51 protein-coding genes and 3 tRNA genes (1 of these 54 only partly in view) are annotated in these 56912 nt (G+C 61.1%); 43 read left to right on the top strand and 11 right to left on the bottom strand.

Features of this window, described 5'->3' with window-relative positions; all coding sequences use genetic code 11:
- Window positions 1-437, top strand: the 3' portion of a protein-coding gene (locus tag QN222_RS17320) for an Lrp/AsnC family transcriptional regulator (RefSeq protein WP_180940741.1). 37 nt of this gene lie to the left of the window's left edge; only the last 437 of its 474 coding nucleotides appear in the window; its start codon lies off the left edge, out of view; it ends in the stop codon at window positions 435-437.
- A gap of 71 nt (window positions 438-508) precedes the next feature.
- Here QN222_RS17320 and rpsI read toward each other — a convergent pair whose 3' ends face one another.
- From rpsI to QN222_RS17305, 3 genes are all read right to left on the bottom strand, one after another.
- Window positions 509-976 (bottom strand): 30S ribosomal protein S9, encoded by a 468-nt coding sequence (rpsI, locus tag QN222_RS17315; protein WP_136504255.1) that lies wholly within the window; start codon window positions 974-976, stop codon window positions 509-511.
- A 2-nt stretch (window positions 977-978) separates the two neighbouring features.
- Complete coding sequence (gene rplM, locus QN222_RS17310; protein WP_064240798.1) at window positions 979-1443, bottom strand: 50S ribosomal protein L13; 465 nt, start codon at window positions 1441-1443, stop codon at window positions 979-981.
- 224 nt (window positions 1444-1667) lie between these two features.
- The gene (locus QN222_RS17305) at window positions 1668-2099 is read right to left on the bottom strand and encodes a PaaI family thioesterase (RefSeq protein ID WP_283964474.1); all 432 of its coding nucleotides are present in this window, start codon (window positions 2097-2099) and stop codon (window positions 1668-1670) included.
- Between the two features lie 182 nt (window positions 2100-2281).
- On the opposite strand from QN222_RS17305, the gene QN222_RS17300 reads away from it, so the two are divergent.
- Entirely contained in the window at window positions 2282-3103 is an 822-nt protein-coding gene (locus QN222_RS17300) for an enoyl-CoA hydratase (protein WP_283964475.1), read from the top strand.
- A gap of 2 nt (window positions 3104-3105) precedes the next feature.
- Here QN222_RS17300 and QN222_RS17295 read toward each other — a convergent pair whose 3' ends face one another.
- A complete protein-coding gene (locus QN222_RS17295; protein WP_283964476.1) occupies window positions 3106-3942 on the bottom strand; it encodes an EamA family transporter in 837 nt (278 codons plus the stop codon).
- A gap of 198 nt (window positions 3943-4140) precedes the next feature.
- On the opposite strand from QN222_RS17295, the gene QN222_RS17290 reads away from it, so the two are divergent.
- The 3 genes from QN222_RS17290 to QN222_RS17280 all read left to right on the top strand — a co-directional run bounded on the left by QN222_RS17290 (window position 4141) and on the right by QN222_RS17280 (window position 6333).
- Window positions 4141-4569 (top strand): CoA-binding protein, encoded by a 429-nt coding sequence (locus QN222_RS17290; protein ID WP_283964477.1) that lies wholly within the window; start codon window positions 4141-4143, stop codon window positions 4567-4569.
- A gap of 120 nt (window positions 4570-4689) precedes the next feature.
- Window positions 4690-5973: an O-acetylhomoserine aminocarboxypropyltransferase gene (locus QN222_RS17285; RefSeq protein WP_283964478.1), complete on the top strand. Its 1284-nt coding sequence runs from the start codon at window positions 4690-4692 to the stop codon at window positions 5971-5973.
- 15 nt (window positions 5974-5988) lie between these two features.
- On the top strand, window positions 5989-6333 hold the full coding sequence (locus tag QN222_RS17280) for a cupin domain-containing protein (protein WP_283964479.1): 345 nt from the start codon (window positions 5989-5991) through the stop codon (window positions 6331-6333).
- A gap of 29 nt (window positions 6334-6362) precedes the next feature.
- On the opposite strand, the gene QN222_RS17275 is transcribed toward QN222_RS17280, so the two are convergent.
- The gene (locus tag QN222_RS17275; RefSeq protein WP_283964480.1) at window positions 6363-6821 is read right to left on the bottom strand and encodes a MarR family winged helix-turn-helix transcriptional regulator; all 459 of its coding nucleotides are present in this window, start codon (window positions 6819-6821) and stop codon (window positions 6363-6365) included.
- A gap of 215 nt (window positions 6822-7036) precedes the next feature.
- On the opposite strand from QN222_RS17275, the gene QN222_RS17270 reads away from it, so the two are divergent.
- A complete protein-coding gene (locus QN222_RS17270; protein ID WP_284005509.1) occupies window positions 7037-7852 on the top strand; it encodes an SDR family oxidoreductase in 816 nt (271 codons plus the stop codon).
- A 42-nt stretch (window positions 7853-7894) separates the two neighbouring features.
- On the opposite strand, the gene QN222_RS17265 is transcribed toward QN222_RS17270, so the two are convergent.
- Complete coding sequence (locus tag QN222_RS17265; protein WP_283964482.1) at window positions 7895-9142, bottom strand: cytochrome P450; 1248 nt, start codon at window positions 9140-9142, stop codon at window positions 7895-7897.
- A gap of 215 nt (window positions 9143-9357) precedes the next feature.
- Here QN222_RS17265 and QN222_RS17260 point away from each other — a divergent pair, with 215 nt between their 5' ends.
- From QN222_RS17260 to QN222_RS17230, 7 genes are all read left to right on the top strand, one after another.
- Window positions 9358-10215: an endonuclease/exonuclease/phosphatase family protein gene (locus tag QN222_RS17260; RefSeq protein WP_283964483.1), complete on the top strand. Its 858-nt coding sequence runs from the start codon at window positions 9358-9360 to the stop codon at window positions 10213-10215.
- 20 nt (window positions 10216-10235) lie between these two features.
- On the top strand, window positions 10236-11795 hold the full coding sequence (locus QN222_RS17255; protein ID WP_283964484.1) for a phospholipase D family protein: 1560 nt from the start codon (window positions 10236-10238) through the stop codon (window positions 11793-11795).
- 252 nt (window positions 11796-12047) lie between these two features.
- On the top strand, window positions 12048-12680 hold the full coding sequence (gene clpP / locus QN222_RS17250) for an ATP-dependent Clp endopeptidase proteolytic subunit ClpP (RefSeq protein WP_180940759.1): 633 nt from the start codon (window positions 12048-12050) through the stop codon (window positions 12678-12680).
- Between the two features lie 290 nt (window positions 12681-12970).
- Window positions 12971-14248 carry an ATP-dependent Clp protease ATP-binding subunit ClpX gene (gene clpX, locus QN222_RS17245; RefSeq protein ID WP_136504267.1) on the top strand — a complete coding sequence of 426 codons (1278 nt, stop codon included), beginning with the start codon at window positions 12971-12973 and terminating at the stop codon, window positions 14246-14248.
- Window positions 14249-14621: 373 nt separating this feature from the next.
- Window positions 14622-17042, top strand: a complete 2421-nt coding sequence (gene lon / locus QN222_RS17240) for an endopeptidase La (RefSeq protein WP_283964485.1) — start codon at window positions 14622-14624, stop codon at window positions 17040-17042.
- A 222-nt stretch (window positions 17043-17264) separates the two neighbouring features.
- A complete protein-coding gene (gene hupB / locus QN222_RS17235) occupies window positions 17265-17537 on the top strand; it encodes a DNA-binding protein HupB (RefSeq protein WP_180940763.1) in 273 nt (90 codons plus the stop codon).
- A gap of 320 nt (window positions 17538-17857) precedes the next feature.
- Complete coding sequence (locus tag QN222_RS17230) at window positions 17858-20053, top strand: esterase-like activity of phytase family protein (RefSeq protein ID WP_283964486.1); 2196 nt, start codon at window positions 17858-17860, stop codon at window positions 20051-20053.
- Window positions 20054-20139: 86 nt separating this feature from the next.
- Here the strand turns inward: QN222_RS17230 and QN222_RS17225 are convergent, their stop codons facing one another.
- Entirely contained in the window at window positions 20140-20613 is a 474-nt protein-coding gene (locus QN222_RS17225) for a MarR family transcriptional regulator (RefSeq protein ID WP_283964487.1), read from the bottom strand.
- A 305-nt stretch (window positions 20614-20918) separates the two neighbouring features.
- On the opposite strand from QN222_RS17225, the gene QN222_RS17220 reads away from it, so the two are divergent.
- From QN222_RS17220 to QN222_RS17210, 3 genes are all read left to right on the top strand, one after another.
- Window positions 20919-22193, top strand: a complete 1275-nt coding sequence (locus QN222_RS17220; protein WP_283964488.1) for an exonuclease SbcCD subunit D — start codon at window positions 20919-20921, stop codon at window positions 22191-22193.
- Window positions 22193-25702, top strand: coding sequence for an AAA family ATPase (locus QN222_RS17215; RefSeq protein ID WP_284005508.1), 3510 nt, complete (start codon window positions 22193-22195; stop codon window positions 25700-25702). The genes QN222_RS17220 and QN222_RS17215 overlap by 1 nt, the downstream gene beginning before the upstream one ends.
- A gap of 113 nt (window positions 25703-25815) precedes the next feature.
- Window positions 25816-26214 carry a cupin domain-containing protein gene (locus QN222_RS17210; RefSeq protein WP_283963098.1) on the top strand — a complete coding sequence of 133 codons (399 nt, stop codon included), beginning with the start codon at window positions 25816-25818 and terminating at the stop codon, window positions 26212-26214.
- A gap of 66 nt (window positions 26215-26280) precedes the next feature.
- Here the strand turns inward: QN222_RS17210 and QN222_RS17205 are convergent.
- Window positions 26281-26356, bottom strand: a tRNA-Val gene (locus QN222_RS17205).
- A 452-nt stretch (window positions 26357-26808) separates the two neighbouring features.
- On the opposite strand from QN222_RS17205, the gene QN222_RS17200 reads away from it, so the two are divergent.
- From QN222_RS17200 to QN222_RS17095, 22 genes are all read left to right on the top strand, one after another.
- Window positions 26809-26885: transfer RNA gene (locus QN222_RS17200), tRNA-Asp, on the top strand.
- A 72-nt stretch (window positions 26886-26957) separates the two neighbouring features.
- A tRNA-Asp gene (locus QN222_RS17195) sits at window positions 26958-27034 on the top strand.
- A gap of 308 nt (window positions 27035-27342) precedes the next feature.
- Window positions 27343-27708, top strand: a complete 366-nt coding sequence (locus tag QN222_RS17190) for an NADH-quinone oxidoreductase subunit A (RefSeq protein ID WP_283963097.1) — start codon at window positions 27343-27345, stop codon at window positions 27706-27708.
- On the top strand, window positions 27699-28277 hold the full coding sequence (locus QN222_RS17185; protein WP_180940769.1) for an NADH-quinone oxidoreductase subunit B family protein: 579 nt from the start codon (window positions 27699-27701) through the stop codon (window positions 28275-28277). Before QN222_RS17190 ends, QN222_RS17185 begins: the two co-directional genes overlap by 10 nt.
- An 18-nt stretch (window positions 28278-28295) precedes the next feature.
- Window positions 28296-28901, top strand: a complete 606-nt coding sequence (locus QN222_RS17180; protein WP_283963096.1) for an NADH-quinone oxidoreductase subunit C — start codon at window positions 28296-28298, stop codon at window positions 28899-28901.
- Window positions 28902-28958: 57 nt separating this feature from the next.
- Window positions 28959-30149 (top strand): NADH-quinone oxidoreductase subunit D, encoded by a 1191-nt coding sequence (locus tag QN222_RS17175; protein WP_283963095.1) that lies wholly within the window; start codon window positions 28959-28961, stop codon window positions 30147-30149.
- Window positions 30149-30403 carry a hypothetical protein gene (locus QN222_RS17170; RefSeq protein ID WP_283963094.1) on the top strand — a complete coding sequence of 85 codons (255 nt, stop codon included), beginning with the start codon at window positions 30149-30151 and terminating at the stop codon, window positions 30401-30403. Before QN222_RS17175 ends, QN222_RS17170 begins: the two co-directional genes overlap by 1 nt.
- Window positions 30404-30419: 16 nt before the next feature.
- On the top strand, window positions 30420-31559 hold the full coding sequence (locus tag QN222_RS17165) for an NADH-quinone oxidoreductase subunit E (protein WP_283963093.1): 1140 nt from the start codon (window positions 30420-30422) through the stop codon (window positions 31557-31559).
- An 11-nt stretch (window positions 31560-31570) separates the two neighbouring features.
- Window positions 31571-32875, top strand: coding sequence for an NADH-quinone oxidoreductase subunit NuoF (nuoF, locus tag QN222_RS17160; protein ID WP_283963092.1), 1305 nt, complete (start codon window positions 31571-31573; stop codon window positions 32873-32875).
- Between the two features lie 6 nt (window positions 32876-32881).
- A complete protein-coding gene (locus QN222_RS17155; protein WP_283963091.1) occupies window positions 32882-33520 on the top strand; it encodes an NADH:ubiquinone oxidoreductase in 639 nt (212 codons plus the stop codon).
- Window positions 33521-33634: 114 nt separating this feature from the next.
- Window positions 33635-35716 carry an NADH-quinone oxidoreductase subunit NuoG gene (gene nuoG / locus QN222_RS17150; RefSeq protein WP_283963090.1) on the top strand — a complete coding sequence of 694 codons (2082 nt, stop codon included), beginning with the start codon at window positions 33635-33637 and terminating at the stop codon, window positions 35714-35716.
- Window positions 35717-35736: 20 nt separating this feature from the next.
- Window positions 35737-36780: an NADH-quinone oxidoreductase subunit NuoH gene (gene nuoH, locus QN222_RS17145; protein WP_283963089.1), complete on the top strand. Its 1044-nt coding sequence runs from the start codon at window positions 35737-35739 to the stop codon at window positions 36778-36780.
- A 64-nt stretch (window positions 36781-36844) separates the two neighbouring features.
- A complete protein-coding gene (gene nuoI, locus QN222_RS17140) occupies window positions 36845-37336 on the top strand; it encodes an NADH-quinone oxidoreductase subunit NuoI (protein ID WP_026612510.1) in 492 nt (163 codons plus the stop codon).
- 144 nt (window positions 37337-37480) lie between these two features.
- Window positions 37481-38095, top strand: coding sequence for an NADH-quinone oxidoreductase subunit J (locus QN222_RS17135; protein ID WP_283963100.1), 615 nt, complete (start codon window positions 37481-37483; stop codon window positions 38093-38095).
- A gap of 28 nt (window positions 38096-38123) precedes the next feature.
- Entirely contained in the window at window positions 38124-38432 is a 309-nt protein-coding gene (nuoK, locus tag QN222_RS17130) for an NADH-quinone oxidoreductase subunit NuoK (RefSeq protein WP_180940777.1), read from the top strand.
- A gap of 7 nt (window positions 38433-38439) precedes the next feature.
- Window positions 38440-40434 carry an NADH-quinone oxidoreductase subunit L gene (gene nuoL / locus QN222_RS17125; RefSeq protein WP_283963088.1) on the top strand — a complete coding sequence of 665 codons (1995 nt, stop codon included), beginning with the start codon at window positions 38440-38442 and terminating at the stop codon, window positions 40432-40434.
- Window positions 40434-41945: an NADH-quinone oxidoreductase subunit M gene (locus tag QN222_RS17120; RefSeq protein WP_283963087.1), complete on the top strand. Its 1512-nt coding sequence runs from the start codon at window positions 40434-40436 to the stop codon at window positions 41943-41945. The genes nuoL and QN222_RS17120 overlap by 1 nt, the downstream gene beginning before the upstream one ends.
- A 19-nt stretch (window positions 41946-41964) precedes the next feature.
- Window positions 41965-43410: an NADH-quinone oxidoreductase subunit NuoN gene (nuoN, locus tag QN222_RS17115; RefSeq protein WP_180940780.1), complete on the top strand. Its 1446-nt coding sequence runs from the start codon at window positions 41965-41967 to the stop codon at window positions 43408-43410.
- Window positions 43407-44174, top strand: coding sequence for a biotin--[acetyl-CoA-carboxylase] ligase (locus tag QN222_RS17110; RefSeq protein ID WP_283963086.1), 768 nt, complete (start codon window positions 43407-43409; stop codon window positions 44172-44174). Before nuoN ends, QN222_RS17110 begins: the two co-directional genes overlap by 4 nt.
- Before the next feature lie 25 nt (window positions 44175-44199).
- On the top strand, window positions 44200-45867 hold the full coding sequence (locus QN222_RS17105; protein WP_283963085.1) for a ribonuclease J: 1668 nt from the start codon (window positions 44200-44202) through the stop codon (window positions 45865-45867).
- A 73-nt stretch (window positions 45868-45940) separates the two neighbouring features.
- Window positions 45941-46345 carry a methylmalonyl-CoA epimerase gene (gene mce / locus QN222_RS17100; protein WP_283963084.1) on the top strand — a complete coding sequence of 135 codons (405 nt, stop codon included), beginning with the start codon at window positions 45941-45943 and terminating at the stop codon, window positions 46343-46345.
- A gap of 123 nt (window positions 46346-46468) precedes the next feature.
- Entirely contained in the window at window positions 46469-46738 is a 270-nt protein-coding gene (locus QN222_RS17095) for a DUF1467 family protein (protein ID WP_283963083.1), read from the top strand.
- Window positions 46739-46820: 82 nt separating this feature from the next.
- Here QN222_RS17095 and QN222_RS17090 read toward each other — a convergent pair whose 3' ends face one another.
- Window positions 46821-47177: a hypothetical protein gene (locus QN222_RS17090; protein ID WP_283963082.1), complete on the bottom strand. Its 357-nt coding sequence runs from the start codon at window positions 47175-47177 to the stop codon at window positions 46821-46823.
- A gap of 372 nt (window positions 47178-47549) precedes the next feature.
- Here QN222_RS17090 and proS point away from each other — a divergent pair, with 372 nt between their 5' ends.
- From proS to QN222_RS17075, 3 genes are read left to right on the top strand one after another with little or no spacing between them, the layout of a single operon-like run.
- On the top strand, window positions 47550-48878 hold the full coding sequence (gene proS, locus QN222_RS17085; protein ID WP_283963081.1) for a proline--tRNA ligase: 1329 nt from the start codon (window positions 47550-47552) through the stop codon (window positions 48876-48878).
- 18 nt (window positions 48879-48896) lie between these two features.
- Entirely contained in the window at window positions 48897-50207 is a 1311-nt protein-coding gene (locus QN222_RS17080) for a lipoprotein-releasing ABC transporter permease subunit (protein WP_283963080.1), read from the top strand.
- Window positions 50208-50225: 18 nt separating this feature from the next.
- Complete coding sequence (locus QN222_RS17075) at window positions 50226-50912, top strand: ABC transporter ATP-binding protein (protein ID WP_153436592.1); 687 nt, start codon at window positions 50226-50228, stop codon at window positions 50910-50912.
- Between the two features lie 81 nt (window positions 50913-50993).
- Here QN222_RS17075 and QN222_RS17070 read toward each other — a convergent pair whose 3' ends face one another.
- Window positions 50994-51461 carry a DUF5680 domain-containing protein gene (locus tag QN222_RS17070; RefSeq protein WP_283963079.1) on the bottom strand — a complete coding sequence of 156 codons (468 nt, stop codon included), beginning with the start codon at window positions 51459-51461 and terminating at the stop codon, window positions 50994-50996.
- 214 nt (window positions 51462-51675) lie between these two features.
- On the opposite strand from QN222_RS17070, the gene QN222_RS17065 reads away from it, so the two are divergent.
- Complete coding sequence (locus QN222_RS17065) at window positions 51676-51822, top strand: hypothetical protein (RefSeq protein WP_283963078.1); 147 nt, start codon at window positions 51676-51678, stop codon at window positions 51820-51822.
- A 158-nt stretch (window positions 51823-51980) separates the two neighbouring features.
- Window positions 51981-55475 (top strand): DNA polymerase III subunit alpha, encoded by a 3495-nt coding sequence (gene dnaE, locus QN222_RS17060; RefSeq protein ID WP_283963077.1) that lies wholly within the window; start codon window positions 51981-51983, stop codon window positions 55473-55475.
- 167 nt (window positions 55476-55642) lie between these two features.
- Here dnaE and QN222_RS17055 read toward each other — a convergent pair whose 3' ends face one another.
- Entirely contained in the window at window positions 55643-56869 is a 1227-nt protein-coding gene (locus tag QN222_RS17055; protein WP_283963099.1) for a L,D-transpeptidase family protein, read from the bottom strand.
- Between the last annotated feature and the right edge of the window lie 43 nt (window positions 56870-56912).

Here is a 56912-nt window from a genome sequence, read left to right as displayed (position 1 = left end):
GCCGATTGCTTCGCCTGATCCAGGCCGACGGCGGCCAGTCGCTCGCAGAGCTGGCGGAGAAGGCCGGCATGTCGCAAAGCTCGGCCTGGCGTCGGCTGCAGGAACTCGAGGCCGATGGCGTGATTCGCAAGCGCGTGGCGCTGCTCGATCCGGCAAAGCTGGATCTGAAGCTCTGCATCATCGCCCATGTGACGCTCGAGGATCACCATGACGAGGCGATCGAGTCGTTCTCCGCCGTGGTCAGGGACAGGCCGGAAATCATGGAATGTTACGCGCTCTCGGGGACGTTCGACTACATGCTGAAGATCCGGGCGGCGGATGTCGAAAGCTATGACGCGTTCATGACGCGCTACCTTATGCGCAATCCGCATGTGCGGACGGTGGTGTCGAGCTTCGTGCTGAGGGAGCTCAAGTCGACCACGGAACTGCCGATCTGACTCTTTGAAATTCCGTAACAAAAAAAGGCCGGGACATGCCCGGCCTTTGGAAGTGCAGTAACTGCCAGCGATTAACGCTTGGAGAACTGGAACGAACGGCGTGCCTTTGCACGGCCGTACTTCTTGCGCTCGACCACGCGGCTGTCGCGGGTGAGGAAGCCACCGCGCTTCAGAACGGAGCGCAGGCCCGGTTCGAAGTAGGTGAGAGCCTTGGCGATGCCGTGACGAACGGCACCGGCCTGGCCGGAGAGGCCGCCACCGGCGACTGTCGCGTCGATGTCGAACTGGCCGTCACGGGCAGCAGCGACGATCGGCTGCTGCAGGATCATCTGCAGAACCGGGCGAGCGAAGTAAGCCGCGTAGGGCTTGCCGTTGATGGTGATCTTGCCGGAGCCGGGCTTGACCCAAACGCGGGCGACAGCGTCCTTGCGCTTGCCGGTCGCGTAGGAACGGCCCTGCGCGTCGACCTTCTTGACGTGAACCGGAGCAGCCGGTTCCGCGGTCGTGGCGATATCCTTGAGAGCGGAAAGGTCAGCCATTATCAGGCGCTCCTTGTGTTCTTGCTGTTCAGCTTGGCGACGTCGAGGACGGTCGGCTGCTGTGCTTCATGCGGGTGGTTGGAGCCGGCGTAGACACGCAGGTTCTTCATCTGACGACGGCCGAGCGGGCCACGCGGAACCATGCGCTCAACGGCCTTCTCGATGACGCGCTCCGGGAAGCGGCCTTCGATGATCTGGCGCGCGGTGCGCTCCTTGATGCCGCCCGGGTAACCGGTGTGCCAGTAGTACTTCTTGTCGGTGTACTTCTTGCCGGTGAGAACGGCCTTCTCGGCGTTGATCACGATGACGTTGTCGCCGTCGTCAACATGGGGGGTGAAGGTGGCCTTGTGCTTGCCGCGCAGGCGATTTGCGATGATGGAAGCGAGGCGACCGACAACGAGGCCTTCGGCGTCGATGAGGATCCACTTCTTCTCCACCTCTGCAGGCTTCTGAACGAAGGTTGCCATATCTAAACTCTTTCTTTGGACCCGGAAGGTTACCGCCGGGCGTTTCTTGTTGCTTGGTTTGACCCGCGGGCGGGTCAAAAAAGAAGGCGGCCCGAAGGGGACCGCGATCTGCGGGCAGCTTATACGCAAGTGCGAAAATGCCGTCAAGGGCATCGCCTCGTATCGTGCAAAAGAATGCTTTGTAAAATCAATGACTTACATATGTGGTGTGATGACACCACAATTTAGCGCGGCGGAATCGAATAGGTGGCGGTGGCGTGAGCAACCAATTCGTCGCTGCCGACGGGCGTTATCGAAGCGTCGAGGACCGCGAGCCGCTTGCCGAGTTTCAGGATGCGGCAGGTGCATTCGAGCGGCTCCGGCTCTGGCTTTCTCAGGAAGTTGATGTTGAGGCTGGTGGTGACGGCAAGGGCAACCGGGCCGATATGCGCAATCAGCGCGATATAGGCGGATACGTCGGCAAGGGCGAACAATGTCGGGCCGGACACTGTGCCACCAGGACGGATGTGTCGTTCGTTCGGATCGAGCCGCATCGTTGCAAAGCCCGGCCCCGTACCGGTTACCGCGAAGACCTTGCCGTCCGTATGGACCTGCGGAAAATCGGTATCGAGGAAGCTGTTCAACTCTTTGACGGTCATGATCGGCTGCAGCTTCATCGCTTTCCTCCTCTTTTCCGCTCCCGTTACAGGACGTCCGCGCCGATCGCACAAGCTGGAAAATGGTCTTACAGCGCGGCGTATCTTATTAGGAGCGCCGAGGGCACTGTTTGCAGTAGGCTTGAAAGAGCGGCTTGAGCGGCGTACCACGCGTTGCCAACGGCAATCATTCGGAGAAGGTCATGGCGGACGTCGTTTCATTCAGGAAGGAAGAGCCGAACGGCTTGCTGTTGCGCGAGGTAAACGGCCCGGTGCTGCGGCTGACGCTCAACAACCAGCCGGCGAATGTGCTCTCGATCGCCCTGATGCAAGCACTTCTGGCCGAGTTCGATGCGGTCGCCACTTCGAAGGACATCAAGGTGATCGTGATCGCGGCTGCGGGAAAGCTCTTCTCCGCCGGGCATGATCTCAAGGAAATGACCCTGCATCGTGCTGACGACGATCGCGGCCGGGCTTTTTTTGAGCGCACGATCCGGCTCGCCGCGGACCTGATGTTGAAGATCACCCGGCTGCCCCAGGCGGTGATCGCCGAGATCGACGGTCTCGCAACGGCTGCCGGCTGCCAGTTGGTGGCAAGCTGCGATCTGGCGATCTGCACGGACAGCTCGACCTTCTGTACGCCGGGCGTGAACATCGGCCTGTTCTGCTCAACGCCGATGGTTGCGCTTGCGCGCGCCGCGCACCGCAAGCAGGCCATGGAGATGCTATTGACCGGCGAGACGATCGACGCCTCCACGGCCAAGGATTTCGGCCTCGTCAATCGCATCGTACCGCAGCAATACCTGCGCCAGGTGGTGGACAAATACGCCGCCGTCATCGCCTCGAAGTCGCCGCAGGCGCTGAAAATCGGCAAGGAAGCCTTCTATCGACAGGCTGAACTGCCATTGGCGGACGCCTACGACTATACGGTTGGTGTGATGGTCGAGAACATGCTCGCGCGCGATGCCGAAGAAGGCATAGGAGCCTTTCTCGGCAAGCGCATGCCGGAGTGGAAAGAGGACTGACGTCAGGCAAGCTTCAGAAGCAAGGCGCCGACCGCGATGACCGATGCGGCGGCGATGCGCCAGATGCTGACGCGCTCCTTGAGGAAGACGACAGAGATTACGACCGCGAAGAGGATCGACGTTTCGCGGAGCGCCGCGACCGTTGCGACCGGCGCCCTCGTCATCGCCCAGAGCGCGAGCCCGTAGGCACCGATCGACCCGGCACCGCCGATCAGCCCGCGCCACCAATGCTGCTGGGCATGGCGCAGCACGGGCTTGACGCCGCGCCGAACGAACGCCCAGACGAACAGAAGCACGGGCGGCAGCAAAGCCATCCATAGCGTGTAGGAAATGGCATTGCCGGAGATCCGCGCGCCGATGCCGTCGACATAGGTGTAGCATGCGATCACGCAGGCATTGGCGAGCGCCAACAGGATCGCTTGCTTGCCACCCTTGCGGGCTTCGAATGCGAGTGTGAGGACGCCGGCGCATATCGTCATGATTCCGGCGACGGCCCCGCGGCTTAGCTCCTCACCGACAACGATGCTGCTCGTCGAGGCGACGATGAGCGGTGCGACGCCGCGCATCAGCGGATAGACAAGACCGATGTCACCGGCGCGATAGGATGCCGCGACCAGCTGGAAATAGGCGAACTGGAAGATTGCCGAAACCAGGATGAAGGGCCACGCTTCGGATTTGGGCAGCGGCAGGAATGGCAGGAAAGGCACGGCCACGGCCGCCGCGCCGAGCGCAACCATGGCGGCATCCAGCGACTTTTCCGAACCGGCCTTGACGAGCGCGTTCCAGGTTGCGTGCAGCAGTGCCCCGAAGAGGACAAGCACGATAACATCAAGCGGCAAAATGAACCTCGGCGGGACGATGTGGAGCGCTCCGGAGTTGTGGAGCGAGGCCGGGCGAAAAGCAATCGGATTCCATCAAGCGAAGCCGAAATGCTGGCGCGGCTGTTGAAATGGTGGACGATCCCGCCCACGTTCGGTTGACTTGTCGGCGTTCGGCGCCAAGTATCCGCGCGTACGAACAATCCTTGGATGTGCCGCATGAATCACGACGTCTATCCGGATTTTTATCTCGCCGACATCCTGCGCACGACGAAGACGATCGCCCTGGTCGGCGCCTCACCCAAGGCAGAGAGGCCGAGTCACCGCGTGATGGCATTTCTGTTGCGCAAGGGATATCGCGTGATTCCGGTCAATCCGGGCCAGACTGGCCGGACGATCCTTGACCAGCCAGTCGTGGCGAGGTTGGCGGACATCAACGAGCCTATCGACATGGTCGATGTCTTCCGCGCCGCACATGCACTGCCCGCGCTCGTCGACGAAATCCTCGAGCTTCCGTCCTTGCCGAAGGTGATATGGGGCCAACTGTCCGTGCGGGACGATACGGCTGCGGCCAAAGCGGAAGCGGCCGGGATCAAGGTCGTCATGGATCGCTGTCCCGCGATCGAGTATCCGCGCCTGATAGGCTGACGACGGGGTGCTGCCCTGATCGCAGGCGCTTCCCGGCAAATCATGCAACAATTAAAGTGCTTCAGTAGCTTTGCGGGTCCAATTGCGACGCGCGGCACTGGAAGTTTCAGGGAGAAACGAATGACGAAGGCTGGTCCCGGTTTCAGCACGCTTGCAATTCACGCCGGGGCTCAGGCGGATCCGACGACCGGCGCACGCGTGACGCCGATCTACCAGACGACAAGCTTCGTTTTCGACGACACCGATCACGCCGCCGCACTCTTCGGCTTGCAGCAGTTCGGCAACATTTACACGCGGATCATGAACCCGACGCAGGCAGTGCTGGAGGAGCGCGTCGCCGCGCTCGAGGGCGGCACGGCGGCACTTGCGGTCGCTTCGGGACACGCGGCGCAGCTTCTCGTCTTCCACACGATCATGCGGCCCGGCGACAACTTCGTCGCGGCGAAGCAACTCTATGGCGGCTCCGTCAACCAGTTCGGCCATGCCTTCAAATCGTTCGACTGGCAGGTTCGCTGGGCGGACTGCTCGGATCCCGCAAGCTTCGACGCCAAGATCGATGAGCGGACCAAGGGGATCTTCGTAGAAAGTCTCGCCAATCCCGGTGGCACCTTCGTCGATATCGCGGCAATCGCCGAGGTGGCGCGCAGACATGGTCTGCCGTTGATCGTCGACAACACGATGGCGACACCTTATCTGCTGCGGCCGCTGGAGCACGGCGCGGACATCGTGGTTCATTCGCTGACCAAGTTCATCGGCGGCCACGGCAATTCGATGGGCGGGATCATCGTCGATGGCGGCACCTTCAGTTGGTCGAAGTCGGGCAAATACCCGCTTCTTTCCGAGCCGCGCCCGGAATATGCCGGCGTCGTGCTGCAGGAGGCCTTCGGCAACTTCGCCTTCGCCATCGCAGCGCGCGTGCTCGGCCTGCGCGATTTCGGGCCGGCGATCTCGCCCTTCAACGCGTTCATGATCCTAACCGGCATCGAAACGCTGCCGCTCAGGATGCAGCGCCATTGCGACAATGCTCTGGCGGTCGCACGGTGGCTAAGGGAACACGACAAGGTATCCTGGGTTCGCTATGCCGGTCTGGACGATGATCCGAACAACGCGCTTCAGAAGCGCTATTCCCCGAAGGGGGCGGGTGCCGTCTTTACCTTCGGGCTCGAGGGCGGCTACGACGCTGGAAAACGTTTCGTCGAGGGGCTCGAACTGTTCTCGCATCTTGCCAATATCGGTGACACGCGGTCGCTCGTTATACACCCGGCATCGACCACGCATCGCCAGTTGACACAGGAGCAGCAGGCCGCGGCCGGCGCCGGGCCTGACGTCATCCGGCTCTCCGTTGGCATCGAGGACGTTGGCGATATCATCGCCGACCTTGAGCAGTCGCTTGCGAAGATCTGAAACGGTGGTGCACCCATGACCAGTTTCTTGAAGTTTGATCTGTCCTCCGTCGAAGCGGAGATTGGAGCGCCGGCGCCCGACCGGCTGATTTACGGGAATCCTGAGTTTCGCACCTGGAACATGGAGGAGGCGGACGGCGGGCTCTATGCGGGCATCTGGGAAGCGACGCCAGGAAAGTGGCGGATCGTTTACGACGAATGGGAGTATTTCCACATCCTGTCCGGCCATTCGATCGTAACCGAGGAGGGGCATGAGCCCGTTCACCTGAGGACCGGGGACAGCATGATCCTCAGACCCGGCTTCAAGGGAACTTGGGAAGTCGTTGAAACGACTCGCAAGGATTATGTCATCCGCCTGTAACGTCGCTACACCGCGACCAATACTCCGTGTCAACCACTTCTAAAGGCATCGGCAAAGCTGCTGGCGGCGATCAGGTTCAGGTCCTTGCGCAGCGCTTTCGACTGCGCCTTGCCGTAGCTTTTCTCGAAGCGCGCCTGGGCTTCCGTCCACAGTGCCAACGCATCCTCTTGTTTCTGAACTCCGAGCTTAGTGAGTTGCACCCGTTTCACGCGGCGGTCACTGCGATCGGGCACAAGTTCGACATAGCCGTCGCGTATGAGCGGCTTCAATGTGTGGCCGAGCGCCGAGAGATCCATGACCATGAGATCGGCGAGCGTCTTGAGCGAGGCGTCACCGCTTCGCCAGATCTGGCTCAGCAGAGTGAATTGCGTGATCTTGAGGCCACTTGGGGCGAGGACATCGTCATAAAGCTGGCTCAGTTGGCGCGACGCGCGCCTCAACGCACTGTTGGTGCAGACGTCCCATACGCCGATATCTTCCTTCGTCACCAATCGCCTCCTCTGCGCTGCCGCGCTAGAACATCCCGCTTTTTCGAGTGGAATTCCTGAAAGCAGAAAGATGCATTCAAAGTTAGAGCGTCCTTGGCGCGTTCATTTGAACGCGCGGCACTCTAGCACTTTCGTAGTGCCTCACTTGTCGAGCGTCCAGTTGTGGATTATATAGTGGCATATGCCAGTAAATAAAGATACGAACGGAGCGAAAAATGAGTGTGGCAGTCAACAAGGGAACGGCGCTGGTCACTGGCGCTTCGTCAGGTATCGGTGCCACCTATGCGGACCGTCTGGCGCAGCGCGGGCACAATCTCGTTCTCGTCGCACGTGATGAAAAGCGCCTGCGCGAACTCGCCGCCCGCCTTGGCGCGCAATACGGCGTCAAGATCGATGTCGTCAGAGCGGATTTGACGTCGAAGCAAGATCTGCGAGCCGTGGAGAAGCGGTTGCGCGAAGACGACGCGATCGAGCTTCTCGTCAACAATGCCGGCATCGGCCCGAAGGGACCGCTGTTGAACGACGACTCTGACTACCTCGACACGATGATCGATCTCAATGTTGTCGCCGTAAACCGCCTGGCAGTCGCCGCGGCCCAGACCTTTGCTCAACGTGGCAGGGGTGCGATCATCAATATCGCCTCGGTCGTCGCGCTCATTCCCGAGCGGTTCAACGGCACGTACAGTGCAAGCAAGGCATTCGTGCTCAATCTCACGCAAGCGATCAATGCGGAAGTCGCCGACAAGGGCGTGAAGGTTCAAGCTGTGCTGCCGGGCCTCACTCGCACTGAGATCTTCGAACGCGCCGGCGTATCCTCGAGCCGCTTCGATCCGTCGATGGTGATGGATGTGACGGACATGGTCGATGCGGCCCTTGCGGGCTTCGACCAGGGCGAACTAATCACGGTTCCCTCGCTGCCGGATGCGCGTAATTGGCAGGCCTTCTTCGAGGCGCGCATGGTGCTCGCGCCCAATCTCTCGCACGACCGACCGGCGGAGCGCTACGGGGTGCGGCCGGCCGCGGCCGTCTAGAGCATCCCTCCAAGTCAAGCTCTACCGCCGCCGACCCGCCGACTACCAGACGAGGTCCAGACGCTCCAGGCCGTGGAAATGGAAACTGTCCTTGACATGCGGCTCGTGCTTGAGCCGCATGCCCGGCAGGCGTTGGAAAAGGATCGGCAGGGCAAGCTTGAGTTCGAGGCGCGCGAGCGGCGCGCCGATGCAAAAGTGCAGGCCCGCACCAAATGAAACATTCGGACCTTCGTCCCGATCCGGTTTGAATGTGTCGGGTGCCGAGAACTTCCGCGGATCGACATTGGCCGCACCCAGCATCAATCCGATTTTGTCGCCCTTCTTGAGGGCGATGCCGTCCTCGAGCTCGATGTCCGTCAGCGCATAGCGCTGGAAGATATGCAGCGGTGCGGCGAAGCGCAGGCATTCTTCGACGGTCCGTTCCGTCGCGTCCTCGGTTGCGAGGAGTTCCGCCGGGGAAAGACCCGATTGAAGGATCGTGCGCACGGCATTACCGATCTGATGGACCGTTGCCTCGTGGCCGGCATTCAAGAGCAGGACGGTCGTCGAGATCAACTCGGCGTCCGACAGTCGCTCCCCATCCTTCTCCGAAATGATCATATGCGTCAGCAGATCGTCACCCGGATTGGCGCGCTTTTTCGCAATGATGTCGCTCAGATACACGGCGAATTCGGCGGACGCTTGATTGGCGTCGAGCTCCGTTTCGAAGGTTGGATTGAAGACGTACATCCGGACCATGCGATGCGACCAGTCAAGAAGGCGAGGGGCCGCTTCCACCGGGATCCCCAGCATGCGCGCGATGATGGTCACTGGGATCGTCTCGGCATAGGTCTTCAGCAATTCGACTTCGCCGTTCTTCTCGAAGCCATCGATGACGGTGTGCGAAAGCGTCTCGATCTCCGGTCTTAGCTGTTCGATCTGCCGCGAAACGAAAGCGCGGTTGACAAGGGTCCTCAACCGCGTGTGCGCCGGCGGCTCCAGTTCCAGCAGCGAATGCGCCTCCAACGCATCGAAATCCTTGAGGTGCGGTTTCGGCTCGGGCATCCCCAGTTCGTCGCGCGTCGCGACATGCAGAATTTGGCGACCGAAGCGGCGGTCGCGTAGAAGGCCGTTTACCTGATCATAACCGGCAAAATACCATTGCTGTCGTTCCTCCCAGAAAAAGGCCGGACATTGCGCATGGAGAGCCCCGTAGGCGGGGAGCGGATTGCGGAAGAAGTCCGGATTGCGAACGTCGAGAGAAACGCGGCGGCTGGAACCGTCGATCGAAAGACCGGGAGGAACGGGCATGACTCAACTCTTCACGTATGGGTAGACTTGCTGCTTCACCTGCATCTCTATTGCGCCGGACACGGGTGCTGCAAGCCCAATTGAGCGACGGATGTGCGGTGCAGTCTCTCGACACGAGTCCGGCGGCCCGGAAGGAACAAGATGCTTGGCCCGGACTTTTTCGGTGGCATGGGCCCACCTATTTGAGCATGATGCGGCAGCAAGCAGGGAGCGGCATGGCAAAAGTTCAGAACAGTTTATCCGCAGGCATTCTGGCGGCGATCCGCAAGCGACGGCCCACGGTGGTGGCGCGCGATGCGGCGGTGGACCGCGGGGACATCGTCATAGCTTCCTACAACATCCACAAATGCGTCGGCACCGATGGCCGCTTTGATCCAGCACGCACGGCACAGGTCATCGGCGAGATCGGAGCGGATATCGTAGCCCTGCAGGAAGCGGACCAGCGCTTCGGCGAACGGGCCGGTCTTCTCGATCTCGAACACCTGCGGCGCGAGGCGCATCTGGTTTCGGTGCCGATCTCGCCCTTTTCGGCCAAAGGGCACGGCTGGCACGGCAACGTCCTCTTGCTGAGAGAAGGGGCGGTTTCTGACATCCGCCAGTTGAGGCTGCCCGGTGTCGAGCCGCGGGGCGCACTGATTGTCGATCTCGACCTCAAGGCCGGGCCGCTGCGGGTGATCGCCGCCCACCTTGGACTGTTGCGTCACTCGCGAGCCCAGCAGGCCGAAGCCCTGCTGCGCGCCGCAGCCGATGGGGTCGGCCGGCCGACGCTGCTTATCGGCGACCTTAACGAGTGGCGCATGGGCAAGCGTTCGTCACTCAAGTTTCTGAGCCCGACGTTCGATCCATCGCACGCGACGGTTGCCAGTTTTCCGTCGCGTTTTCCGCTGCTGCCGCTCGATCGGGTGCTTGGCAATCCGTATCATCTGGTCACGTCGGTGGCGGTGCATGACTCGCCGCTTGCGCGCGTTGCCTCGGACCATCTGCCGGTAAAGGCATCGATTGACCTGAAGGCCGTTCACAAAAGCGACAACGATCAAGGTCGCGCCGAACTGATCGAGACGGATCCGGCTTAAGCGGGCTGAGGCGGCGTGCGATGGTGTTCTGGATTACGCTCTTTCTTGCCGTTGTGATCGCCCTTGCCGCTGCGGCGATCCTCTACATCTACGGGCGGTTCGGACGTCGCCCGCAGGCGCAGCCCTCCTTTGCACTGCCCGTCGGCGAGAACGAGACCGAGATCGATCTGGATACCGGTTTGCTTCTGCTCGATCAGCCCCACCAAAGCGGCGTGGCGTTGATATCCGACAACATCGAGGCGTTTGTCGCGAGAGCGCACGCCTCGCGGCGGGCCGGGCGTAGCCTCGACCTGCAATACTATTACTGGAAGGACGATCTGACCGGGTTTCTACTGACCCGCGAACTTGTCATGGCCGCCGACCGCGGCGTGCGTGTTCGATTGCTGCTCGACGATATCAATGCGGGCATCCATGATCGCCTGTGCATCTCGCTTGATGCTCATCCGAATATCGCCGTGCGCCTGTTCAACCCAAGCCGGGCGCGGACGGACCGCTTTCGCCGTGGCTTCGAGATGGCCATCCGCGCGTTCAGCGCAACACGCCGCATGCACAACAAACTTTGGGTAGCGGACGGGCGGTTGGCGATTGCCGGCGGACGCAATATTGGCGATGCCTATTTCGACGCGGCCGAACTGTCGAACTTTCGCGATCTGGATGTATGGATGATTGGACCGGTCGTCGATCAGGCGACGGAGATGTTTGATCGCTATTGGAACAGCGCCTCCGTCCTGCCGATCGCGGCGCTGCGTACGCCGCGCAAGCAATTTCTGCCGGCGCTGCGTGAAACGCTCGATGCGCTTGCCCGCACCCCCGCCGCGCGTTTCTACCTGGAACAGGTCGGCAAGGCGGTCGCAGAAAAGGGTTGTTTTCGGGGTAGCCGCCCGCTCCACCGGAGCGCGGATGTCCGCATTGCCTTCGATCCGCCCGAAAAGGCGCTGATGCAGAAGCGCCAGAATTGGCTGCTGCGTGAGCTCTTTCCGCTGATCAACGCCGCCAAGCGCGATCTGCGCATCATTTCCCCCTATTTCATCCCGGGCGCCGAAGGGACGCGCGAACTGACGGCGCTCGCCAAGAAGGGGGCGAAGGTGGCCGTGCTGACGAATTCGCTCGCGGCGACGGACGTCGCGGCCGTACACGGCGGCTATATGAAATATCGCAAAGGGCTGCTGCGCGGCGGAATTGATCTGTTCGAGCTCAAGGAGCAAGGCGATTTCATCGACCGGCACCGCATGTCTCTGTTCGGCGCCCGCAATGCCAGCCTTCACACCAAGGCCTTCGTCATCGACGGGGTGATCGGATATGTCGGCTCGATGAATTTCGATCCGCGTTCGGCCTCGCTCAACACGGAAATGGGGGTCGTGTTTTCGGATGAAGCTTTGGCCAAGGAACTTCAATCGATATTCGACGACGAGACATTGCCGGAGATGAGTTATAGGCTGGCGTTGGAGAATGGCAGGCCGGTCTGGCGTGATCGCTCGAACCGGACGGAAAGATTGCTGCGGCGCGAGCCGGATGCTGGCATTCTTCGGCGGCTGATCGCCGGAGCAATCCGCTTCCTGCCGCTGGAGTCCCAACTATGAAAGCGCGGCATGTTTCAAGCGTGGCGAGTTTTACCGATCGTTTACCGATGCATCCGCAATGCCTGTGAGCAATCGGGGCAAGGCGGGCATGTCGAGGAGGGCAGACCTTGAGGCGGATAGCCCGCGACCATTATGCCTATCGAATGTTCGCGACTTGAAGTGAAGGGCATTGACACTCTATGTAAGGATAGAGGCTTATCCGATGATTCCCGGTCCGCGAGGGATTGCGGCCCCGATTGATGAAGGTTCGATATGAGAAATCCAGTTGATACGGCCATGGCGCTGGTGCCGATGGTTGTTGAGCAGACCAACCGCGGCGAACGTTCCTACGACATTTTTTCGCGTCTGCTCAAGGAGCGGATCATCTTCCTGACGGGCCCGGTCGAAGATCAGATGGCAACGCTTGTCTGCGCCCAGCTGCTTTTCCTCGAGGCTGAAAACCCGAAGAAAGAAATTGCGCTCTACATCAATTCGCCGGGCGGCGTTGTGACGGCCGGCATGGCGATCTACGATACGATGCAGTTCATCAAGCCGGCTGTCTCGACGCTCTGCATCGGACAGGCGGCATCCATGGGTTCGCTGTTGTTGGCGGCGGGTCACAAGGACATGCGTTTCGCGACACCGAATTCCCGCATCATGGTGCATCAGCCTTCCGGCGGCTTCCAGGGGCAGGCGTCCGATATCGAGCGGCATGCGAGAGACATCCTGAAGATGAAGCGCCGGCTGAACGAGGTCTATGTCAAGCATTGCGGACGGACCTATGAAGAGGTCGAACAGACGCTCGATCGCGACCATTTCATGAGTTCTGACGAGGCTCTGGACTGGGGCCTGATCGACAAGGTCATCACGTCGCGTGAGGCGGCCGAAGGCGCCGAACAGGCTTGATTTCAAGCTTTTGTGTCACCAGCGATGCAATTGTGACACATTTGTAATAGCTAAGGGGCTTTATCGACAGGGTAAAGCCGTTAATATGAACCAAAGTGCTGTGTTGGAGTTTGAAAACATGGTGCTCGGGTTTCGGCGGGAGAGTCGTTGCGGCCGAAATTCAGGCGATTTGCCTGGTACGGTGAGTACTCCCAAGAACCTTGCGATGGGTGGCAAGCTTTTGCGCAAGGCGAATTGAGTGGTCCGGGATATCTTTCCGAAGGTGTCCGGCGTCCTGGAAGGAAGTGGAAATGAGCAAGGTCAGCGGTAGCAACGGCGGTGACTCGAAAAATACCCTCTATTGTTCGTTTTGTGGCAAGAGCCAGCATGAGGTTCGCAAGCTGATCGCAGGGCCGACCGTGTTCATCTGCGATGAATGCGTCGAACTTTGCATGGACATCATCCGCGAAGAGAACAAGACCTCGATGGTCAAGTCGCGCGATGGCGTTCCCACTCCGCAGGAAATCATCAAGGTTCTCGACGAATACGTCATCGGCCAGCAGCAGGCCAAGCGCATCCTGTCGGTCGCCGTTCACAATCACTACAAGCGTCTCGCGCATGCCGCGAAAAGCAGCGATGTGGAACTGGCGAAATCGAACATCATGCTCGTCGGGCCGACCGGTTGCGGCAAGACTTACCTGGCGCAGACCCTTGCGCGGATCATTGACGTTCCCTTCACCATGGCCGACGCAACGACGTTGACGGAAGCGGGCTATGTCGGCGAGGACGTCGAGAACATCATCCTGAAGCTGCTGCAGGCGGCCGACTACAATGTCGAGCGTGCTCAGCGCGGTATCGTCTATATCGACGAGGTCGACAAGATTTCGCGCAAGTCGGACAATCCTTCGATCACCCGCGACGTTTCGGGCGAAGGCGTGCAGCAGGCTCTTCTGAAGATCATGGAAGGCACGGTGGCCTCCGTGCCGCCGCAGGGTGGCCGCAAGCATCCGCAGCAGGAGTTCCTGCAGGTGGACACGACAAATATCCTCTTTATCTGCGGCGGCGCGTTCGCAGGGCTCGACAAGATCATTTCGGCTCGTGGCGAAAAGACGTCGATCGGCTTCGGCGCTACCGTCCGCGCTCCGGAAGACCGCCGCGTCGGCGAGGTATTGCGCGAGCTTGAGCCGGAAGATCTCGTCAAATTTGGCTTGATCCCCGAGTTCATCGGTCGTTTGCCGGTTCTGGCGACGCTCGAGGATCTCGATGAGGATGCACTGATCCAGATTCTGTCGGAGCCGAAAAACGCTTTGGTCAAGCAGTACCAGCGTCTGTTCGAAATGGAGGATGTGGAACTGACCTTCCACGAGGACGCTTTGCGCGAAATCGCTCGACGCGCCATCGTGCGCAAGACCGGTGCTCGCGGCCTGCGCTCGATCATGGAAAAGATCCTGCTCGACACGATGTTCGAACTGCCGACGCTCGAAGGCGTTCGCGAGGTGGTCATTTCGGACGAAGTGGTCAAGGGAACCGCGCGGCCGCTCTACATCTACTCCGAGCGGTCCGAAGAGAAGACCAACGTTTCGGCCTAGTCGTTCCCTTTCACGAATGTTTGAAAAAGCCCGCCCCGCGCGGGCTTTTTCATTTCGTGCACATAGCTGTTGAGATGGGGTCGCAGCCCGTTCGATTTAATGAAACTGTGGTTGCTAAAGTGCAGTAACAACGCGATGATGCGACGATTCAGTGAAGGCCTGTTTGCTGCCTGTCGTTGATGTTTCGACGTCCTTTCGCAAGGTCCGCAACAGCGTCCAAGCGTAAGGAACGGGAACTGTCCATGAAAGGGAGACTGCGCCGTACCTTGAAAAGGCCGCTCTTGCACTCCACTTTCATGAAGAAAAAATGACAGCCGGGAGTGCCATAGGGCTCCCGGGAACGGGCCCGAAATCGGGACGGAAAGGAAATGACATGACGAACAAAACGTCCTCGGCGACTGAAAGCGCGACATATCCGGTTCTGCCGCTGCGTGACATCGTAGTCTTCCCGCACATGATCGTGCCGCTCTTCGTCGGGCGGGAGAAGTCGATCCGCGCGCTGGAAGAGGTCATGGGCACCGACAAGCAGATCATGCTTGCCACCCAGATCAACGCCACCGACGACGACCCGGAACCTTCCGCCATCTATCATGTCGGAACCATCGCAAACGTGTTGCAGCTGCTGAAGCTTCCCGATGGGACCGTAAAGGTTCTCGTCGAAGGCCGTGTGCGTGCGGAGATCGATCGCTATACGCAGCGCGAGGAATTCTACGAAGCGCAGGCCCATGCGCTCCATGAACCGGAAGAAGATCCTGTCGAGATCGAAGCGCTGAGCCGCTCGGTGGTGTCCGAATTCGAGAGCTACGTAAAGCTCAACAAGAAGATTTCTCCCGAGGTCGTCGGCGTCGCAAGCCAGATCGAAGACTATTCGAAGCTTGCCGATACGGTCGCATCGCACCTCTCCATCAAGATCGTCGAAAAGCAGGAGATGCTGGAGACGACGAGCGTGAAGATGCGCCTCGAAAAGGCGCTCGGCTTCATGGAAGGCGAGATTTCGGTCCTGCAGGTCGAAAAGCGCATCCGTTCGCGCGTCAAGCGTCAGATGGAGAAGACCCAGCGTGAGTATTACCTCAATGAACAGATGAAGGCGATCCAGAAGGAGCTCGGCGACAGCGAGGACGGCCGCGACGAGATGGCTGAAATCGAAGAACGCATTGCCAAGACCAAGCTCTCCAAGGAAGCGCGCGAGAAGGCTGATGCGGAACTGAAGAAGCTGCGCCAGATGAGCCCGATGTCGGCGGAAGCGACCGTCGTGCGCAATTATCTGGACTGGCTGCTCGGTATGCCGTGGGGCAAGAAGTCCAAGATCAAGACCGATCTCAACCACGCCGAGACGGTGCTCGACACCGACCACTTCGGCTTGGACAAGGTCAAGGAACGCATCGTCGAGTACCTGGCGGTGCAGGCCCGCTCGTCCAAGATCAAGGGCCCGATCTTGTGCCTCGTCGGCCCGCCCGGCGTCGGTAAGACATCGCTCGCCAAGTCGATCGCGAAGGCAACGGGCCGCGAATACATTCGCATGGCGCTCGGCGGTGTTCGCGACGAGGCTGAGATCCGCGGCCATCGCCGCACCTATATCGGCTCGATGCCCGGCAAGATCGTCCAGTCGATGAAGAAGGCGAAGAAAGCCAATCCGCTCTTCCTGCTCGATGAGGTCGACAAGATGGGCCAGGACTTCCGCGGCGACCCGTCCTCGGCGCTTCTGGAAGTGCTCGATCCGGAACAGAACTCGACCTTCATGGATCACTATCTGGAAGTCGAATACGACCTCTCGAACGTGATGTTCATCACCACGGCGAACACGCTGAACATTCCGGCACCGCTGATGGACCGCATGGAGGTGATCCGGATCGCCGGTTACACCGAAGAGGAAAAACTGGAGATCGCAAAGCGGCACCTGCTGCCGAAGGCGATACGCGACCACGCCCTGCAGCCGAAGGAATTCTCGGTGACCGACGATGCGCTGATGGCCGTCATCCAGACCTATACGCGTGAGGCCGGTGTCCGTAATTTCGAGCGCGAACTGATGAAGCTTGCGCGCAAGGCTGTGACCGAGATCCTCAAGGGCAAGACCAAGAGGGTCGAAGTGACGGCGGAGAATATCGACGACTATCTCGGCGTGCCGCGGTTCCGCCACGGCGAGGCCGAGCGTGACGATCAGGTTGGTGTGGTCACGGGATTGGCCTGGACCGAGGTCGGCGGCGAATTGCTGACGATCGAAGGCGTCATGATGCCTGGCAAGGGCCGCATGACGGTGACCGGCAACCTGCGCGACGTGATGAAGGAATCGATTTCGGCGGCGGCATCCTATGTCCGTTCGCGTGCGATCGATTTTGGCATCGAGCCGCCGCTCTTCGACAAGCGCGACATCCACGTGCACTTGCCCGAAGGTGCGACGCCGAAGGACGGTCCGTCCGCGGGTGTCGCCATGGTAACGGCGATCGTCTCGGTCATGACCGGTATTCCGATCTCCAAGGACGTCGCGATGACCGGCGAGATCACTCTGCGCGGTCGCGTGCTGCCGATCGGCGGTCTGAAGGAGAAGCTGTTGGCGGCTCTGCGCGGCGGCATCAAGAAGGTGCTGATCCCCGAGGAGAACGCCAAGGATCTCGCCGAGATCCCGGACAATGTGAAGAACAGCCTCGAAATCGTCCCGGTTTCGCGGATGGGCGAGGTGCTTGAACACGCCCTGACGCGTCGCCCCGAACCGATCGAGTGGGACCCGGCGAACCAGCCGTCGCCGGTCGCGTCGGTCGATTCGCAGGACGAAGCAGGAGCTTCGATCGCGCACTGATCAAGCCCCGGAAGGGGCGGGGGACTGTGTCCCGCTTGCGCCCCTCGCCAGAAAAACAAGGAAGACCGGCGTTTTGCCGGTCTTTTTTGTTGTAAAAACCTTCCGCAAGCCTTGCATTCCAAGGGATTAGGCGCAATTGGGAATGGCAAGACGTGGGCGATGCGCAAGCTGCCCCGGCTTAACAAGACAGTCGTTTCGAACCAATGTGAAAGGGGTGGAAACATGAACAAAAATGAGCTCGTGTCTGCGGTTGCTGAGAAGGCCGGACTTTCCAAGACCGATGCGTCTTCTGCAGTTGATGCAGTTTTCGAGACCATCCAGGCTGAACTGAAGAGCGGCGGCGATATCCGCCTCGTCGGTTTCGGCAACTTCTCCGTGACCCGTCGCGAAGCCTCGAAGGGCCGCAACCCGTCCACGGGCGCGGAAGTTGACATCCCGGCCCGCAATGTGCCGAAGTTCACGGCCGGCAAGGGCCTCAAGGACGCTGTCAACTAATCTGGTGTTTGCGGGTTCCAGAACCCCAGCGAACATCTCACTGCACCCTGTCGTGCCGTTTCCCTTGTGAGAACATAGGCAGCAGGGAGGTTCATGTTTCATCTGCCGCGGCGCCGCCTGATGGCGGAAGCAAGCAAGCAGATCAATTGAGGCCCGGTTCGCCCGGGCCTCTTTTCGTTTCTACCTTCGTGTCATTGAGCTGTTACACGACGGTTGCACAAGCCTCCCATCCGGCGCGTGAGACGATCGGGCGATTCCGGATGCCAACAGCGGCACAGGGCAGGGGCTATTTGCCCATGTGTCGCGACATGGAGGGACACATGAAGACATTTTCAATCACCACAGCATTGGCGGCAGCGCTCGCCGCATCGACGGCATCAGCTGTCCATGCGGAACAGGTTTTCAACCGCGTCGCATCCTTTGCCGTCGCGGACAATCTGCCGGAAGGGGCGGATCGCAAAGCCGCGACCTCGGCCGAAATCATAACGACAAGCGAAGACGGCAACACGCTCATCTATTCCGACAGCCCCGGAAAGCGCATCGGCTTCATCGACATCACCGATGCCAGGGGACCGAAGGCAGGCGGCATCGTATCTTTCGATGGCGAGCCGACGTCGGTTGCAGTCGCTGGCGCGAAGGCGCTTGTTGCCGTCAATACGCGCGAAAGCTTTACGAAGCCCTCCGGCCTCGTCGCTGTCGTCGACCTCGCGACGAAGAAGATCGACACGACTTGCGACCTTGGCGGCCAGCCGGACTCGGTTGCGGTCAACAAGGACAAGACGCTTGCCGCCATCGCAATCGAGAACGAGCGTGACGAGGAAGTGAACGGCGGGAAGATTCCGCAGATGCCGGCCGGCGATCTCGTCGTCCTCTCGCTGAAGGACGGCGTCGCGGATTGCTCGAGCATCAAGCATGTGGCGCTGACCGGTCTCGCCGAGATAGCCGGCGAAGACCCGGAGCCGGAGTTCGTCGCCTTCAACAGCAAGGATGAAATCGCCCTGACGCTGCAGGAGAACAATCACATCGTCATCATCGACGGCAAGTCCGGGAGCGTAAAGACGCATTTCTCCGCAGGCACGGTCGATCTCAAGAACATCGACACCAAGCGCAATGGCACTATCTCGTTCACCGGCGAGCAGGCCGGCGTGAAGCGGGAACCGGATGCCGTGAAGTGGCTCGATGACAACCGTCTGGTCGTTGCCAACGAGGGTGACTACGAAGGCGGCGCGCGCGGCTTCACCATCTTCGATACGACCGGCAAGGTGCTCTTTGAATCCGGTGCAGCCTTCGAACACGCGATCGCGGCAATCGGCCACTACCCCGAGAAGCGGTCCTCGGCAAAGGGTGTCGAGCCGGAAGGCATGGAGTTGGCGCAATATGGCGAGGACAAGCTCTTCTTCGTGCTCACCGAGCGCGCCTCGATCGTCGGCGTCTACAAGGATACTGGCGGCGAACCGGAACTGCTGCAACTCCTGCCGTCCGGAATTGGACCCGAGGGCGCCGTTGCCATTCCGGGCCGCAACCTGTTTGCGACCGCCAACGAGACGGACCTCGTCGAGGACGGCGGTGCGCGGGCACACGTGATGATCTATGAACGTGGGGAGGGCGAGCCGGCCTATCCGCAAATTCGCTCGGCGGAGAAGGATGGCCTACCGATAGGTTTCGGGGCGCTCTCCGGCCTGGCGGCAGTTGCAGAGAAGCCGGGCTTCCTGCGCGCTGTCAGCGACTCCGTATTTTCGTCGCAGCCGACGATCTTTACGATCGATGCTACGCAGAAGCCCGCTCTGATCACGGAAGCGCTGCGGATCACCCGCGATGGCGCTCCTGCCCAGAAGCTCGACATCGAAGGCGTTGCCAATGACGGCGAAGGCGGCTTCTGGCTCGCCTCCGAAGGCGATGCGGACAAGCTCTACAGCCATGCGCTCGTCCACGTGAACAAGAAAGGCGAGATCAAGCAGGAGATCGCGATCCCGGCAGAGCTGCGTGCAAACGAGACCCGCTATGGCTTCGAGGGCATTACGACGGTGGGCGAAGGGGACAGCCAAGTCCTTTGGATGGCAGTCCAGCGTGAATGGAAGGACGACGAGAAGGGCTTCGTCAAACTCGTCTCCTATAAGCCGGCGAGCAAGGAGTGGGGCGCCGTGCGCTATCCGCTCGACAGGTCGAAAGAAGGTTGGGTCGGCCTTTCGGAAATCGCCGTCCATGGCGACTATGCGTACGTCATCGAGCGCGACAACCTGATCGGGCAAGCGGCCAAGCTGAAGAAGCTCTACCGCATCGCGCTTGCCGACCTGAAGCCGGCCGCGCTCGGCGGCGAACTGCCGGTCGTCAAGAAGGAAGAGGTGCGTGATCTCATTCCGGAGCTCAAGGCTCTCAACGGCTACGTCGTCGACAAGGTCGAGGGCTTTACCGTTGACGCGGCTGGAAACGGTTATGTCGTGACGGACAACGATGGCGTCGACGACTCCTCCGGCGAAACCCTGTTCTTCTCCATCGGCGCCATCGACGCGATGTAAGCGCAAACGCCTGGAGAAAACATAAGGGGCCGGGACATGACGTCCCGGCCCCTTACTGTTTCTTCGGGCTTGGCGGCGTCGCGTGCTTAGCGTGCGACGGCCACCTCTGCCTCTTCGGCCTCTTCCTTGCGCTTGCGGATTTCGTCGGTCTTTTCCACCAGCTTGCTGACGATGTCGTAAAGCTGGTCGAGTTGCTCGTCGTCGAGCGCCGAGAAGATTTCCTCGATGAGCTGCTTGCGCGGATGTTCGGCCGCTTCGAGCACGACCCGGCCGGTCTCGGTGATCGAGACGATCTTCGCGCGGCGGTCCTCCGGATCAGGCTTCCTCATCACCAGACGGTCACGCTCCAGTCCGTCGATGGCCTCGGTGACGGTCCGCGGCGCGAAGTTGAGCGCACAGGCGATATCCGTGGATCGGCAAGGACCGAGCTTGCTCAGAAAGAACAGGAACTTGCTTCGGGCAAGCGATACGCCTTCCTCCGTCATCGACTCGTTCACCAGTCGATGAACGCGATGATAAAGTTCGAACAGCTTGTCGGAAACTTCGAATGTCTTCTTCATGAACCTTCATAGGTATATGTTGAGGTGCCATGTCAAATGGCAGTAACATTATTCATAGTTACAATTGGCACATTTGTCGACAAAAACCTCCTAATTCTTAAGGCATGTTGGTTCAGCGGAAGGAAACGGCCCGGTTGTCGACGGCGTTTGTACGGTCAGCGGGGAAACTGTGAGCTGGATCGTGCAGGCTTGGCGCAGGGCGGCCACGGGACGCGATCATCGCCGACGACACTGGCCGTGTGATCAGCTGTGGCCGACCGGTTGGTGCCATTGACGGGCGAGGCTGCGTCGGGCCATGGTCGGCCATGCCCTTCCGCTTCGTCCACACCGCAGATCTCCACCTCGATTCACCCTTGCGCAGCCTGGCTCTCAGAAATGGGGAGCTCGCCGACCTCGTGCGCGGAGCAACCCGCGGCGCATTGGCAGGCATCGTCGATCTATGCATCGCCGAAAGTGTCGACGCGCTGCTGATTGCCGGCGACCTCTATGATGGCAGCCAGACCTCCATGAACACCGCGCTTTTCCTCGCCAGTGAACTGCGTCGTCTGGACGAGGCCGGTATCCGGACTTTCGTCATTCGCGGCAACCACGACGCTCAGTCCCAGGTGACGCGCGAGTTGACCTTGCCGCCGTCGGTTCACGTCTTCCAGGGGCGAAGCAAGCCGATGCTTGCCAAGACACTGGCAAGCGGCAGAACGGTTCATATTCACGGGGTGAGCTTCGCCAATCCGCACGCAGCGGAGAGCCTCCTGCCGTCATTTCATCCGCCGGTCGCCGACGCGACAAACATCGCCATGCTGCACACGAGCCTTTCCGGCTCGCCGGGGCATGATCGCTATGCGCCTTGTAGCGTCGCCGATCTCCAACGGCACGGTTTCGACTATTGGGCGCTCGGCCATGTCCACCAGCGTCAGGTGCACAGCGAGCAACCCTTCATCGTCATGCCGGGCATGCCGCAGGGCCGCGACATCAACGAAGCGGGAGCCAAAGGTGTAACCCTCGTCACGATCGACGATGACGGGCGTATCGAAATAGAGGAGCGGCCGATCGGTGCGGCCGTGTTCGAGCGGCTATCCGTGGATATCACGGGCGCGGGGGAGTGGCGCGACGTACTGGATCTCGTGACCCGCGCTCTCACCCGTCTGCGGCATGAGATATCGGCGGAGAATCTCATCCTGCGCTTATCGCTGACAGGCAGCTCTCTGCTGGCTTGGCGTCTGAAAAGGGACGCGGACCTTCTGCAAACCGAACTCGCAAACATTTCTGCCGGGCTCAGCGGGTGCTGGGTGGAGAAAATCGACCTTCTCTGCCGGGAACCGCGAGCGCAGGACGATCGGCCGTCGCGGGAGCCGGTGGAAGAACTCGCTTCGCTCGTCGAAAGCGACGTGCTGCCGGCATTCGGCTTTCGCGAAGAAATAAGAGCTGTCGCCGAAGAGCTCTTGCAACAGCTGCCGCCCGAGTTGCGACAGGCGCTGGCGCCCGATGAAGACGCGCTTGAAGAACTGGTGGTGAATGCCGGCCTCGTGGGGAGTGGAGATGTGCTGGCACATCTCCACGGCGCCGCCAAGGGTGGCGACTGATGCGGCTTCAGCAACTCGATCTGGTGCGCTACGGAAAGTTCACCGCGCGCAGCCTCGATTTGGGCAAAGCCAACTCCGGGCAACCGGACTTTCATCTGGTCTACGGTCCGAACGAGGCCGGCAAGTCGACCTTGTTTTCCGGTTTCCTCGATCTGCTTTTCGGGATCGAGCGCCTCAGTCCCTATGGCTTTCTGCATCCCTATCAGACGATGCGCGTCGGTGGCATCGTGGAAACCGCCGGCCGGCGACATCACGCCTATCGCATCAAGCGCAATGCAAACAGCCTGATTGGCCCCGACGAGCGGCCGCTGCCGGAAAATCTCTTTTCGGCCGCCCTCGGCTCTATCGATCGCGCGACCTATCGCACGATGTTTTCGCTGGACGATGACAGCATTGAGCAGGGCGGTGAAAGCATTCTGAAGAGCGAGGGCGAGCTTGGCTCGCTGCTGTTTTCCGCGAGTTCCGGCCTGCCGGACAGCGGCGCCGTATTGGCGACCTTGCGTGCCGAGGCAGATGCCTTCTACAGGCCGCAAGGACGCAAGCACGAACTCGCCGAACTGAGGGGCGCGCTCGACACACTGAAGGCCGAGCGTAACGCGATCGACATCAACGCCCGCGAATACGCGTCGCTTCGCAAGACGGTGGCAAGTGCCCGTGAGCGCCATGACAGCGCGTCGGCTCGGCGCGCGGAACTGCGCGTTGCCCGGGACCGCACACGCGCACAGCTCGACTGCATGCCACTTCTCGGCCGGCTTCGCAGCGTGCGGGAAGATCTCGCCCGCCAGGAAGCTCTGCCGCTGCCGCCGTCGCAATGGTGGAGCGACCTGCCGGCGCTCCGCAAAACGGAAGCGGAAATCGCCGCCCGGTTTTCGCAGCTGAACGAAGAGTTGCGGCGCCGACGCGAAGAACTGGAAGTCCTGCCTCTGGACGAGCTGGCGCTGACGCTTGCCGAGCGGTTCGACATGCTCCGCGAAACGGCGCTCGACGCGCGCTATCTCACGGCAGCACGCGACATGCCGTCTCGTATCGAGGAGCTTGCCGTCACGTCGGCCGGTATCGAGGCCTGTCTCGTCCGCCTCGGTCAAAAAGGTCATCCCGATCCGGCCGCTCTTCTTCTGCCTGCCGCAGCCGGCGCCCGGCTGCAGGATCTCGTACGGCGTCACGCGACGCTCGCCGAGAGGCTTTTATCCGCGCGTGAGGAGGTCGGGAAAGCGAAGCGGCAATGGAAGGAGGCCGAGCGGGAGCTCGCCCGGCTCGATGGAAGCGGGAGAGACCTTAGCCATCTCGCGGTACGCCTGCGGTTGGCGCGACAGAGCGACTGCCTGCTTCGGCAACAGGCGGCAAGCCGGGAGATCGATCGCCTGGAGGCGGAACTTTCCGACAACCTCGATGGGTTGCCGCCGTTCCAGGGAAGCGCCGACGAGCTTGCGGCGATCTCCATCCCGGCGCCTGGCGTGATCGAGGCCTGGCGGGCGGAAGCAGCGTTGCAGGCAGAGCGACGACTGCGTCTCGACGCCAGGATTGCCGACGAAAGCGAACGCCAGGCCGGAGACGAAGCGCGTCTTGCGGCGCTCAACTCTTTCGGCGGGGCCGTGGACGACGCGGCCGCAAGTGAGCTGCGCCTGCGGCGCGATCTTGCCTGGCAGGAGCATCGGCTCCGGCTGGATGACGTCACTGCGGGCGCCTTCGAGACGCTGCTGAAAGAGGACGACCGAGCAATCGCGTTCCGGCTCGGGCAGGCGGAACGAGTCGCCGAGTTGCGCGGCCTGACGTGCGCGATTACCGAACGCCGCGCCCGCCTGTGCGAGCTTGAAGAGCAAAGACGCATGGCGGTCAGCGAACGCGGGCAATTGGACGCCGCAGTTGGGCGAGCCGCCGGCGCCTGCGGGTTACCCTACGTCATCCCGTTGCCGCAACTGGAAGCCTGGTTGGGGGCACGCGCCGCCGCGCTCGAAGTCCGGGCGGCGTTGCGCGCGGCGCGTCTTGAGCACGAGCGGGCGGCCAACGAAGAAGCGATAATGGTTCGCGCACTGCAGGACGAGCTTGCATGCGTTGGAGCGACCGAGAACTTGCCGGTGCGTCTCGACGGCTTGCTCGCAGCGGCGGAGCGCGTCATATCCGAGGCGCAGACGGCCGCCGCCGCCCATCGTGCCGCTGTTGAACAGCATCGCCGGACCTCGGAATCACTGGAAAACCGGCAGATCACGCTCGAGATCGCAGAGGCGGAAATGGCCGCCTGGCAGCGTGAATGGCACGAGGCGCTCGCAGGGACCTGGCTCGCAGGACAAATCGGGCAGCCAAATGCGCAAGCGCCAAATCCGCAAGAGCCAAATCCACGAGGGCCAAATCCAAACGAGATTGGGCCGATGCTTGCGGTCCTGCAGGACTTCGACAAGCTGATGCAGCGCAAAGCCGATCTCGATCACCGAATAGCAGGCATGCGCAAGGACCAGATCGCGTTTGCCGAGGCGGTTTCAAGTTTGGCCGAAGCATTCGGGTTGCGGGATAGCGCCGGTGACCCCCTGATGCTCTTTGCCGCCTTGCGCGATCGGATCGGTTTCGCTCACCGGCAGCAGGAGCGCCGCGGGACGGCGATCGTCAGCATTGAGCGAATGGAAGAGGACCTGCAAAGGGTGCACGCGGAGGAGCGGCTCCACATCTGCGCGAAGCAGGTCATGCTCGATTTCTTCGGCTGCGTCACGCTTGACGAAGCCGGCGCTTGCCTGGACGCCGCGCGCGAGCAGGAGAGACTCACGCAAAGGCTCGCCGAACTCGAGGACGATCTTGCCGCGCGGCTCGGCGTCGGCACCTGTGATGAGGCCGAGGCGATGCTGGCAGCGGTCGACGAGACGGCCTTGCGGCACGAACTCGCCAGGTTGGAAGAAGCGATTGACACTGCAGATCGCGATGTCAGCGAATTGCATGCGGAGGTGCGGACCAGGGAAAAGGCGCTCGATGACGTCGAAGGCGGGGACAGCGTTGCCGAACTGGAGCAGCGGCGCCGAACGCTGCTTCTCGACATCGAGAACAAGGCGATCGGCTATTTGCGATTGAGGGCAGGGGTGATGGCGGCCGAGCAGGCGCTACGGCTGTTTCGCGAGCGCCACCGCAGCGCCATGATGCAACGGGCGTCCCGGATGTTCATGCAGATCAGCGGCGGCGAATATTCCGGCCTTTCCACGCATGCGGACAAGGGGCAGGAATTCCTGATCGCCAATGTCGCCTCGGGCGGCTCGAAGCTCGCCGGCGATCTTTCGAAGGGCACGCGGTTCCAGCTCTATCTCGCTCTTCGAATCGCCGGCTACCACGAGGTCGCCGCCGCCCGGGAGGCGCTGCCGTTTATCGCCGATGACATCATGGAAACATTCGACGACGATCGCGCCGGCCGTGCCTTCGAACTGATGGCGGACATGGCGTGCGTCGGACAGGTGATCTATCTTACCCATCACGAACACCTTTGCGACGTTGCGCGGGACGCTTGCCCGTCGGTAACCATTCACAGGCTGTAGCGAAGCGCCGGCTTCACCCAGCCTCGGACTGAGCGATTCCAGGAAAAGTCTATAGCGGTTTCCCGTCCGGAGTTGCGTTGTTCCAAGAGTTCTACAATATGGAGGACCCACGCATGGAAATCATCGAATGTGGATCGCGACCTTCGGTGCGGGGCGCGACAGAGTATTTCACCGGATCGGTGCGGCAAGACCCGGTGCTGGAGGCACCCCATCCGGCACGCGTTCGCGTCGTCACGGTGACCTTCGAGCCCGGTGCTCGTACGGCGTGGCACACGCATCCGCTCGGCCAGACCCTGATCGTGACGGCCGGCCGCGGATTGGCCCAAAGCTGGGGCGGGACGCTACGCGAGATTCGCGCGGGCGACGTGGTGTGGTTTCCTCCAGGCGAAAAACACTGGCACGGCGCCGGGCCGGATACCGCGATGACCCACATCGCCATCCAGGAAGCGCTCGACGGCAAGGTGGTTGACTGGCTCGAACACGTGACGGTTGAGCAGTACAGCGGAACGTGACGCTGCGAGGCCCTTTGGCAGCAACTTGCGCCATTATGTTCAATTCGTCATTGCGTCGGGATGAAATGGTGGGCGATGAGAGACTCGAACTCCCGACATCCTCGGTGTAAACGAGGCGCTCTACCAACTGAGCTAATCGCCCTCTCGCGTTTCGAACAAGCGTGTCCGCCGCGTCGGTGGGCGTGATCTATGCGCAACCGGGAAAAACCGCAAGAGCATTTGCAAGGTTTTTTCGAATTTTTTTGTGAACGCGGATTTCGCGTCGGAGCGTATTGCTATCGCTTGTGGACAACTTCCCGCGGGATGGGTGGTTGTCTTCAGGCAGGGGCTTGCCTCGCATGGCCGGTAGACGCGGCGATCGCCATGCAGGAGAAAGCACGCGAAGATGTCGGATGGTGCTTGCCGCATGGCGTGTCGGGTCGTGCCGGATTCTGTGTCGCCAAGCGGGCTGTGGATCAAAATCCGCTCCGTCACGGATTTGTCTTCAAACACGCTTGACACCCAAATGCGAACCGCTTAGTTAGCCGCTCATCGAACGGCAGGGCCGTTTTGATGCGGGGCGCACGAAAGTCGCTCCGGCCTAGTCAAGATGATGCGGGTGTAGCTCAGTCGGTTAGAGTGCCGGCCTGTCACGCCGGAGGTCGCGGGTTCGAGCCCCGTCACTCGCGCCACTCTTGAAAGGCAAAGCAGCGGCATTCTCAAAATGTGCCGATGATGTAATAATGGCCGCATGGCCATGATGCGCGGGTGTAGCTCAGTCGGTTAGAGTGCCGGCCTGTCACGCCGGAGGTCGCGGGTTCGAGCCCCGTCACTCGCGCCATTTCTCCTGTCTTTCGATGCGATCTGGTGGTGCGGATTTCTGCGTTTTGCATTGCGGCATTGTGTCTCGGTGCGCAATCATCTGCAGCAAAGTTCGTCCACTCCCGCAAACGCGCGCTTTGACGCTGCCGCGCCGAATGATGTCGCATTATCCTTGCGTCGCGAAGCGGTTTAAATGCCCCTTGAAGGCTTGCGCGCGGGCGCGGCCTGCGCTAACCACTCTGGCGTTGCAACATATTTTTCGGCCTGCGAGATTTGTTGTTCTAGCGCGCTTCTCCGGCGCTCTCCCGCAGGCAGGGACGGATAACAATGACTGAACTTCTCGGTTCCTATGTTCCGATCGCGATTTTCATTGGAATCGCTCTTGTGATCGGCCTCGCACTCTTGGTCGCCCCCTTTGTTGTCGCCTTCAAGGCGCCCGATTCGGAAAAGCTGTCGGCCTACGAATGCGGCTTCAACGCGTTCGACGACGCCCGCATGAAGTTCGACATCCGTTACTATCTCGTGTCGATCCTCTTCATCATCTTCGACCTGGAAGTGGCGTTCCTCTTCCCTTGGGCGGTTTCGTTCAGGGACATGGGATGGTTCGGCTTCTGGTCGATGATGGTCTTCCTCCTGGTGCTGACGGTCGGCTTTATTTATGAATGGAAGAAGGGAGCGCTGGAATGGAATTGACCTCCGGCACCACGCTCGTTGCGCCGCAGCCGAAGGGGATCATCGATCCCGCGACGGGCAAGCCGATCGGCAGCAATGACGCTTTCTTCGGCGAGATCAACAACGAGCTCGCCGACAAGGGGTTTCTGGTTACTTCGACCGACGAGCTGATCAATTGGGCCCGCACCGGTTCGCTGATGTGGATGACCTTCGGTCTTGCCTGCTGCGCCGTCGAAATGATGCAGATGTCGATGCCGCGCTATGACGCCGAACGTTTCGGCTTCGCGCCGCGCGCCTCGCCGCGCCAGTCCGACGTCATGATCGTCGCCGGTACGCTGACCAACAAGATGGCGCCTGCGCTTCGCAAGGTCTACGACCAGATGCCGGAGCCGCGCTATGTCATCTCGATGGGCTCCTGCGCCAACGGCGGCGGCTACTATCACTATTCCTATTCGGTCGTACGTGGTTGCGACCGCGTCGTGCCCGTCGACATCTACGTGCCAGGCTGTCCTCCCACGGCAGAAGCGCTGCTTTACGGCGTGCTTCTGCTGCAGAAGAAGATCCGCCGGACCGGCACGATCGAGCGCTAAGGGCAGGGGGTCTTTAAGATGAGTGAAGCCCTGAACGAGCTTGCCTCCTATCTTCGCGAGACGCGCGGTGCGCTGATCGCCGATGCAGAGATCAAATTCGGCGAGCTGACCGTAACGGTCACGGCAGAACATGTCGTCGCGCTGTTGACGTTCCTGCGTGACGACGTGCAGTGTGCCTTCGTCAACCTGGTGGATGTCTGCGGTGTCGACTGGCCGCAGCGGCCGGACCGTTTCGATGTCGTCTATCACCTGCTATCCCCGCGGCAGAACCTGCGCATCCGCGTAAAGGTTCAAACCGCCGAAGGTGAGCCTGTGCCGTCGGCGACTGCGGTCTATCCGGGCGCGGACTGGTTCGAGCGGGAAGCCTACGACATGTACGGCATTCTCTTTACCGGGCATCCGGATCTGCGCCGCATCCTGACGGACTACGGCTTCGAAGGTCATCCGTTGCGCAAGGACTTCCCGGTGACCGGTTTCGTCGAAGTGCGTTACGACGACGAGGCCAAGCGCGTCGTCTACGAGCCCGTCGAACTGAAGCAGGAGTTCCGCAATTTCGATTTCCTTTCGCCATGGGAAGGGACCGAGTATGTCCTGCCCGGCGATGAGAAGGCGAAGGCACGGTAAGACTAAGTCGGCCCGTGACGATCCGCCGAGGATGTCATCCGGCCTGGAGCAATCGGTATGACCGAACATAACGTCCGCAACTTCAACATCAACTTTGGCCCGCAGCATCCGGCAGCGCACGGCGTTCTTCGCCTGGTGCTCGAGCTTGATGGCGAAATCGTCGAGCGCGTCGACCCGCATATCGGGCTGTTGCATCGCGGCACCGAAAAGCTGATCGAGACCAAGACCTATCTGCAGGCCATCCCCTATTTCGACCGGCTCGACTATGTCGCGCCGATGAACCAGGAACATGCCTTCGCGCTTGCCGTGGAGCGACTGACGGGCACGGAAGTGCCGATCCGCGGCCAGCTTATCCGTGTTCTTTATTCGGAAATCGGCCGCATCCTCTCGCATCTCCTCAACGTCACCACGCAGGCGATGGACGTCGGTGCGCTGACCCCGCCGTTGTGGGGGTTCGAAGAGCGCGAGAAGCTGATGGTCTTCTACGAGCGCGCCTGCGGCGCCCGCATGCACTCGGCCTACATTCGTCCGGGCGGCGTGCATCAGGACCTGCCGCATCAGCTGATCGAGGATATCGGCAAGTGGATCGATCCGTTCCTGAAGACCGTCGACGATATCGATGAGCTCCTCACCGGAAACCGCATCTTCAAGCAGCGCAACGTCGATATCGGCGTCGTCAAGCTGGAAGATGCCTGGGCCTGGGGCTTTTCCGGCGTCATGGTGCGCGGCTCGGGTGCCGCCTGGGACCTGCGCCGCGCGCAGCCCTATGAATGCTATTCCGACCTCGAGTTCGACATCCCGATCGGCAAGAACGGCGACTGCTACGACCGCTACCTGATCCGGATGATCGAGATGCGCCAGTCGGCGAGGATTATGCGCCAGTGCGTGAACCGTCTGCTCGGCGACGCGAAGGCCGGGCCGGTCTCGTCGATGGACGGCAAGATCGTGCCGCCGAAGCGCGGCGAGATGAAGCGCTCGATGGAAGCATTGATCCACCACTTCAAGCTCTATACCGAGGGCTACCACGTGCCGGCGGGCGAGGTTTACGCCGCAGTCGAAGCGCCGAAGGGCGAGTTCGGCGTCTATCTCGTCTCCGATGGTTCGAACAGGCCGTACCGGTGCAAGATTCGTGCCCCGGGCTATGCCCATCTGCAGGCCATGGACTTCATCTGTCGCGGACACCAGCTCGCCGACGTCTCGGCTGTGCTGGGCTCCCTCGATATCGTTTTTGGCGAGGTAGACCGCTGATGCGTCTGGCGCCGCTTGCCGTTCTCGGGTCTCTTGCGCTCACTTCTGCGGCTTTCGCCCAAGAGGACGTGAACAGTGCGTCGTCCGAGGCTTTGCGTAGCGGCTCCATGTCCGCGCTCCTGTCGAAGGGATATGAGATCAAGGCCGCGGTCGTCAACGGCACGCGCTACATCGTATTTTTGCAGAAAGACCAGTCAGCCTATGCCTGCGAATTCGTCTCGGTGGCGAAATCGCGGTGCGGTTCGATTAACTGATAAGGTGTCCACTAGAATGTCCGTTCGTCGACTAGCCGAAGACACTGTCCAGCCAGCGAGCTTTGCGTTCAACGAAGCAAATGCGGCCTGGGCCAAGGCAACGATCAAGAAATATCCGAAGGGCCGCGAGCAGTCGGCGGTCATTCCCTTGCTGATGCGCGCTCAGGAGCAGGACGGCTGGGTCACGAAGGCAGCGATCGAGTCGGTCGCAGACATGCTTGCCATGCCCTACATCCGCGTTCTCGAAGTCGCGACGTTCTACACGCAGTTTCAGCTGAAACCCGTCGGGACACGCGCGCATGTGCAGGTTTGCGGAACGACGCCGTGCATGCTGCGCGGCGCCGAGGACCTGATCAAGGTCTGCAAGAGCAAGATCGCCTCGGAGCCCTTCGCTCTGAACGAGAGCGGCACACTGTCGTGGGAAGAAGTCGAATGTCAGGGCGCCTGCGTCAACGCGCCGATGGTGATGATCTTCAAGGACACGTTCGAGGACCTGACACCCGAGCGATTGGAACAGATCATCGACAGTTTCGAAGCAGGCAAGGGCACAGAAGTCACGCCTGGCCCGCAGGTCGATCGCATCTATTCTGCGCCCATTGGTGGTCCGACGACGTTGCTGACGCGGGATCCGGCGAAGGAAAATAGCCCCGCACCGGCCAACCCCGGCCGGGCGAAGAAGGCCTCGAGCGAGCCGGCAGTCAGCATCCCGCCGGCGAACGCGGCAAGGGCGAAGACCGCGAGCGCCGTTACCAATCCGACATTGAAGACGCCGGTAACCGCGAAGAAAGAAGCGGCCGCCATCGCCAAGATCGAAGGCGAGACCGTCGACAAGTCCAAGCCGGCCAAGCCCGCAGTCGCGGGCCGGCCGTCTCTCGAAGACAAGAACCGCCCGGCGGGTATCGAGAAGCCGGTGGCCGTCGACGACCTCAAGCTGATCTCGGGCGTCGGCCCCAAGATCGAGGCCACCCTGCACGAGATCGGCATCTTCACGTTTGCGCAGGTTGCCTCCTGGAAGAAGGCCGAGCGCGAATGGGTCGACGGCTATCTGAATTTCAAGGGCCGCATCGAGCGCGATGACTGGGTCAAGCAGGCCAAGGCGCTCGCCAAGGGCGGCGAAGCCGAATACATCAAGGTTTTCGGCAAGAAGCCGCGGTAAAGAGGTGAACCATGCTAAGAGATGAAGACCGCATCTTTACCAATCTCTACGGCCTCAAGGACAAGTCCCTGAAGGGCGCCATGGCGCGCGGCCATTGGGACGGCACCAAGCAGATGCTGGAAAAGGGCCGGGACTGGATCATCAACGAAATGAAGGCGTCGGGCCTTCGCGGTCGCGGTGGCGCCGGCTTCCCGACCGGGCTGAAGTGGTCCTTCATGCCGAAGGAAAGCGACGGACGGCCGCATTATCTGGTTGTCAACGCCGACGAGTCGGAGCCCGGCACCTGCAAGGACCGCGACATCATGCGCCACGATCCGCACACGCTGATCGAAGGCTGTCTGGTCGCGAGCTTCGCCATGGGCGCCCATACCGCATACATCTACGTGCGCGGCGAATATATCCGCGAGCGCGAAGCTCTGCAGGCGGCGATCGACGAGTGCTATGACGCGGGTCTACTCGGCAAGAACAACAAACACGGCTGGGACATGGACATCTTCGTCCATCACGGTGCCGGCGCCTACATCTGCGGCGAAGAAACCGCATTGCTCGAAAGCCTCGAGGGCAAGAAGGGTCAGCCGCGCCTGAAGCCGCCGTTCCCGGCGAACATGGGTCTCTACGGCTGCCCGACGACCGTCAACAACGTCGAATCGATCGCGGTTGCGCCGACCATCCTGCGCCGTGGCGCCAACTGGTTCTCCTCGATCGGCCGCCCGAACAATGTTGGCACGAAGCTGTTTATGATTTCCGGTCACGTCAACAAGCCGTGCACGGTCGAAGAGGCGATGGGCATCACCTTCCGGGAGTTGATCGAAAAGCACGCAGGCGGCATCCGCGGCGGCTGGGACAACCTCTTGGCCGTCATTCCGGGTGGTGCGTCGTGCCCGGTCGTGAAGGCCGAAGACATCATCGACTGCCCGATGGACTTCGACGGTCTCCGTGAAGTGAAGTCGTCCTTCGGCACCGCCGCCGCGATCGTCATGGACAGGTCCACCGACATCATCAAGGCGATCGCCCGCATCTCGGCATTCTTCAAGCACGAGAGCTGCGGCCAATGCACGCCGTGCCGTGAGGGCACGGGCTGGATGTGGCGCGTGATGGAACGCATGGTGCAGGGCCGCGCGCAGAAGCGCGAGATCGACATGCTTTTCGACGTAACGAAGCAGATCGAGGGCCACACAATCTGTGCACTCGGCGATGCGGCGGCCTGGCCGGTCCAGGGCCTCATCCGCAACTTCCGTCCGGAGATCGAAAAACGTATCGACGAATACACACGCAACGCGACGTCCCACGGCGCGGTGCTCGAAGCAGCGGAGTAACGACCGATGGCCGGGACACGTAAGGACGGAGAGAGCATGGAAAGGGCCGTAGTCATTCCATTTGCGCGATCCCTCGGCGTCGACCCGGCCGATCCGTTCGGCATGGCCGAATGGATGACGAACATGCCGCACCTTCCGCTGCACCCGCTGATGGCGCATCCGACGGCGGCCGTCGCGGCCGCAACGGCGCTTGGTTTCGGCCTATCGAGCCACATCGCCGGCATCATGGTCGGCGCCATGCAGGGCGCGGTCGGTGCGATGCAGAAAGGCACCCCGGCGCCGCAGCAGCCGGAAGTCGCCGAGCCCAAGCGTACGGCTGCGCCGGCCAAGCGGGCGGTTCCGCCAGTTCCGGAAGCCTCGCCCGCTCCCGGCGTTGCGCGGTCTTCGAAGGTAGCCAAGCCTAAAGCAAAGGCGAAGGCGCCGGCCAAGACTGCGAAGCAGGATGCTGGCGATGACCTCAAGCGGATTTCCGGCATCGGTCCAAAGCTCGAGCAGGTCTTGAACGCCAGGGGCATTCGCCGCTTCGCCGACATCGCTGGCTGGAGCGAGGCGGACGTAGCTCGGCTGGATAAGGAACTCGGCTTCGATGGCCGGATCCTGCGCGACGACTGGGTAGGGCAGGCGAAGGCGCTCAAGGGCGCGTGATGAAGGATTGAGAGGCGATGACCCTCAGCGGCCATCGCCGGCAAGCCGCATGGCTGTAAAGGAATTGTCTGCCGCCGAGGGGCAGGCGGACGGAAGACAGGATTGAGTGCGAAGATGGCAAAGCTGAAAGTCGACGGAAAAGACATCGAGGTCCCGGATCATTTCACCCTGTTGCAGGCGTGTGAAGAGGCCGGCGCCGAGGTTCCGCGCTTCTGTTTCCACGAGCGGCTTTCGGTCGCCGGCAACTGCCGCATGTGTCTGGTCGAGGTGAAGGGCGGACCGCCGAAGCCGGCGGCCTCCTGCGCCATGGGCGTGCGCGATCTGCGCCCCGGCCCGAATGGCGAGGTGCCGGAAGTCTTCACGACCACGCCGATGGTCAAGAAGGCGCGCGAAGGCGTTATGGAATTCCTGCTGATCAACCATCCGCTCGACTGCCCGATCTGCGATCAGGGCGGTGAGTGCGACCTGCAGGACCAGGCCATGGCCTTCGGCATCGACTCGTCGCGCTATCAGGAAAACAAGCGCGCGGTCGAGGACAAGTACATCGGGCCGCTGGTGAAGACGGTGATGAACCGCTGCATCCACTGCACGCGCTGCGTCCGCTTCACCACGGAGGTCGCAGGCATTGCCGAGCTTGGCCTTATCGGTCGCGGTGAGGATGCAGAGATCACCACCTATCTCGAACAGGCGATGACCTCCGAGCTGCAGGGCAATGTCGTGGACCTCTGCCCGGTCGGCGCCCTGACCTCGAAGCCCTTCGCCTTCACGGCCCGTCCCTGGGAACTGAACAAGACTGAGTCGATCGACGTCATGGACGCGCTTGGCTCGGCGATCCGCGTCGACACACGCGGCCGCGAAGTGATGCGCATCATGCCGCGCGTCAACGAGGACATCAACGAGGAGTGGATTTCCGACAAGACCCGCTTCATCTGGGATGGCCTGAAGACACAGCGCCTCGACCGTCCCTACGTCAAGAAGGATGGCCGTCTTCAGCCTGCCAGCTGGAGCGATGCGTTCCAGGCGATCAAGGCTGCCGTGGCGAGCACCTCGGGCGACAAGATCGGTGCGATCGCCGGCGACCTCGCTTCCGTCGAGGAAATGTACGCGCTGAAGGAACTCGTCACGTCGCTCGGCTCGGCGAATATCGACTGCCGACAGGACGGTGCCGCGCTCGACCCGTCGCTCGGCCGCGCCAGCTACATCTTCAACCCGACGATCCAGGGTATCGAAAACGCCGATGCGCTGCTTATCATCGGCTCCAATCCGCGCTTCGAAGCGTCCGTGCTCAATGCGCGCATCCGCAAGCGCTATCGCATGGGCAATTTCCCGATCGCCGTGATCGGCGAACAGAGCGAGTTGCGGTATGAGTATGAATATCTCGGCGCAGGCAGCGAAACGCTTGCCGAGGTTCTTTCCGGCAAGGCCAAGTTCTTCGCGACCTTGAAGAAGGCCGAGCGGCCGCTGATCATCGTCGGCCAAGGCGCGCTGGCAGGGGAGGGCGGGGCGGCCGTCCTCGCCAACGCGGCAAAGCTCGCAGTCGCGGTTGGCGCGCTCGGTGCGGACTGGAATGGCTTTGCCGTTCTTCACACCGCGGCCTCGCGCGTCGGCGGTCTCGATCTTGGCTTCGTTCCCGGCAACGACGGCAAGCCGGCAGCGGAAATGGTCGGCAGCGCCGAGGTGCTGTTCCTGCTCGGTGCGGATGAGATCGATCTTTCGACGCGCAAAGCCGGCTTCACGGTTTATATCGGTTCGCATGGTGACAACGGCGCGCATGCGGCTGACGTCATTCTGCCGGGCGCAACCTACACGGAAAAGTCCGGGACCTGGGTGAACACCGAAGGCCGGGTACAGGTCGGCAGCCGCGCCGGCTTCGCCCCGGGGGATGCACGCGAAGACTGGGCCATCATCCGCGCGCTTTCCGATGTGCTCGGGCGTAAGTTGCCCTTTGATTCGCTTGGCGAATTGCGTGCGAAGCTCTACGCGGCGCATCCGCATTTCGCGGAGATCGATGCGATCGCGGCCGGCAACAGCGATGAAATTGCCGCACTCGCGCAAAAAGCAGGTGAGATGGCAAAATCCGCGTTTGCGTCTCCGGTCAAAGACTTCTATTTGACGAACCCGATAGCGCGCGCATCCGCCGTGATGGCCGAATGCTCGGCTTTGGCACGCAACAATTTCAAAGCTGCGGCGGAATGAGCGCGAGGGAATAGAGCATCATGGACGCTTTCGTTTCGACCTATGTTTGGCCCGCGGCCATCATCATCGCCCAGTCGCTGCTGCTGCTGGTCGCGCTGCTGGTCTTCATCGCCTACATTCTGCTGGCCGACCGCAAAATCTGGGCTGCCGTTCAGCTTCGCCGCGGCCCGAACGTCGTCGGTCCCTGGGGATTGTTTCAGTCCTTCGCCGACCTCCTGAAGTTCGTTTTCAAGGAGCCGGTCATTCCGGCAGGCGCAAACAAGACGATCTTCCTTCTTGCGCCGCTGGTCTCGGTGACGCTTGCGCTTGCTGCCTGGGCGGTCATTCCGCTCAACGCGAACTGGGTGATCGCGGACATCAACGTCGGTATCCTCTTCGTCTTCGCCATATCTTCTCTCGAAGTTTATGGCATCATCATGGGCGGCTGGGCATCAAACTCGAAGTATCCCTTCCTCGGTGCCTTGCGTTCCGCGGCGCAGATGGTGTCCTACGAAGTCTCGATTGGCTTTGTCATCGTCACGGTTCTGCTTTGCGTTGGCTCGCTCAACCTGTCGGACATCGTCACCGCGCAGACCGACGGTCTTGGAACGATGATCGGCCTGCCGGCTTCCTTCCTTGACTGGCATTGGCTGTCGCTCTTCCCGATGTTCATCGTGTTCTTCATCTCGGCGCTTGCCGAGACGAACCGTCCGCCGTTCGATCTGCCCGAAGCCGAATCCGAACTCGTTGCCGGCTTCATGGTCGAATACGGCTCGACCCCGTATATGATGTTCATGCTCGGCGAATACGCGGCGATCTGCCTGATGTGCGCGCTGACGACGATCCTGTTCCTCGGTGGCTGGCTTCCCCCGCTCGACGTGTGGTTCCTGAACTGGGTCCCGGGCATTGTCTGGTTTGTGCTCAAGGCCTCGTTGGTGTTCTTCATGTTCGCGATGGTCAAGGCCTTCGTGCCGCGTTATCGCTACGACCAGTTGATGCGCCTCGGCTGGAAGGTCTTCCTTCCGCTCTCGCTCGGCATGGTCGTCATCGTCGCATTCGTTTTGAAGCTGATGGGGTGGGCTTGATGTCCGCTCGGGCTTCGCTGCATACCGCCGGCGTCTCTGAGGCCGGCAAGTTTGGAGGTAAATGATGGCCGGTCTTTCGCAAGCCGTCAGCTCGCTGTTCCTCAAGGAATTCGTCGGCGCGTTCTTTTTGTCGATGCGCTATTTCTTCAGGCCGAAGGCGACGGTGAACTATCCCTTCGAAAAAGGACCGGTCAGCCCGCGTTTCCGCGGCGAGCATGCGCTCCGCCGTTATCCGAACGGGGAAGAGCGCTGCATCGCCTGCAAGCTGTGCGAAGCGATCTGTCCTGCCCAGGCAATCACCATCGAGGCAGGCCCGCGCCGTAACGACGGCACGCGCCGCACGGTGCGCTACGACATCGACATGGTGAAGTGCATCTATTGCGGGTTCTGCCAGGAAGCCTGTCCGGTCGACGCCATTGTCGAAGGGCCGAACTTCGAATTCGCCACCGAAACGCGCGAAGAGCTTTACTACGACAAGGAAAAGCTGCTCGCCAACGGCGACCGGTGGGAACGGGAAATCGCGCGCAACATCGCGATGGACTCGCCCTACCGCTGAGGCTATCTGCGTGACGCTGTATCGCGCCGCTTGAGGGCGGCGCATGTGAAACAGGTATTGGGCGCTGGCCGGACCGTGTCCGGCTTTGCCCGTGGAGTGGAGGCAGGCGCCTTCACGCCGAGCAAGACGAAAAAGGCACCGATCATGGGTCTGCAGGTTCTTTTTTTCTATCTCTTTGCCTTCATTGCGGTGGCATCGGCATTCATGGTCATTGCGTCGAAGAACCCGGTTTATTCGGTTCTGTTCCTGATCCTGACCTTCTTCAACGCGGCGGGGCTCTTCCTGCTGACGGGGGCCGAGTTCCTGGCAATGATCCTGCTCGTCGTCTATGTCGGCGCGGTAGCGGTTCTGTTCCTGTTCGTCGTGATGATGCTCGACATCGATTTCGCGGAGCTGCGTGCGGGTGTGCTCGAATATGCGCCGATCGGCGCGCTGATCGGCTTGATCCTTGCGGCCGAGCTCATCATCGTCGTCGGCGGAGCGACGTTCTCGCCGGAAATCGCCAAGGGCATCGCGATGCCGATCCCGCCGGTTAACGAGCGGACCAATACGGCCGCACTCGGCGACGTTCTCTACACGCATTACATCTACTTCTTCCAGATCGCAGGGCTCGTGCTGCTCGTCGCCATGATCGGCGCCATCGTGCTGACACTGCGCCACCGCCAGAACATCAAGCGCCAGGACATTCCGCGGCAGGTTGCCCGCGCACCCGAGACCGCCGTCGAGGTGGTCACGGTCAAGCCCGGGCAGGGCATCTAATCCGGACGCGAGGTCGAGGAACTACAACATGGAAATCGGAATTTCCCACTATCTGACCGTCAGCGCCATCCTGTTCACGCTCGGCGTCTTCGGCATCTTTCTCAACCGGAAGAACGTCATCATCATCCTGATGTCGGTGGAACTCATCCTGCTCTCGGTCAACATCAACATGGTGGCCTTCTCGGCCTTCCTCAACGACATCACCGGCCAGGTCTTCGCGCTGTTCATTCTGACCGTGGCGGCCGCCGAGGCGGCCATCGGGCTTGCAATTCTCGTCGTCTTCTATCGCAACCGCGGCTCGATCGCCGTCGAAGACGTCAACATGATGAAGGGCTGATTGGGCTATGGACACCATTATCAAGGCTATCGTCTTTCTGCCTCTGATCGGCTTTCTCATTGCTGGTCTTCTCGGCACGCAGATCGGTGCCAAGGCATCCGAATATGTGACCACCGGCCTGATGCTCGTCGCGGTCGCGCTGTCCTGGCTTGTTTTCTTCAACGTCGCGCTCGGCGAAGAGGAGATGATCAAGGTTTCCGTGTTGCGCTGGATCCAGTCCGGCAGCTTCGACGTCGAATGGGCCTTCCGGGTCGACACGCTGACGGCCGTGATGTTCGTGGTCGTCAACACGGTCTCGTCGCTGGTGCACGTCTATTCGATCGGATACATGCATCATGACCCGAACCGGCCGCGCTTCTTCGCCTATCTGTCGCTCTTCACCTTTGCGATGCTGATGCTGATCACGTCGGACAACCTCTTGCAGATGTTCTTCGGCTGGGAAGGCGTGGGCCTTGCGTCCTATCTGCTGATCGGCTTCTGGTACAAGAAACCTTCGGCCAACGCTGCAGCGATCAAGGCCTTCATCGTCAACCGCGTCGGTGACTTCGGCTTCTCGCTCGGCATCTTCCTGGTCTTCGTGCTCTTCGGTTCGATCAATCTCGAAACCGTTTTCGCTGCCGCGCAGAGCTACCTGCCGGCCGAAGGCGCCGAGGCCGGGGAAGCCGTCATCACGCTCTTCGGCATGCAACTCGACAAGGCGAATGCCGTGACGGCCGCCTGCCTGCTGCTCTTCATGGGTGCGATGGGCAAGTCGGCACAGTTCCTGCTGCACACCTGGCTTCCGGACGCCATGGAAGGCCCGACGCCGGTGTCGGCCCTCATCCACGCCGCAACCATGGTCACCGCCGGTGTATTCCTCGTCGCGCGCATGTCGCCGCTGTTCGAGCTGTCGCCGGATGCGCTGACCGTCGTAACCCTGATCGGCGCCATCACGGCCTTCTTTGCCGCGACCGTCGGCCTGGTGCAGAACGACATCAAGCGCGTCATCGCTTACTCGACCTGCTCGCAGCTAGGCTACATGTTCGTGGCTCTCGGCGTCGGCGCCTATGGCGCCGCTATTTTCCACCTCTTCACGCACGCCTTTTTCAAGGCGCTCCTGTTCCTTGGTGCCGGTTCAGTGATCCACGCCGTCGATGGCGAGCAGGACATGCGCTACATGGGTGGCTTGCGCACGCACATTCCGGTCACCTACTGGATGATGTTCATCGGCACGATTGCGCTGACCGGCGTCGGCATCCCGGGAACCGTCTTCGGTACCGCCGGCTTCTTCTCGAAGGATGCGATCATTGAGTCGACCTTCGCCTCGCATAGTGCCGTCTCCACCTTCGCCTTCATCCTTCTGGTGATCGCCGCTCTGTTCACGAGCTTCTATTCGTGGCGCCTGACCTTCATGACCTTCCACGGCAGACCGCGGGCTTCCTCGGACGTCATGCATCACGTCCATGAATCTCCGCAGGTGATGTTGGTGCCGCTTTATATCCTGGCCGCCGGCGCGCTCGTCGCGGGCTTCCTGTTCCACGATTATTTCTTCGGCCATCACTACGTCGAGTTCTGGCAGGGCTCTCTCTTCACGCTGCCGGAAAACGAAATTCTCGAGGAATACCACCACGTTCCGCTATGGGTGCGGTGGAGCCCGTTCGTGGCCATGGCGCTCGGCCTCTACACCGCCTGGTACATGTACATCCGCTCGCCGGAGACGCCGAAGTACCTCGCCAATCAGCACCGCGGTCTCTACCAGTTCCTGCTCAACAAGTGGTATTTCGACGAGCTCTACGATTTCCTCTTCGTGCGCACCGCGAAGCGTCTCGGCACGTTCCTCTGGAAGGAGGGTGACGGCCGGGTGATCGACGGCTTTGGACCGAATGGTGTTGCGGCGCGTGTCCTCGATGTGACCGATCGCGTTGTGCGGATGCAGACCGGTTACCTTTATCACTACGCGTTCGCCATGCTGATCGGCATCGCTGCGCTCGTTACATGGATGATGCTCGGGAGTTCCTTCTGATGACCGATTGGCCCGTACTTTCCGCGGTCACCTTCATGCCGCTCGTCGGCGTTCTGCTTCTCTTGCTGACAAGGGAAGACAGCGTCTACGGCCGCCGCAACATCCTGAACGTATCGCTGCTGACGACGATATTCACCTTCGCCGTCTCGCTCTACATCTGGTATCAGTTCGATCCCTCGAACCCGGGCTTCCAGATGATCGAGAAGCGCGAGTGGCTCGGCACCGGCATCTCCTATCATCTCGGCATCGACGGCATTTCGGTACTGTTCGTACCGCTGACCGCGCTCTTGATGCCGTTCTGCGTGCTGGCGAGCTGGCTCACGATCGAGAAGCGCCTGAAGGAATACATGATTGCGTTTCTGATCCTGGAAACGCTTATGCTCGGCGTCTTCGTTTCGCTCGACATCGTGCTCTTCTACGTCTTCTTCGAGGCCGGCCTCATTCCGATGTTCATCATCATCGGCGTCTGGGGCGGCAGGGATCGCGTCTATGCGAGCTACAAGTTCTTCCTCTACACGCTGCTGGGCTCGGTGCTGATGCTGCTCGCCATCATGGCGATGTACTGGCAGGCCGGCACGACCGACATCACCGAACTGCTTGCCTACAAGTTCCCGCGGGGAATGCAGACCTGGTTGTGGCTCGCCTTCTTCGCCTCTTTCGCGGTGAAGATGCCGATGTGGCCGGTCCACACCTGGCTTCCGGACGCGCACGTCCAGGCGCCGACCGCAGGTTCGGTCATCCTGGCCGGCATCCTCCTGAAGCTCGGCGGATACGGGTTCCTGCGCTTCTCGCTGCCGATGTTCCCGCTCGCGTCGGACTATTTCGCGCCGTTCGTCTTCACGTTGTCGATTATCGCGATCATCTACACCTCGCTGGTGGCGATGATGCAGACCGACATCAAGAAGCTGATCGCCTATTCCTCGGTGGCGCACATGGGCTATGTGACCATGGGTACGTTCGCCGCCAATACGCAGGGCGTGCAGGGCGCCATCTTCCAGATGCTGTCGCACGGCGTCGTCTCGGGCGCTCTCTTCCTTTGCGTCGGCGTCGTCTATGACCGGCTGCATACCCGCGAGATCGCTGCCTATGGCGGCCTCGTCAACAACATGCCGAAATATGCGGTCGCCTTCATGGTCTTCACCATGGCGAACGTCGGACTTCCCGGCACCTCGGGCTTCATCGGCGAAGTGCTGACGCTGGTGGGCGCCTTCCGTGCCAATACGTGGGTAGCCTTCTTCGCGACCAGCGGCGTCATTCTCTCGGCCGCCTATGCCCTCTGGCTCTATCGTCGGGTGATCTTTGGTGCGCTCGAGAAGGAAAGCCTGAAGGCGCTGCTCGATCTCTCGGCACGTGAGAAGCTTATCCTCTATCCGCTGGTGATCCTGACGATCTTCTTCGGTGTCTATCCGGCACCGGTCTTCGATGCGACCGCGGCCTCCGTGGATCTGCTCGTCAACAATTACTCCGCAGCCCTGCAGGCAGCGCAAGACGTTGCGCTTTCGGTGCAATGACCACAGGACGTGACTGGACATGACTGCTGAAACCCTCTTTGCAAGCCTGCAACTCTCGGTTCCCGAGCTGATCCTCGCGGTCGGCGCGATGGTTCTGTTGATGATCGGCGTCTTTTCGAGCGAAAGGTCGGCCACGTCGACGGTAACCGGACTTGCCGTCGCCCTGCTGATCATTGCCGGGCTGTGGCTCGTCCTGAAGACGGGCGAGGGTGAGGCCTATGGCGGCGCCTTCCTTTCCGATCCTTTCGCCAGGTTCATGAAGGTCCTGGCCCTGATCGGCTCGATTACTGCGATGGTGATGACCGTCGGGCATGCTCGTTCGGCGCAGATCGATCGCTTCGAGTTTCCGGTTCTGTTGGTGCTGGCGACCCTCGGCATGCTGCTGATGATCTCCGCCAACGACCTGATCTCGCTCTATCTGTCGTTGGAACTGCAGTCGCTGGCGCTCTACGTCGTGGCGGCGATCAATCGTGATAGCGTCCGTTCGACCGAAGCCGGGTTGAAATACTTCGTTCTCGGCGCCCTGTCGTCGGGCATGCTGCTTTACGGCATGTCGCTGGTCTACGGCTTCACCGGTCATACCGGCTTCGACGAGATCGCCGCGGCGCTGACGGCGGAAGGCCGTTCGCTGGGCCTCGTTTTCGGCCTGGTCTTCATCCTCGCAGGCCTTGCCTTCAAGATTTCCGCAGTTCCTTTCCACATGTGGACCCCGGACGTCTATGAGGGTGCACCGACGCCGGTTACCGCCTTCTTCGCAGCCGCACCGAAGGTGGCGGCGATGTCGATCCTCGTCCGCATCGTCATCAACGCCTTCGAACCGGTGGTGGCGGACTGGCAGCAGATCGTCGTCTTCATCTCGATCGCTTCCATGCTGCTCGGTGCTTTCGCGGCAATCGGCCAGAGGAACATCAAGCGGCTGATGGCCTATTCCTCGATCGGTCATATGGGTTATGCCCTGGTCGGTCTTGCGGCCGGCTCGATGGCCGGGGTGCGCGGCGTGATCCTCTATATGCTGATCTACATGATCATGACGCTCGGCACCTTCGCCTGCATTCTGGCGATGCGCCGCAAGGAAGGCGAGTACGTCGAGAATATCGATGACCTTGCCGGCCTCTCGCAGACCAATCCGTTCATGGCGTCGGTTCTGACGGTCCTGATGTTCTCGCTGGCAGGCATCCCGCCGCTTGCAGGTTTCTTCGCGAAGTATTTCGTGTTCGTCGCCGCAATCGAAGCGCATCTCTACGCGCTCGCGATCATCGGCGTGCTCGCGTCCGTCGTCGGTGCCTATTATTACCTGCGGGTCATCAAGGTCATGTGGTTCGATGAGGCCAAGGGTGAATTCGCGCGCACTGCCGGCGAGCTGCGTCTTGTCTTCGGCCTCTCCGGTCTGTTCGTTCTCGGATACGTGCTGATCGGCGGACCGCTCGGAAGCGCCGCGGAAGCTGCGGCCCGGACCTTCTTTTGACCGGCGGGAAGGGCGGCGGCCGGATTTCGCCTGACGATTTCCGGCACGTCGCGCTCGCCGAGACCGTCTCGACCAACAGCGAGTGCCTGGCGAAGGCGCGCGAAGGTGATCCGGGCAACCTCTGGATCACTGCCGGGCGCCAGACGGGCGGCCGCGGCCGTCGAGGCCGTGCATGGGTTTCCGAACCCGGCAACCTCTACGCATCGCTGCTTCTCATCGATCCGGCGCCGATCGCGCGCTTGCATTCCCTGCCACTTGCCGTCGCGGTGGCCGCGCATCGCGCGATCCGGACCGTGATGCCGCCGGCCGCAGCGCCGGTTGAGATCAAGTGGCCGAATGACATCCTCGTCGATGGCAAGAAGGTATGCGGCATTCTTCTTGAGGGAGAGGAGCTCGCCGATGGCCGCCGGGCACTGGTCATCGGCATCGGGGTGAATGTCGGTGTCGCGCCGGAGGGAGCCCTCTATCCCGCGACATCTCTTCGCCGTGAAGGGGCGTCGGCGTCGCCGGAAGAACTGTTTGCACACCTTTTTCTCGCGGTGGCCGAGGTGCTCGCGCTCTGGGATCACGGGGCGGGCGTCGCCAGGGTCATCGAGCTCTGGCGTTCGGCGGCGCGCGGGATCGGCGAGACGATCACCGTCAACCTTCCGGATCGGTCGCTTTCGGGCCGCTTTGCCGGTATTGATCAGGACGGCCGGTTGTTGCTCGACACGGGCGCCGGCACGCAGCAGGCGATTGCCGCCGGTGATGTATTTTTTGGATGATTGAAGAATAGGGGCGCGCAAAGATATGGCGCAGGAAGAAGAACTGGTGTTCTTGCCGCTCGGCGGCGTCGGCGAAATAGGCATGAACCTTGGCCTTTATGGCTACGGCCGGCCGGGCAACCGCCAGTGGATCATGTTCGATTGCGGCGTGACGTTTCCCGGTCCGGAATTGCCCGGCGTCGAACTGGTCTTGCCGGATATCGCTTTCCTTGCTGAGGAGCGCCGCAATCTGAAGGCGATCATCATCACGCATGCGCATGAAGACCACTATGGTGCGCTGAACGACCTTTGGCCAGGTCTCAACGTTCCCGTCTATGCCTCGCCCTTTACAGCCGGCATGCTTGAGGCCAAGCGTGATTTCGAAAAGAGCCGCGGCGAAATTCCGATCACGATCTTCAAGCAGGGAGACCGGATCAATATCGGCCCCTTCAGCATCGAGGCAGTCGGGGTCAACCATTCGATCCCCGAGCCGATGTCACTCGTTATCCGAACGGCGCTCGGCACCGTTGTGCACACGGGCGACTGGAAGATCGATCTCGAGCCGTCGCTCGGACCGATCACGGACGAGGCGCGTTTCCGCCAGATCGGTGAGGAAGGGGTGTTGGCGCTCGTCTGCGACTCCACCAACGCACTTCGCGATGGCGTTTCGCCTTCCGAACGGCAGGTTTCCGAAAGCCTGGCCAAGATCATCGCCGATGCCGAGGGGCGTGTCGGCATCACCACGTTCTCCTCGAATGTCGGCCGCATTCGCTCCGTTGCCGAAGCGGCGGAGGCCGCGGGCAGGGAGGTTCTTCTGCTCGGCAGTTCGATGAAACGCGTGGTGGACGTGGCGAGGGACCTCGGCCTGATGGAAGGGCTGAAGCCGTTTCTGGCGGAGGACGAGTTCGGCTATATTCCACGCGACAAGGTCGTCGTGATCCTGACCGGCAGCCAAGGTGAGCCGCGGGCAGCGCTCGCCAAGATCGCCCGGGATGAGATGCGCAATGTGGCGTTTTCCGCTGGTGACACGATCGTCTTTTCGTCGCGCACCATTCCGGGCAACGAGAAGGCGATCAACGATATCAAGAATGGTCTGATCGAGCAGGGCATTCACATCATCACTGACAGCGAGGCGCTGGTGCATGTTTCCGGCCACCCGCGGCGTAATGAGTTGCAGCAGATGTACCAGTGGGTCAAGCCGCAGATCGTCGTGCCCGTCCACGGCGAGGCAGCCCACCTGACGGCACACGCCGAACTGGCGCTGCATTCCGGAATCGCCAGTGTGCCGCGGCTGCGCAATGGTGAGATGCTGCGCCTGGCGCCCGGCCCTGCGGAAGTGATCGACGAGGCGCCGCACGGTCGCATCTACAAGGACGGGACGCTGATCGGCGACTTCGACGAGATGGGCATCGGCGAGCGGCGCAAGCTCTCCTTTGCCGGCCACGTCTCGGTCAATGTCGTGCTCGACAACCGCTATGATTTCCTCGGTGATCCGGTCGTCGTACCGATTGGACTCCCGGAATTCGACGACGAGGGCGAGGATATGAGCGATACGCTCTACGACGCCGTGCTCGGCGCGGTGGAAAGCATTCCTCGGGCAAAGCGCAAGGACCTCGCCATGCTGCAGGAAGCGGTTCGCCGCGCCGTGCGCAGTACCTCCAATCAGGTGTGGGGCAAGAAGCCGGTGGTCACAGTCTTTGTTACGAAGGTCTGATTTTCTCACCTGAAGACGCGACGTAAACCAGTACAGAGCTTCGGCCTTGGTCTTCGAGAGAAGGGAGCATTCGATGCTGGGCAGGGTAAATCATGTGGCGATCGCCGTGCCGGATTTGGCCGCGGCGGCTGAGAGCTATCGTACAACGCTTGGTGCGAACGTCACCGAGCCGCAGGCGCTTCCCGAACACGGTGTTACGGTCGTGTTCGTAGCGCTCCCGAACACGAAGGTAGAACTGCTGGAACCGCTGGGCGAGGCATCCCCGATCGCCGCCTTCCTTTCGAAAAATCCCGCCGGCGGCATGCACCACATTTGTTATGAAGTGGCAGACATCATAGCGGCTCGCGACCGGTTGAAGGCGGCTGGCGCGCGGGTGCTCGGCGATGGAACCCCGAAAATCGGCGCCCATGGCAAACCGGTCCTGTTCCTGCACCCCAAGGACTTCCAGGGCACCCTGATCGAACTGGAAGAGGTGTGACAGTCGGGCGCGGTGCAGTCATTTGCCGGTTGGGCTGAGTGGCGCTATAAGGCGGACGCGCTGGCCTTGCGATAAGACGTGCGGCGCTGCAGGCCCATCCAGCGATATGACTTGAGACCCGAAATGTCCGCTTTTTCGACCCTTGCCATCTACTTCATCATCTGGTGGTTGACGCTTTTTGCCGTTCTGCCGCTCGGAGTGCGGACGCAGGCGGAGGAGAACGATGTCGTTCCCGGCAGCGTCGAAAGCGCTCCGGCGCGGTTTCGTGCATTGCGCGTCGTGCTGCTGACGACTGTCATCGCTGCTGCCATTCATCTCGGTTGGTATGTCGTTTCGGTCAAACTCGGATACGGGATCGATTCCATCCCGCGCTTCGCACCGAAATTTTACTGAACGGCTGCCACGCCCTACAACGCCGCGCGTCTATCAGACGCGCAAGCACGCTGTCGCACCTTGATTTTCTGATGAGCAAAAATCATGCCAGCGGGCGAAAGCCCATCGCCGAAGGCGCAGCCGAATGATGTCTTTTGTGGTTCCAAAGGGCATGCACCCCGGCGTTCGCGCGGGAACCTCGGCTCCAATCAAAAATTCTCGACTTGACAGCCGGAGAATTGACATATTTCAAGAGTGCTTCGGTAAAGAAAAAATCGCGAAAAAGCAAAAAAAAACAAGGCGTAAAGCCTTGTTTTCTAAGTTTCGCGTGATCTTTAATCCGTTTCCGGCGGCAGCGAACGAGCGCGCCTAAGATCTTATCCTCCCAAGACTTGACCGCGAATTTCGGCAAGAATTTGGTCTTCTTGCCTGTTTTGTGAGCCGAAATTAGCTCAAACATTGGGCGCTGTCATCTGCTTTTTTTGCATTTTTGCTACAGTCTGGCAATTTTTTTCCGTTGACAGGAGCCGCCCTTGTCCTGTTACTTCCGTGCTCTTTTGACGCAGGCTAACGCCGCGCAGTTCCTGTCAAATGCCATCTATTATGTAGCTTTCTTCCCGCGACTGCAGGGTTTTCATCCGCGCGCGAAGCGGTTATGAACGCTGAGCTCGAAATGCTTTCCGCCGGCCGTGTCGGGGGAGAAATTCAAGAGTACGATCTCAGTAAGGCAAAGCCGTTTCTCCCCGCTCCGGCGAAGACGGCTGCCGAAGCACAACGTCATTTCGCCCGAATCCGCCGATAGTGCGAAGTCCACCAAGTTCTGGAACCTGTCATGCGCCTGTCCCGCTTTTTCATGCCCATCTTGAAGGAAAATCCGAAGGAAGCGGAAATCGTTTCCCACCGCCTCATGCTGCGGACGGGCATGATCCGCCAGCAATCTGCCGGCATCTACACATGGCTGCCGCTTGGCAAGCGCGTGCTCGACAAGGTCAACGCGATCATTCGCGAAGAACAGAACCGTTCGGGCGCGATCGAGCTCCTGATGCCGACGCTGCAGTCGGCGGAGTTGTGGCAGGAGAGCGGACGCTACGACGCGTACGGCAAGGAGATGCTGCGCATCAAGGATCGGCAGGACCGGCCGATGCTCTACGGCCCGACGAACGAGGAGATGATCACGGACGTTTTCCGCTCCTACGTGAAGTCCTATCGTGACCTGCCGCTCAATCTCTATCATATTCAGTTGAAGTTCCGTGACGAGATCCGTCCGCGCTTCGGCACGATGCGCTCGCGCGAGTTCCTGATGAAGGACGCCTATTCCTTCGATCTTGATCGGGAAGGGGCGGAGCATGCCTACAACCGGATGTTCGCCGCTTATTTGCGCACCTTTGCCCGCATGGGCCTGCGCGCCATCCCGATGCGCGCCGATACCGGTCCGATCGGCGGCAATCTCAGCCACGAGTTCATCATCCTTGCCGATACCGGTGAGTCCGAAGTCTTCTGCCACAAGGACTTCCTCGGTTTCGACATTCCGGGAGAGGATACCAATTTCGATGATGTCGCCGGCCTGAAGGCGATCTTCGAGAAGTGGACGTCGCGTTATGCGGCGACCTCGGAAATGCACGACGAAGCGGCCTTTAACGCTGTTCCCGAGGGCGAGCGCCTGTCGGCGCGCGGCATCGAGGTCGGCCACATCTTCTACTTCGGCACCAAATATTCCGAAGCGATGGGTGCGAAGGTGCTCGGGCCCGACGGCAAGGAGCATACCGTGCACATGGGCTCCTACGGCATCGGCCCGACCCGTTTGGTGCCCGCGATCATCGAGGCGTCGCACGACGATAACGGCATCATCTGGCCGAAGTCGATCGCCCCGTTCGATGTCGTCGTCATCAACATGAAAGCGGGTGATGCCGCTTGCGATGCGGCCAGCGGCACGCTCTATTCGGGACTCGGGAAGGCTGGATTCGACGTGCTTCTGGACGATACCGATGATCGCGCCGGCGCGAAGTTTGCGACCGCCGACCTTATTGGTGTTCCGGTTCAGATCATCGTCGGACCGCGTTCGGTTGCGAACGGCGAAGTCGAGGTCAAGGACCGCAAGACCGGCGAGCGCGAGACGATGACGATCGAAGCCGCGATCAACAAGCTGGCTGCGACGAGATAAAGGACGAAGGAAGCGAAGATGGCTGCGGCGACGGAAGACCAGGTGCAGGCTGCCGCTCAGTCCAGGGTGCCTTCCAGCCGTCCCTTTTCCGCGTTCGAGCGTATGGTGGCCTGGCGCTACCTGCGCTCGCGACGGAAGGAAGCCTTCATCTCGGTCATCGCCGGCTTTTCCTTCATCGGCATCATGCTGGGTGTCGCGACGCTGATCATCGTCATGGCGGTGATGAACGGATTCCGCACCGAACTCATTTCCCGCATCCTCGGCATGAACGGTCATATCATCGTGCAGCCGCTCGACGGCCCGCTGACCAACTATGCCGAGCTGGCCACCAAGTTTTCGGCGGTGCCGGGTGTGACCATGGCGATCCCGATGGTCGAGGGACAGGTTCTGGCACAAGGCTACGGTGACGCGTCGACAGGCGCCCTCGTTCGAGGCGTCCGTGCCGACGACCTCTCGAAGCTGAAATCCATCTCCGAGCACATTCAATCCGGCGATCTGGTCGGCTTTGCATCCGGCAGCGGTGTCGCAATCGGTTCGCGCATGGCCGAACAACTGGGGATCCGTGTCGGCGGCACGATCACGCTGACCTCGCCGAATGGCGATGTGACACCCATGGGCATGAATCCGCGTGTCAAGGCCTATACCGTCTCGGCGATCTTCGAAATCGGCATGTCGGAATATGACGCAACGATCGTCTTCATGCCGCTCGAGGAGGCGCAGCTCTACTTCAATGCCGAGGGCCTCGTCCAATCGATCGAAATATTCGCCGAGCATCCGGACGCCGTCGATGCCCTGCGCAAGCCTATTGAGGATGCGGCCGGCCGGCAGATCTTCATCACCGACTGGCGCGATCGCAACAAGACCTTCTTCTCCGCACTCGAGGTCGAGCGCAACGTGATGTTCATGATCCTGACACTGATCGTGCTGGTGGCGGCCTTGAACATCATTTCCGGCCTCATCATGCTGGTGAAGGACAAGGGCAGCGACATCGCGATCCTCCGAACGATGGGCGCGACGTCCGGATCGGTAATGCGCATCTTCTTCATGACCGGGGCCGCCATCGGGGTTGCCGGCACGATCGCCGGCGTGCTCCTCGGCGTCGTCGTTTGCCTCAATATCGAATCGATTCGCCAGTTCTTCTCGTGGGTCTCGGGGACGACGCTCTTCAATCCGGAGCTCTATTTCCTGAGCCAGCTTCCCGCCGATATGAATGCGGACGAAACGATCGCCGTCGTCGTCATGGCGATTGCCCTTTCCTTCCTTGCCACGATCTTCCCGGCTTGGCGTGCCTCGCGCCTCGATCCGGTGCAGGCCCTGCGGTACGAATAACAAGGACAAGAACGCAAAATGAATGCGCGTGTGGCACTGCAGCTCTCCGGCATCGAGCGGCACTACGGCGAGGGCGACACCTACCTGCCGATCCTCAAGGGGGTAGATTTCACGCTGCGAAGCGGCGAGACCGTCGCGCTCGTGGCGCCCTCCGGGACCGGCAAGTCGACGCTCCTGCATGTCGCCGGCCTGCTCGAGCACCCGGACGCGGGCGAAGTCGTCGTGAACGGCTTGGCTTGCAACGGGCTCAGCGATGACCGGCGCACGGCGATCCGGCGCAAGGAGATCGGTTTCGTCTATCAGTTCCATCATCTCTTGCCGGAATTCTCCGCGCTGGAGAACATCATGATGCCGCAGCTGATTGCCGGCCTTCCGAAGGCAGAAGCAGCAGAGAGAGCGGCCGCCTTGCTCGACTATATGCGCATCGGCCACCGTGGCAGCCATCGGCCGGCCGAGCTCTCAGGGGGTGAGCAGCAGCGTGTCGCCATCGCCCGCGCCGTGGCCAATGCGCCGCTCGTTCTCCTGGCCGATGAGCCGACCGGCAATCTCGATCCCGAGACCGCCGGCTATGTGTTCGAGGCGATGGAGGCGCTGGCGCGCCAGTCGGGCCTTGCGGCACTGATTGCGACGCACAACCACGAACTCGCTTCCCTCATGGACCGCCGTGTAACGATCGAGGACGGAAAGGTCGTCGAACTGAAGTAGCCTCGAGGCGCCGCCGCTTCGCGGCGATCAGAAGTGCCATGGCGCGCGTTGCGATCTGAAAAGATGCTCGCTGCGGTGGCGTCAAGGGACCATGAGCCCGCCGCGATAATCGAGCTCATAAGCTTCTTCGCCATCGACGAAAATGACCTCACGCCCGGAAAAGTGGTTGGTCCCGCCGCGGCTGCTGTCGATGTAGCAGCCATAGGCGTGCTGGTATTCCATGCCGCCGAGGAAATGGCGCTTGTCGTGGTACATCGTCTGCAATGCCGCCTTGATGACGGCGCCCGCCCGTCGCGCATCGATCAGGTCCGGACGGGTGATGCGGCCGAAATAATTCATCGCCCAGCGCGGTTTGCCATCGTGCCAAACCGCTTCCTGACCGGCAAAATCCGTTCCACCGAAATAGCTGTCGAGATAACGCCACGCACCGCGCTGGTGCCCAATATCGCGCGCGCCGGGCCTGCTGGCGGGAAGTGCCGCGCCGTCGCCGGCATAGGTCTTCGATTTCGCCTCGACGATAAAGTCGGTGAGTTCCTCGATGCTGAACATGAGCGTCCTCCCATTGCTCACAGAGGATGGCGCAACATCATCAGGCTGTAAAGAACAAAAAGAGAACAAACGCTCATTTGACGCCCCGGTTCGCGTCGGACCTGAACGGAGGCGGTCCCGGCGCCTTCAGTTCGGCCGCATCACAGTTTCACACCCCGCGTGGACTGCCGGGTATTAACCATGAGCGTTGAATTGCGGGATCTTTTATGCGGCCTTGCTTGACTATGGAACAAAAAAAGAACAAAAGAAAAACAATAGCGGAAAGGAGCCAATTATGACTGATTTCGTTCGTGATCTCGCCGCCTTCGCCTCCATGAGCCTGTTCATCGCCAGCATCTCGGTGATTGCGCTCGGATTGTGATCCTTCTGCGCCGGAGCGGCTTCGCAGGGCGTGGCCGCGTCGGATCTGTGCTACCTCCGGTGCAATGTTGAAAAAGACGGCGGTCCCAGCCGTTGCGCTGGACATCAAGGACCGGAAACGGGATATCCTCTGCTCCGAACGGGAATCGGAGTGCAACGATGGCGAATGACGTGAGCCTTGGGCAGGGCGCAACTGCGACGGATCCTCAGTTCGTACACTTGCGTGTGCATTCGGCCTTCTCGCTGCTCGAGGGCGCGCTGCCGCTGAAGAAAGTCATCGGCAAGGCTGTAGCGGATGAGCAGCCGGCCATCGGTATTGCCGATACCAACAATCTCTTTGCCGCGCTCGAATTTTCACAGAAGGCGGCGGATGACGGCTTGCAGCCGATCATTGGCTGTCAGTTGTCAATCGACATGGAAGACGAGGCGGAGGCCGAACGGCGCGGTCATCATCATCAGCTTGCGAAGCTGCCGTCGCTCGTGCTGATCGCCGCCACCGACGCTGGTTATGTCCGGCTCGTCGACCTCGTCAGCCGCGCCTATCTCGACGGCGAGGGCAGCCAGGCGGCGCGAATAACGCGGTCATGGCTTGCTGAGGGCGGGACGGATGGCCTGATCGCGCTGACGGGGGCGGCGAGCGGCCCGATCGACATCGCATTGAAGGCGGGCTCGCCGGTTCTGGCCGAGACCCGTTTGAAGGCGCTGATCGAGCTCTTCGGCGACCGGCTTTATCTGGAACTGCAGCGGCACGGCAACTATGACCGGCGGCACGAGAGCCGCATGGTCGAACTCGCCTATCGCTTTGATGTGCCGCTGGTGGCGACCAACGAGGCGTTCTTTCCCGCGCCGGCTGACTATGACGCGCACGACGCTCTGATGGCGGTCGCGCACAACGCGATGGTTTCGGATGACAGCCGTTTCCGGCTGACTCCGGACCACTATCTGAAGAGCCGCAAGGAGATGGCGGCGCTCTTCGCCGATCTTCCGGAAGCCCTGGAGAACACGATCGAGATCGCTCGGCGCTGCTCCTTCATGCTGAAGACGCGCGGGCCGATCCTGCCGCGTTTTACCGGCGCTTCGGGGGACCAGGAGGAAGCAGAGCGTGCGGAAGCTGCGGAGCTTCGTCGGCAGGCGGAGGAGGGGCTGGAGCATCGCCTGGCGAAGCTCGGCATGGCGCCCGGCTACAAGGAAGAGGATTATCGCGAGCGGCTGGCCTTCGAACTCGGCGTCATCGAACGGATGAAGTTCCCGGGCTACTTCCTGATCGTTTCCGACTTCATCAAATGGGCCAAGCAGCATGACATACCCGTCGGCCCTGGCCGCGGCTCCGGTGCGGGATCGCTCGTTGCCTATGCGCTGACGATCACCGACGTCGATCCGATGCGTTTCTCGCTGCTGTTCGAGCGCTTCCTCAACCCCGAACGTGTGTCGATGCCGGACTTCGATATCGACTTCTGCCAGGACCGGCGTGAAGAGGTCATCCGCTACGTCCAGGCCAAATACGGCCGCGAGCAGGTGGCGCAGATCATCACCTTCGGATCGCTGCAGGCGCGTGCGGCGCTGCGCGATGTCGGTCGCGTGCTCGAAATGCCCTATGGCCAGGTCGACAAGATCTGCAAGCTCGTGCCGAACAATCCCGCCAATCCGACGCCGCTTTCGAAAGCGATCGAGGAGGAGCCGCGGCTGCAGGAGGAGGCGGAGAAGGAGCCGGTGGTGGCTCGCCTTCTCGATATCGCCCAGAAGATCGAGGGCCTCTACCGCCATGCCTCGACCCACGCCGCCGGCATCGTCATCGGCGATCGACCGCTCTCGAAGCTGGTGCCGATGTACCGCGATCCGCGCTCGGACATGCCGGTCACCCAGTTCAACATGAAATGGGTGGAGCAGGCTGGTCTCGTCAAATTCGACTTCCTCGGCCTGAAAACGCTGACAGTGCTGAAGACCGCGGTCGACTTTGTCGCCAAGCGCGGAATTCATATCGATCTTGCGAGCATTCCTCTCGACGATGCGAAGACCTACGAGATGCTTTCCCGCGGCGAGACGGTCGGCGTGTTCCAGGTGGAAAGCGCGGGCATGCGCAAGGCGCTGATCGGCATGCGCCCGGACTGCATCGAGGACATCATCGCCCTCGTTGCGCTCTACCGCCCGGGCCCGATGGAAAACATCCCGGTCTATAACGCCCGCAAGCACGGCGAGGAAGAGATCGAGTCGATTCACCCGAAGATCGATTATCTGCTGAAGGAGACGCAGGGTGTTATCGTCTACCAGGAGCAGGTGATGCAGATCGCCCAGGTGCTGTCGGGCTACTCGCTCGGCGAGGCCGATCTGTTGCGCCGCGCCATGGGTAAGAAGATCAAGGAGGAGATGGACAAGCAGCGCGCCCGCTTCGTCGAAGGTGCGATCAAGAACGAAGTGTCGAAACCCCAGGCCGACCTGATCTTCGACCTGCTTGCGAAGTTCGCCAATTACGGCTTCAACAAGTCGCACGCGGCCGCCTACGCCATCGTCTCCTACCAGACCGCCTATATGAAGGCGCATCATCCGGTCGAGTTCCTCGCTGCGTCGATGACGCTCGATATGTCCAACACGGAAAAGATCAACGATTTCCGCCAGGACGCCATGCGCCTTGGCATCGAAGTGATCGCGCCGTCGGTACAGACCTCCTTCCGCCATTTCGAGACCGGCGACAACCGCATCTATTATTCGCTTGCCGCCATCAAAGGGGTCGGTGATTCGGCCGTCGAGCACATCGTTGCCGTTCGCGGCGAGCGGCCCTTCGCGAGCCTCGAGGATCTCTGTCTCCGGATCGACCCGAAGCTCCTGAACAGGCGGGTTTTCGAGAGCCTGATCGCCGCCGGCGCATTTGATTGCTTCGGCTACGACCGGGCCGAACTCATAGGCGGTCTCGACCGGGTTCTGGGCTTTGCCCAGCGTGCGCAAGAAAACAAGGTGAGCGGCCAGAGCGATATGTTCGGTGCCGGCGCCGCCACGGGACCGGAGAAGATCGCGCTGCCGGCCTACACGCCTTGGCTCGCCTCCGAGAAGCTGCATCGGGAGTTCCAGGTGCTCGGCTTCTATCTTTCGGCCCACCCGCTCGACACCTACAACAAGTTGCTGGCGAAGATGCGCGTGCAGGCGTTTGCCGATTTCGCCGCCGCCGTGAAGCAGGGGGCGACCGCCGGCCGTCTGGCGGGAACGGTGACTTCGAAGCAGGAGCGCAAGACGCGCACCGGCAACAAGATGGGGATTGTCGCCTTTTCCGATGCGTCGGGCCAGTTCGAGGCCGTTCTCTTCTCGGAGATGTTGAACCAGTATCGCGACCTCCTGGAGCCGGGCAAGTCGCTGGTCATGACGGTAGCCGCCGAGGAGCGGCCGGAGGGCATCGGCCTTCGCATTCAGACTTTGCGATCTCTCGAAGAGGAATCGCTGCAGATGCAGAAGGCGTTGCGGGTTTTTGTGCGGGACGCCGGTCCGCTGCGCTCGATCGCCTCCCATCTCAACTCAAAGGGCGACGGTCTCGTTTCCTTCGTGGTCATCAAGGAAAACGGCCAGCGGGAGATCGAGGTCGAACTCAACGAGAAATACCGGATTTCACCTGAGATCGCCGCGGCGATGCGCTCGGCTCCCGGCGTTGTCGACGTCGAGCTTGTCTAGAGCATCCCGCTTTCAAGTGGAATCATTGAAAGCGGATAAGATGCTCTAGAATCAAAGTTCGAGAGCGTCCTTTGTGCGTTCATTTGAACGCACGGCGCGAGAGCAATTCCAGGAAAAGCGTGTAACGGCTTTCTCTGTCCGGGATTCGAGGACCCGAGCTGGGGCCGTCAGCGCGGCCAGGAACGTGTGATGGTGATGAAATCCGTTCCCTCGCCGGTTTCCTGCCCGCTCTCCGCATCGGAGATCGACAAGGACGATCCGTCGACGAGAAGACCTGCGATCCGCGCCCGCACGTCGGCGGGCACGGTGAGCCGGTCCAGCGTCGCTTGAAGCGCATTGGACACCGAAGCATCAGCGTCGACGGCAATGCCGAGACGTTCTTTCATCGATGCCGGAAGGTGATTCTCCAGGGAGACGCCAAACCATTTGCCGGTGCCGCTTGCTCCGTCGTGATCCTGGAACTGCAGGAAATGCGTTCCCAATGCAGCTTGCGGCTGCTCGATGTCGACCTCGGCCGAGAAGAGCGGTTGGAAACGCTGACGCACGAGAAGGACGCCGTTCGACGGCCTTTCGCGGCCGCCTTTGCGGAACACTTTGTCGATCAGGTCCGGCGTTATTTTCCCGTCAGGTGCAAGCCCCTCGGCGGACTGGAAGGCGCGTACGGCGTCAAGCGTGGCGGGGCCGGTCCAGCCATCCGGGACGCCGGCATCAAAGCCGAGGCTGCTGAGCAGCATCTGTAGCTCACGGATCGTGTCGCGCGCGCTCCGTCGGGTGATCAAGATGCGGATCGGCGCCGGCGATTGGCTGGAAGCGGTCGGCACGGAAGCCGTCTTGATCATTGCCACTTCGAGCGGATTGGTTTCTTTCTGGCTGAGCGCCGGACGCAGGGGAACGTCGGAGAGGGGCGCCGGCTTTACCTCAAGCGCTTGATTCGGTTGGAACAACATGGCGCTCGAAATCTCGGTCGGAACCACCTGTCGATCCGATATCAGGACGTGCATTCCGTGCCGGGTCATCTTGAACAGATTCGCGGCAAATTTGCTGGGCAAACGCACGCAACCGTGCGAGGCCGGGTATTTCGGTACGTGGCCCGAGCCATGAAGCGCAATTCCGGACCAGGTCAGTCGTTGCATGAACGGCATCGGCGCGTTCGAATAGATGTTGGATTTGTGGTGGCGGCGTTTTTCGAGAATCGAGAAAATACCCGTCGGCGTCGAATGGCCGGCTTTGCCGGTCGATACCTTCGACGTGGCTATGACGGCATTGCCGTCGTAGACGACGATCGATTGCTGCTGCGTCGAGACGATCACCTGCAGCGGTGCATTGCTGGCTGCAATGGCGGACGACGCCGACGCCAGCAGGAGGACGAACCCGCCTCCGAGAGTGAAACGCAAAACCATACTCTCATTCCAACGCGAGACCTGTCGAGCGAGCGTA

This window comes from Sinorhizobium sp. 6-70, assembly GCF_030124375.1.
Classification (GTDB): Bacteria; Pseudomonadota; Alphaproteobacteria; order Rhizobiales; family Rhizobiaceae; genus Sinorhizobium.
The sequence above is the reverse complement of the archived record's forward strand: the minus strand, read 5'-3'. Positions and strand labels throughout refer to the sequence as shown.

Bases quoted from the DNA above. Each gene is read 5' to 3' on its own strand.
- rpsI (WP_136504255.1), bottom strand. From the start codon at position 976: ATGGCTGACCTTTCCGCTCTCAAGGATATCGCCACGACCGCGGAACCG.
- rplM (WP_064240798.1), bottom strand. From the start codon at position 1,443: ATGGCAACCTTCGTTCAGAAGCCTGCAGAGGTGGAGAAGAAGTGGATC.
- QN222_RS17305 (WP_283964474.1), bottom strand. From the start codon at position 2,099: ATGAAGCTGCAGCCGATCATGACCGTCAAAGAGTTGAACAGCTTCCTC.
- QN222_RS17300 (WP_283964475.1), top strand. From the start codon at position 2,282: ATGGCGGACGTCGTTTCATTCAGGAAGGAAGAGCCGAACGGCTTGCTG.
- QN222_RS17290 (WP_283964477.1), top strand. From the start codon at position 4,141: ATGAATCACGACGTCTATCCGGATTTTTATCTCGCCGACATCCTGCGC.
- QN222_RS17285 (WP_283964478.1), top strand. From the start codon at position 4,690: ATGACGAAGGCTGGTCCCGGTTTCAGCACGCTTGCAATTCACGCCGGG.
- QN222_RS17280 (WP_283964479.1), top strand. From the start codon at position 5,989: ATGACCAGTTTCTTGAAGTTTGATCTGTCCTCCGTCGAAGCGGAGATT.
- QN222_RS17270 (WP_284005509.1), top strand. From the start codon at position 7,037: ATGAGTGTGGCAGTCAACAAGGGAACGGCGCTGGTCACTGGCGCTTCG.
- QN222_RS17265 (WP_283964482.1), bottom strand. From the start codon at position 9,142: ATGCCCGTTCCTCCCGGTCTTTCGATCGACGGTTCCAGCCGCCGCGTT.
- QN222_RS17260 (WP_283964483.1), top strand. From the start codon at position 9,358: ATGGCAAAAGTTCAGAACAGTTTATCCGCAGGCATTCTGGCGGCGATC.
- QN222_RS17255 (WP_283964484.1), top strand. From the start codon at position 10,236: ATGGTGTTCTGGATTACGCTCTTTCTTGCCGTTGTGATCGCCCTTGCC.
- clpP (WP_180940759.1), top strand. From the start codon at position 12,048: ATGAGAAATCCAGTTGATACGGCCATGGCGCTGGTGCCGATGGTTGTT.
- clpX (WP_136504267.1), top strand. From the start codon at position 12,971: ATGAGCAAGGTCAGCGGTAGCAACGGCGGTGACTCGAAAAATACCCTC.
- lon (WP_283964485.1), top strand. From the start codon at position 14,622: ATGACGAACAAAACGTCCTCGGCGACTGAAAGCGCGACATATCCGGTT.
- hupB (WP_180940763.1), top strand. From the start codon at position 17,265: ATGAACAAAAATGAGCTCGTGTCTGCGGTTGCTGAGAAGGCCGGACTT.
- QN222_RS17230 (WP_283964486.1), top strand. From the start codon at position 17,858: ATGAAGACATTTTCAATCACCACAGCATTGGCGGCAGCGCTCGCCGCA.
- QN222_RS17225 (WP_283964487.1), bottom strand. From the start codon at position 20,613: ATGAAGAAGACATTCGAAGTTTCCGACAAGCTGTTCGAACTTTATCAT.
- QN222_RS17220 (WP_283964488.1), top strand. From the start codon at position 20,919: ATGCCCTTCCGCTTCGTCCACACCGCAGATCTCCACCTCGATTCACCC.
- QN222_RS17215 (WP_284005508.1), top strand. From the start codon at position 22,193: ATGCGGCTTCAGCAACTCGATCTGGTGCGCTACGGAAAGTTCACCGCG.
- QN222_RS17210 (WP_283963098.1), top strand. From the start codon at position 25,816: ATGGAAATCATCGAATGTGGATCGCGACCTTCGGTGCGGGGCGCGACA.
- QN222_RS17190 (WP_283963097.1), top strand. From the start codon at position 27,343: ATGACTGAACTTCTCGGTTCCTATGTTCCGATCGCGATTTTCATTGGA.
- QN222_RS17185 (WP_180940769.1), top strand. From the start codon at position 27,699: ATGGAATTGACCTCCGGCACCACGCTCGTTGCGCCGCAGCCGAAGGGG.
- QN222_RS17180 (WP_283963096.1), top strand. From the start codon at position 28,296: ATGAGTGAAGCCCTGAACGAGCTTGCCTCCTATCTTCGCGAGACGCGC.
- QN222_RS17175 (WP_283963095.1), top strand. From the start codon at position 28,959: ATGACCGAACATAACGTCCGCAACTTCAACATCAACTTTGGCCCGCAG.
- QN222_RS17170 (WP_283963094.1), top strand. From the start codon at position 30,149: ATGCGTCTGGCGCCGCTTGCCGTTCTCGGGTCTCTTGCGCTCACTTCT.
- QN222_RS17165 (WP_283963093.1), top strand. From the start codon at position 30,420: ATGTCCGTTCGTCGACTAGCCGAAGACACTGTCCAGCCAGCGAGCTTT.
- nuoF (WP_283963092.1), top strand. From the start codon at position 31,571: ATGCTAAGAGATGAAGACCGCATCTTTACCAATCTCTACGGCCTCAAG.
- QN222_RS17155 (WP_283963091.1), top strand. From the start codon at position 32,882: ATGGCCGGGACACGTAAGGACGGAGAGAGCATGGAAAGGGCCGTAGTC.
- nuoG (WP_283963090.1), top strand. From the start codon at position 33,635: ATGGCAAAGCTGAAAGTCGACGGAAAAGACATCGAGGTCCCGGATCAT.
- nuoH (WP_283963089.1), top strand. From the start codon at position 35,737: ATGGACGCTTTCGTTTCGACCTATGTTTGGCCCGCGGCCATCATCATC.
- nuoI (WP_026612510.1), top strand. From the start codon at position 36,845: ATGGCCGGTCTTTCGCAAGCCGTCAGCTCGCTGTTCCTCAAGGAATTC.
- QN222_RS17135 (WP_283963100.1), top strand. From the start codon at position 37,481: ATGGGTCTGCAGGTTCTTTTTTTCTATCTCTTTGCCTTCATTGCGGTG.
- nuoK (WP_180940777.1), top strand. From the start codon at position 38,124: ATGGAAATCGGAATTTCCCACTATCTGACCGTCAGCGCCATCCTGTTC.
- nuoL (WP_283963088.1), top strand. From the start codon at position 38,440: ATGGACACCATTATCAAGGCTATCGTCTTTCTGCCTCTGATCGGCTTT.
- QN222_RS17120 (WP_283963087.1), top strand. From the start codon at position 40,434: ATGACCGATTGGCCCGTACTTTCCGCGGTCACCTTCATGCCGCTCGTC.
- nuoN (WP_180940780.1), top strand. From the start codon at position 41,965: ATGACTGCTGAAACCCTCTTTGCAAGCCTGCAACTCTCGGTTCCCGAG.
- QN222_RS17105 (WP_283963085.1), top strand. From the start codon at position 44,200: ATGGCGCAGGAAGAAGAACTGGTGTTCTTGCCGCTCGGCGGCGTCGGC.
- mce (WP_283963084.1), top strand. From the start codon at position 45,941: ATGCTGGGCAGGGTAAATCATGTGGCGATCGCCGTGCCGGATTTGGCC.
- QN222_RS17095 (WP_283963083.1), top strand. From the start codon at position 46,469: ATGTCCGCTTTTTCGACCCTTGCCATCTACTTCATCATCTGGTGGTTG.
- QN222_RS17090 (WP_283963082.1), bottom strand. From the start codon at position 47,177: ATGTTTGAGCTAATTTCGGCTCACAAAACAGGCAAGAAGACCAAATTC.
- proS (WP_283963081.1), top strand. From the start codon at position 47,550: ATGCGCCTGTCCCGCTTTTTCATGCCCATCTTGAAGGAAAATCCGAAG.
- QN222_RS17080 (WP_283963080.1), top strand. From the start codon at position 48,897: ATGGCTGCGGCGACGGAAGACCAGGTGCAGGCTGCCGCTCAGTCCAGG.
- QN222_RS17075 (WP_153436592.1), top strand. From the start codon at position 50,226: ATGAATGCGCGTGTGGCACTGCAGCTCTCCGGCATCGAGCGGCACTAC.
- QN222_RS17070 (WP_283963079.1), bottom strand. From the start codon at position 51,461: ATGTTCAGCATCGAGGAACTCACCGACTTTATCGTCGAGGCGAAATCG.
- dnaE (WP_283963077.1), top strand. From the start codon at position 51,981: ATGGCGAATGACGTGAGCCTTGGGCAGGGCGCAACTGCGACGGATCCT.